Genomic DNA, 57,671 nt, shown 5'->3' with positions numbered 1-57,671 from the left:
GTCCGGGCAGTCCGAATATTATCTTTCCCTTTGATTTGCCAATGATTGTTGGTTTCCCAGGCTTTACAGATATGCCGTGTACCAGCACTCCTTCATCTCCAAGATCGTCTATCACACTTACAGTGTTGTCCTTTTTCCCCACTGAGCTTCCTCCTGAAATCAGGACTATGTCACACTGCTTTACTGCCGTATCAACGGCATTCTTCAAAAGATTGTAATCATCCTTAATGAGTCCGAACTTCACAGGCGTGCACCCCTGCTCTTCTATGAGTGAGTACAAAAGATACGTGTTTATATCCCTTATCTGGCCTGGTTTAATTTCTTCTTCCGGGGGCACAACCTCATCGCCGGTTGAAATAATACCTATCCTTGGTTTATTTATTACGTTTACCCGTGTTATGCCGAGGCTTGCAAGAACCCCTATTTCATAGGCACGAAGCTTCGTCCCTGTTTTTATGACTGCTTCGCCCTTTTTTATGTCTTCTCCTATTTCTATCACATTTTCTCCAGGAGAAGCTGATTTTGAAGCAAGTATGGTGCTATCGTCAAGTTTTTCCGTATATTCGATCATCACCACCGAGTCGGCGCCTTTTGGAAGCATACCTCCCGTAGGTACGTAGTAGCACTGTCCTGGCATTGCAATTTCACCCGGTGCCTCGCATCCCATGAGCACTTCACCCTTCAAATCCAGCATTGACTGCATTGAATCGCTGGCTCCATACACATCCCTTGAATAGACTGCATAGCCGTCAACGGTGGATCTTCTGAAATCAGGCACATTGTCTGGAGCAACCACATCCTGTGAAAGTATCCTGCCCGCTGCTTCTAGAAGGCTGACTGTCTCCTCTTCAAGCTCCAAGCTGAAATTATCATCTATTACCTTTCTTGTATCCTTAACTGTCAAAACGTTGAACAAATCCATTGCTTCCTCCTATCTGGCGCACTCTCCGCCTGTGCCGTTTAGAATTTCAATGCCGTGAGGAAGTGCAGGAAGCACGAACTCCAGGTTTTCAACAGCTCCCCTGGGGCTTCCCGGAAGATTGATGATGAGGGTATTGTCCCTTATGCCGGCTATAGCCCTTGACAGCATAGCCTTTGGAGTGATTGCAAGAGACATCTGCCTCATGGCCTCACATATTCCCGGCGCCTGTTTTTTTATTACGTTCAGTGTTGCTTCGGGAGTAACATCCCTCTTTGAAAATCCAGTTCCTCCGTTTGTGAGAACCAGGTCAAGCTTCAGCTCGTCGCACATGTAAATGAGCTCCTGGCTGATTATATCTATTTCATCGGGTACTACCTTGTAATATTCAACTTTGTATTGTTTTCCTTCAATTGCTTCCCTGATTGCAGGTCCGGTTCCGTCTACTCTTTCTCCCCTTGAACCTTTGTCGCTTATTGTTAGTATTCCAGTTCTTATCATATTTCCTCCAATGCTTAAATGTTTAATATTTGTCTTACAAGCTTATTTGCAGGGTTGTTCAGGACATTTTCTGCTTTTCCCATTTCTATTATCTTTCCCTTATCCATAAATATAACCTGATCTGCAATTCTTTTAGCCTGGTGCACATCGTGTGTGATCAATATGACCGTTCTGTTGTTTTCTGCCATTTGCCTTATGAGATTTTCAGCCCGCATGGAACTTTCTATGTCCATGGCAGCTGTGGGTTCATCTAGCATCGTCAGTTCTGTTTCCAGTACAGCTGTCCTTAAGAGCGCAATCTTTGCCCTTTCTCCTCCTGACAGCCACGATGACTTTTTGTTCAGTAAATCGTCGACTTCAAAATAACTTTTATATTTGTCAAATCTTTTCTGCAATTCTTCCTTAGGTGTCCTTTTGTATTTAAGGCCGCTTACAATGTTCTCGTAGGAAGTCTTGTTGAAAAGGTAAGGCTTTTGAACAAGTATGGATATTGAATTCCTCAAGTTTGCATCTAGCTTCCTGCCATCATAAAGGATGCTGCCCTCGCTGAGGCATTCAAGACCTGCCATGCAGCTCATAAGAGTGCTTTTCCCGCTGCCGTTTGATCCGAGTATGGCATAGATGCCTTTTGTAAACTCCAGACTTCCGATGTCAAGCACACGGCATGTATCGTAGTCCTTCACCGCATCTGATAATAATACCTTCATGTTACCTCCTCTGAACCCTGTACATCACCGTATTCACCAGAAATGATATGAACAGGAGCACAAAGCCTATAGCCACAGCTTCCTCGAAATTTCCCTTCCCCGTCTCAAGGGCGATGTATGTTGTCATGACTCTGGTTTTATTCTTGATGTTGCCTCCCACCATCATTACTGCTCCAACCTCGGAAATTGCCCGGCCGAAACCTGCCGTAATAACAGAAAGGAGCTGCATCCTGCACTCGCTTACAATAGTAACTAAAGTGCTCATTTTGTCTGCACCGAGTGATATGCATGTCAGCTCAATATTCTTTGCAATTTCTGAAATTGATGAAACTGTTAGTCCGAAAATAATGGGAAAGACCAGAAGAGTCTGCGAAATTATCATTGCCTCAGGGGAAAACAAAAGGCCGAAGCTTCCCAAAGGCCCCTTTCTGGAAAGCAGCATGTAAACTAAAAGGCCTATAAGTACCGGAGGCAGGCTCATGAGGGTGTTAGCCACCCTCATGATTGATTTTTTCAATTTGAATTCATTCAAAGCAACAACAATACCCGCAAAAAGTCCTAACACTGATGCTATTAAGGTCGAAGTGAGGGATACCTTTAAGGATAGCCCCACAACCGGCAGTATATCATTGTATGTAGTTAAAAATTCTTTGATAAATTCAAACATCAGCTCACCTTATTTCGCGTTCGGCACAAACAATGATTCTCCGAATTCTTCCTTGCCAAATCCGGCAATGAGTTCCTGTCCCTCGTCAGACAGAAGGAAATCCATGAATTCCTGAACCTCCTGTTCCTTTACAGGATACTTGTCCGGGTTCACCATCATCACCCCGTATTGATTGTACATCTTGTCGTTCTTTTCTGTCACTATGACCAGGTCAAGCTCATCCTTCATTGAAAGATATGTTGCCCTGTCTGTCAAAGTGTAACCCTGCTTTTCAGCAGCCATCTGCAGCACTGCACCCATGCCTGTTCCTGCCGAAACATACCATTCCCCTTCAGGAATGATGTTAAGTTCTTTCCAGTAGGATTTTTCCTTTGTGTGCGTTCCCGAATCATCCCCTCTGGAAATGAATGTTGCCTTATTTTGTTCAATAAGTTCAAAGGCTTTTATAGGATCGTTGGGAGCATTTGTCAACAGCCCTGCAGGATCTGATTCTGGTCCAACAATGATAAAATCATTGTACATAACATCAAATCTTTCCTTGGCGTATCCTTCGGCAACAAAAGCTTCTTCCTGGGCTTTTGCATGAACGAGAACTCCATCTGCATCTCCGTTTTTTGCAAGCTCCAGCGCAGCTCCAGTACCCTTGGCAACAACTTCAACAGTTATGCCTGTCTTTTCCCTGAAGATAGGAAGAAGGTAATCAAGAAGTCCTGAATCCTGTGTACTTGTTGTTGTTGCAAGAACAAAGCTTCGTTCCTCTGCAGGCTGTGCAGGTGTTTGTTCTGCCGGTTTTTCCTGAGCAGGCTGTTCAGCTTTAGGCTGCTCTGTTTTAGCGCATGCTGCCATTGAAAATATCATTGTCAATGAAAGCAAGAGGGCTAAAATGTTTTTCATCTTAGTTTTTTTCAAAATAAAAAAACCCCTTTCATATAATAGTATACGAAAAGAGAAATGCTGTAGATTTCTCCTTTCCAATGGGAGGCTTGTCTGTTTCCAAACAAACCCTTTCGGTTTGCGGCTCATAGCCTGGGCTTTAGACCCGCAAACTCGGAGATGTTACTTATACTATTTTATTAGGAAACCTAACAATTGTCAATGAATAATAAAAAAAACGGCCCGGAATGCTCCGGCCGTTTCGGATAACAATAAGTTTATTCGAATGAATTTACAGGATTTTGTCCAGTGCCTGCTTTAGATCTGCAATTATGTCATCGGCATCCTCAAGACCTACCGACAATCTAACCAGTCCTTCAGAAATACCCGATGCTGCCCTTTCCTCAGGCGTATACGGTGAATGAGTCATGGAAGCCGGATGTTGTATCAGTGTTTCGGTGTCGCCCAGGCTTACAGCCAGTGAGCAAAGTTCCACGGAATTCATGAGTATTCTTCCCGCATCAAGTCCGCCTTTAACTTCAAACGCAATCATAGCTCCCGGAAGGCTCATTTGCTTTTTGGCCAGCTCATGCTGGGGGAAGCTCTTAAGTCCCGGATATGCTATGGTCTTTACAGCCGGATGGCTTTCAAGAAATTCAGCAACCTTCTGAGCGTTTTGACAGTGCTTTTCCATTCTCACTTCCAGCGTCTTCATTCCCCTGTTGATCAGGTACGAATCAAAAGGACTTATTACCGAACCTGTCATGTCCTTTATGCCCACAAGCCTTATCTGGTCGATTAATTGCTTCCTGCCTGCGGCAAAGCCGGCAATAACATCCCCATGTCCGTTCAGATACTTGGTTGCAGAGTGAACCACAACGTCGGCTCCCATATCAAGCGGCCTTTGGATGTAAGGGGTGCAGTATGTGTTGTCAACAACGACGGTGCAGTCCTTATTGGTATGTGCGATTTTTGAAATTTCCTCGATGTCTGAAATAAGCATGTTAGGATTTGCAGGGCTTTCAAGATACACCACCCTTGTATTGTCCTTCATCGCCATTCTTACATTTTCCGGGTCAGATGTGTCCACAAATGTAACGTCAACTCCAAAGCGTGATAACCCATGATTCATGAATGCAAATGTGCAGCCGTAAAGTGTCTTGGCAGCCACTATGTGGTCTCCTGCCTTAACTATTGCCCAGATAACTGATGTTATGGCTCCCATGCCTGAACCCATGGCTACTGCAGCCTGGGCGTTTTCAAGGCTTGCAAGCTTATCTTCAACCTGGGAGCTTGTTGGATTTCCAAGCCTCGTGTAAATGTACCCGTCCTCTTCAAGCGCAAATCTCCTTCCGCCCTGCTCGGCGGAATCAAATATGAAGGTTGATGTCTGGTAAATAGGAGTTGCCAACGCTCCGTACTCATTTTTCCTGTAGCCCGCATGAACAGCTCTGGTTGAAAATTTCATCCTGCTGAGTTTTTCTGTATCCATTTGAACCTCCTTAAATAATCATTAATTTTCCTTGCGGATGTTGTATTTCTTCATTCTGTTAATAAGCATGGTGTGGGTTACCTCAAGGCTTCTTGCGGCTTCCCGTATGCTTTTGTTCATTTTAAGACTCTCGGTTATTTTTTTCTTCTCAAGGTTTTCAAGACACTCCTTAAGGGACGTGCTCCCAAGGGATTCCTCCGGAACAATGTCGTAGTTAAGCATAATGTCCCTGGCTGTAATTTCTTTTTCTGTAGAAAGAGCTACCGCCCTTTCAAGAACATTCTGAAATTCCCTGACGTTTCCCGGCCAGTTGTAGTTGAGAAGTTTTCTCATGGCATTTTGTTTTATTCCGTCTATTTCCTTGTGATATCTTTTTGAATGAATGCGGGCGAAATGTTCAAACAGTATTGGAAGATCCTCTTTTCTTTCCCTCAGCGGCGGAATGTTTATGTTGAAGATGTTTATCCTGAACAAAAGATCCAGCCTGAACTCCTTGTTTCTGACCATTTCGTCGATGTTTTGGTTTGTGGCTGAAATAAGTCTAACATCGAAATTAACTTCGCTGGCGCCCCCAACTCTTCTGACCTTTTTTTCCTGCAAAACCCTCAGAAGCTTAGCCTGAAGGTGCGGCGCCATTTCGCCTATCTCATCAAGAAAAACCGTTCCGCCTCCGGCAATTTCAAAAATCCCGGCCTTGCCTTCCTTTCTGCCTCCGGTGAATGTTCCTCCCTCATAACCGAAAAGCTCGCTTTCGAGAAGCTGGTCCGGTATGGCCGCACAGTTTATGGCAATGAAAGGCTTGTTCTTTCTCCTGCTGTGATTGTGAATGGCTCTGGCGAAAAGTTCCTTGCCTGTTCCGCTTTCTCCGGTGATGAGGACCGGCGAATCAGACTTGGAATAAAGCTTGCCCTGCTTGATGGCATCAAGCATTTTATTGCTTTCAGCCACAATGTCCTCGAATGTTATGGGATTGTCGTAACGGTTGAAGACACTTGTGCCGTCCATTTCATAAAACGACAGAAGGTAGCTGCTTAAAACGTTTTCTTCACTTGTGATGGGCTGCAGATTAACCTGGTACAGCTGGCTGCCTATTTCCATGGTGTCTTTTGTCATGATACTGTTGTTTCTGCTCATGTTAAGAAACGATACAAGCTTGTCGTAATTCATGTATTTTCTGATGTTGATTCCGGTGATATCCCTGCCGGATGTCATGAAAATCTTGTCAGCCGCATAGTCGTTCACATACTTTATGTCTCCGCTTCTGCTTAACAGTGTTACACCGTGAGGAATGACATCAAGAACCTTCCTCATTTCGGTATCTTTTTCCTCAAAGGGGAACAGCTCTATCTCCTCGAGACTTGACCAGCCGTCTAGTTCCTTCAGCTCCATTTTTATGTTTTCCCAAACACCTTCTTCCATGGGCATGAGCTTTATGTATGCGACGTAGGCATACACTTCCATCCATATGAGTCCCACGTCATGATTGTGAAGTACGCTCAGGGCCTCATAGGTAAGGTGAGGTCTGTCTTCAGATGCCGTAAGTTTTATTTTCTTAGCTTCCATAGTTTCCTCCATTATAATATGCATATATTGTGCCAACTGAAATTTGTTATAATCGTTGAAAAATGAACCAGTAAAAAAAAAACCGCTGAAAAAATGGAACAATATCATTCCATAATTCAACGGGTTTGTAATATTAATGCTCGCAATGGTTCAATATCGTACCTTATGGTATAATTTTAAACCATTATTTGATGCTTGCCAACAAATTATTTTTCATCTTTTATATTTTTATTCAGAAACTTCGTCAAACACTGCTGTAAATATGGCCCCTCCACCTTCCGGGCTGCTTACATCTATAGATGCTGAATGAAGGTCCAGTATGTTTTTGACTATGGTAAGACCGATGCCGCTGCCTTCTGTCTCGTGCCTGCTTTTATCTCCCCGGTAAAGCCTCTCAAATATGTACGGCAGATCTTCCCGTGCAATGCCCATGCCATTGTCTTTAACTTCCACCCATATTTTTCCGTCAGAATTTTTCAAGTGAACAGAAACTTCTCCGCCCTTTGGAGTGAACTTCATGGCATTGTGAATGAGATTGAAAAAAACCTGCTTCAGCTTGTCTTCATCTCCGAGAACTTTGAAACTTCTGCCCTCCATTGAAAAGTTCAGTGAAATGCTCCTCTTTTCGGCTTCCATGGCAAATTCATTATGAAGCTTTTCAATGATCTCATCAAGGCTTATGGGCTGGAAATTAAGACTCATGCTTTCAGTTTCAAACTTCTTCAACACATCAAGACTGTTAAGAAGCTTTCCGAACCTTATGATTTCATCGTTGAGCCTGATGAGCCTCTCCTCGGTTACCGGAAAAACCCCATCAATCATGGCCTCAAGGTTGTTCTGCAGCACATTGAGGGGAGTCCTGATTTCGTGGGATATGTCAGAAACAAGACGTTTTCTTAGCATATCCTGCTTGTTTAGTTTTTCAGCCAGTATGTTGACGCTTTGCCTCAAATCCTCAATTTCCTTTACATTGCTTGTCTCCTTGGTCTTGGTACCAAATTCTCCCTTTGAAAGCCTCACCGACATGTTTGCCACTTCCTTGATAGGTGCGGATATCTGCTTCGAAAAATACAGGCTTGCTGCCACTATTATCAAAAGAGTCACCACACCGCTGAGAGCAATGCTTTCATTTATGGATGACTTGAACTGTATGTCTTCCTCTGTCATGAGAAGGGGAGAATACTGCCCCACCTCCACGTATCCGATAACCTCCTGCCCATGATGGAGTTCAAACCTCTTGACGGAATATACTCCCTGCTCCTCTACTTTCATGTTTCCCAGGTTCAGCTTGTTTCTTATGTCGCTGGGATTCATTCCCCATATGGGTCTGTTGTCCTTGTCGTAAAGAGTAAGATTGTAGTTGCTCATGTATGCTTCGTGCATAAGCTCGATTCCTGAATCTTCGCTCCACTTTCCCTGGCTCGAGTACACTTCCTCCAGATATGTGGTTATGGATTCATATCGTTTGTTCTGAACATCCTCCATGTAGTGCTCGAATATATCATTTACCGTCAAATTTACGAACAGCATTACAAGAAGTATGGCGGCCAGGGAACATACAGTCAGAAGGACTGCAATCTTATTTCTAATTGAATGCATGAAGCTCACCGCCAAATTTATATCCTGCCTTGGTGACAGTAACAATATACTTTGGATTTCTTGTATCTTCTTCTATTTTCTTTCTTATGTTTTTTATATGCACATCAACAGTCCTGTCATAACCATCAAAGTCATATCCGAAAATCTTGTCTATAAGCTGTTCCCTGGACATGACCTTGCCCTTGTTTGCAGCCAGTGTGTACAGTATGTCGAATTCGTTTGGAGTCATGGGTACCTCTGTGCCTTTGACATTCACCGAGCGTTTTTCGTAATTGATTGACAAATTGCCGTCGTCATAGATGTATTCCGATTTGCCCTCTTCCTTTTCAAGCCTCCTGAACAGTGAATTCACCCTGGCAGTAAGCTCTCTTGGACTGAACGGCTTGATCAGGTATTCATCGGCTCCGATGTTCAATCCTTCAATTTTATCATCAAGGGTGCTTTTTGCAGTGAGCATGAATATGTGTACATCCGATTCCTTTCGGATTATTCTGCACACTTCCTCTCCGCTGATGTCCGGAAGCATCAAATCCAATATTATGAGTTTGATGTTGTTTTTTCTGGCTGTCTCTATGCCTTCGACACCTTTGCCGGCAAGGAAAACACTGTACCCTTCCCTTTCAAGGTATGCTTTCATTACATCCGAAACTCTTTCATCATCTTCGATGATTAAAATATTTTTCATTTTGGTCTCCTTATCAGTCAGTTATAAGGCCGCTTCTTATTTCCTCCAGGTCTGCGCTGTCCAGGTCAGGAACCGACTTGAAAATTCCAAGCAGTGTTCCTTCCTTGACTATTCCATAAATACCGTCTTCTTCTGCCTTAAACTGCACCTGGTTTAATCCTCTGCTTCCGTTAAAAAAAGCCTTCTCTTCGCCTGTCATGCCATCGATTATAGAAAACTTTCCCTGGAAAAAATCAAATTCTTCAAAGTCAAACTGGACTATTATTGTTTCGCCGCTTTGAACAACTCCAATAATAGGCTGCAGTTCATATCCGATTCCCTTTAACAGAATCTTGTTCCCATTTGCTTTATTGATCAACATTTCTGTAGGTGCTTCCTTTATGTTGCCGTAGATGCTGGAGCCTGCAGTGCTTTGTGTGCCTTCGTCCTCCAGAGGTCTTGCGCAGCAGCTCGGTCCAGCGCTTGGAGCAGGAAGTGTCGGATCGTACTTGTTTGTGTCCACAATTCCCAGGTCGTCCACAACCCTGATCACCCCTCCTATCATTCCCATCCAGCAGCTGAAGTTCATATCCTTGTCAGCAGGCTCGAATTCAATTATGTTTTCCCCTTTGTTAATCTTCTTCTCCAAATTTAAAGAAAGAACTATAACCGCATTGTTGCAAGTGTTAAGTTCTGCACCATCAATAATCCATTTTACGGGAATTCCCTTCTGAACATAAAATGCATTTGGTGTGAATCCCTTGTTGCTTGCCGTCATTCTTATTACCTGGTAGCCGTCAACCATCTCTGCCTTTGCTACATTGGGATTTACGGCATCTTCTGACAAATTTTCTTCCTTCGCAAACGCCAGGGCAGTTGCGGGATTTACTCCAAGTATTGCAAGGCCCCTGTTTCCCATTATGAGACCCAGGACAATCACAAGAACTCCGCTCATTTTAAGAATCCTCTTGGTGTACCCTTTCGAAAGCAGTCCCGAAAGACCTCCGAAAGTAAGCATTAAAGGAACCGTACCCAGTGAGAAGAAAAACATGGAAAGAGCTCCTTTTGTCATACTTGATGTTCCCAGGGCGAAAAGCTGCATTGTCTGCAGTGGGCCGCAAGGCATGAGTCCGTTAAGTATTCCCACTATAAATGGAGATGATGACCTACTTTTAATCTTACAAAAAGATTTGGGCATTTTCAACTGAAATTTTCTGAATAATCCAAAACCTGCCATGTTGAAGCCCATCATGACCATGAAGACACCGGCAATTATCTGTACTGCAGCCTTGGATTTAATTGAAAGAGCAAACACTGAACCTGCAGCTCCTATTATTCCTCCCAGCACTGTGTATGATATGACCCTGCCCAGGTTGTACAACAGTGATGGTTTCAACGCATCCAGCTTACTGCCGCTTTCAGCCTTCAAGCTCTGCGACAGCATAATTCCGCCGCACATGCCCACACAGTGAATGGATGTAAGTATTCCGGCTATGAATAGTACACCATAGGAAGCGTTCTGCAATTTTGATTCCATGTCGAAGCCGCCTGTGTTAAACCCTAACAGTGCAATCACAGCAGCTATTATAAGAACACCAAGAAATTTGTAATCCGATTTTTCCGTCGCATATCCAGCTTTTTGAATAGCTTCCTTCAAACTTTCAATCTTAAAAACTTCGTCGTCATATTCTATGTCAAGGAATTGTCCGCTGAAGCTAGCCTTAGCGGTTATGACACCTTCTGTCTTGAGTGCTGAATTTTCCACCCTTGATTCGCAGGAAGAACATGTCATGTCGTACACTTTGATTCTTTCTTTTTTAATGCTCATTATACACCTCACCAATATTATTTTTGAAAATAATAAATTATTAAAATTATGGCAATAATAACAACAGTTGATATTAAGTAATCTTTGAATTTATATGTTTTTAGTGGACCTGGTCCTCCGCAGCAACCCATGATAATATTCTCCTTATGTTTTTTTATATATTAGTCCATATAAATGAAGAAAATATGAAGATTCATTCTATCTTCATATTTTCTTCACATGGGCAGTTTATAATAAACCAAGTTCTGAAGGTGGTGAGCATATGAAAAAAAATTGGTTTCAAAGATTTCTAGAAGCACTGGCCAAATCAAACGAGGAAGCTTTCAAAGGAAAGCCTCTGGACTGTTGCTCATTGAACAAAAATACTTCAGATAAAAAATAAAGCTAATATCTTATTGCAGGAAATCTCCTAATATAATTGTAAAATAAGACTGTCAGTATGCTGGACTGCCAGTCTTATTTTATTGTACTTTCAATTTTATGACATGAAAACTTTGATATTGCCTGACTTGATTTATGTTATTGTAATTTTCTGAAATGATATTTATAATGGTATTATCATTATCCGGAGGTTACTATGGACTTTTTGGCAGCTGTGGCTTTTTTCACACTTTCGCTGGTTTTCAGCATATCAAAAAATATTTCAACCATCTGGCCGTTGCTCTTGGGTATGGTTTCTTTTTCACTGGTGGCCTTTCACAGAGGCCATGATCTCAAAAGCATAGTAAACATGCTTCTTGGAGGTATGAAAAAGGCTTTGGCTCTCATGCCGATATTTGCTCTCATAGGAATAATAACGGCGCTGTGGAGGGCAGGAGGAACAATTTCATTTTTCGTCTACTACGGTACCAGGCTGATGAACCCGCAATACTTCATACTTTTTGCATTTTTCCTGACGTGCCTTGTTTCTTTCGCTTTAGGTACAAGCTTTGGCACTGCCGGAACAATCGGAGTTGTACTGATTGTTCTTGCAAAGGGAGGAGGTGTCAATCCAATGGCAGCTGCAGGTGCAATAGTATCAGGCGCGTTTTTCGGCGACAGGTGCTCACCGGTATCTTCAAGCGCAAACCTTGTTGCAACCGTTACAGGGACAAATTTGTACACCAACGTTAAAAACATGTTCAAGACAGGCTTTTTACCGTTTCTGCTTACGGCTGCATATTACGCATACCTTTCAGGACGGTATCCGCTGAGCCGTGCAAATTCAGAGCTTCTTGATCAAATAGCGTCTTATTTCAACTTGAACCTTCTGACCGTCCTTCCGGCGGCTGTGATTCTTTTTCTTGCCCTCATGAGAAAAAACGTTAAGCTATCCATGTTTTTCAGCATCATAGCGGCGTTCTTCGCATGCATATACCTGCAGAAAATATCACCGGTAGATATTTTAAAGACAATGGTATTCGGTTTTCATATAGAAGACGGGAGTTCTCTTGCAAATATAATTTCCGGCGGTGGTTTATTATCCATGGTAAATGTTTCATTGGTAGTTCTGATTGCATCATCCTACTCGGGCATATTCGAAGGAACAGGAATGCTCAATGACATACAGGGATTCCTTGTCAGGATGAGCGATAAGATTGGAGTGTATCTGACAACCATGTTCGCCAGCATCGCAACCTGCGCGTTCTGCTGCAATCAAACTCTTCCGGTGCTCCTGACTCAGCAGCTAATGGACAAAATATATAAAGGCAAAGGGTTTTCAAATGAAGAACTTGCAATAGACATTGAAAACACCGCCATATTGATTGCAGAGCTTTTTCCCTGGAGCATAGCCATAGCCGTACCTCTGGCTACTCTGTCCGTCGATTCAGGTGCCATTCCCTATGCGGTATACCTTTACATTGTTCCCTTGATCAATGTGTTCAGATTAAAGAATGCATAGTCTTATGGTTGTGGTCTTGATTTCGCTCCAATTCTCAAAGCTTTCTCACATCGAAATTGTCGTCCAGCAGCAGCCAGTTTTGGGTGAACGGATATCCAAGTCCCCAGTAGCTTAATCCGCGAAGATCATATTCCTTCACAGCATCAAATTTCGCCTGAGCGCTTCTGGCATCCTCAAACCAAACCTCATGGGCGTTGCCCTCATCATCTGTGTATCTGAAATATGGAGACTGGGCAACATAATCATACTTTATTTCAGACATGTGTTCATTTGCCCTTCTCATGGCTTCATCAACGCTTATGGTTTCAGCTTCATCGCCTGATGCAAACGGAAGCTTCCAGTCCCTGGCATATATTTGAAATCCCATGAGTATCTTGTTTCTTGGAATCACAGATACGGCATAGTCAAGAACCTTTTCTATCTCGTTTATGGGAGAGATTGCTCTTGGAGGTCCGCCTCTCCATCCCCACTCGTAGGTCATGAGAACCACAAAATCCGCCAGACGTCCATGGGCAGAATAATCATGGGCCTCATATAGAAGGCCTCTTTGTTCGGCGCTGACTTTGGGAGCCAATGCTGTTGAAACGAAAAATCCTTCATCGTGCAGCCTGTTCACGGTGCTTTCAAGGAAGCTGTTGTATGCCTCTTTGTCTTCCGGAAGCACATATTCAAAATCAATGTTGAGCCCACTGTATCCCTTGTCCTTCATGGTGCTGAGTATGTTGTCCTGCACGACTCTAACTGTGGCAGGGTTGTTGAGTATGATATTGGCTATGTTTTCACCTCTTACGTTTCGCGTAAAGTTAACAACGGACATCATTGGAACCACTCCGTTGGAAATGGCCTCCCCTATGGCAGGCTCGTCATCAATGGGAACGAGGCTTCCGTCTTCATTGATAAGGTATGCGAAGGGACTAAGGTACGTAAGAAATTCGCCTGCCCCTTCCACAATAGGCAGAGCATCACGACCGAGTATGTATGTGTATGCATTCACTTCTATCTCGGGCTTTTCCTTTTCGGGCAGCTTCAGAACCAGTCCCGGATAGATGATGTCAGGGTTTAAGATGCGGTTTTCCCATAAAAGTTCCTGCACGGGCACACCGTGGCTTTGAGCTATATTCCAGATTGTATCTCCTTGTTTTACCGTATATTCATTGGTTTTATCAGGTATTAACAGGGACTGTCCGACGAGAAGCACAGCAGGATTTTCCAGACCGTTGGCTTCCATTATGTCATGTATGTCAACCTTGTAGTAGTCGGCTATTCTCCACAATACCTCTCCTTGTTGAACCGTATGTATGCGCATGGCACCCTCCTCATATTATTTCAAGCTAAATAGAATTTATTGCATTATATTAATAATATATTCAGCAGCTTTTTTCTGATGATAAAAGCTTTTCAAATATAAGACTTTGCTGCTTTATTTATAATGTATAATTCAAAAAACAAAAAAAGGGCAAGGCCCTTTTTATAATTCTGAAATACAGCTACAGCTTAGCGATGTCAGTTCTGTACTGCATGTTGCTGAAATGGATCTTAGGTATGTTTTTGTACACTCTTTCTCTTGCTTCTTCCAGGGTGTTTCCAAGCGCTGAAACTGCCAGAACCCTTCCGCCGTCCGTAACGACTTTTCCGTCTTTTAATGTTGTGCCTCCGTGGAAAACCACTATGTCTTCGTCAACCTGGTCAAGCCCTGTTATTTCAAATCCTTTTTTGTACTCCTCAGGATATCCGCCGGAAGCGATGATCACTGTGACGCTTTTTTCTTCCTTCCATTTAAGGTCATCTGAAGAGAGATTGCCGTCTATGCATTTTTCCATTATATCAACCAGGTCCGATTCAAGCCTCGGTAGCACTGATTCCGTTTCAGGGTCACCAAAGCGTGTGTTGTATTCAAGAACCTTAGCCTGGTCGCCCTTAATCATGAGTCCGATGAACAAGACTCCGCAAAAGTCGATTCCTTCCTCTTTAAAGCCGTTCAGTGTCCTGGCAATTATATTTTCCTCTATATACGCATTAAGCTTCTGTGTATATATGGGGTTGGGGGAAAAGTTGCCCATTCCTCCTGTGTTAAGTCCCATATCGCCGTCGTAAGCCTTCTTGTAGTCCCTTGCACTCTCCATGGGAACAATGCTTTTGCCGTCAACAAAGCATAGGAGTGAAGTCTCCGTTCCGTCCAGAAACTCCTCTATAACTACAGTGTCTCCGGCTTCTCCGAACTGCTTCTGGTCTATTATGCTCTTTATGGCTTCCTTTGCATCTTCCTTTGTCTCGCAGATAAGAACTCCCTTGCCCGCTGCCAGACCATCGGCCTTAACCACAACGGGAACTTCAAAATCCTTCAGACTTTCCAGTGCTTTGGCCGAATCTGTAAAAACCTCATACCTGGCAGTTGGAATGTTGTATTTCTGCATGAAGTCCTTTGAATAGGACTTGCTGCCTTCAAGCCTTGCTCCTTTTTTAACCGGACCAAAGGCTCTTATACCCTTTTCTTTGAGCATATCAACCAGACCGCCTACGAGAGGCCCTTCAGGTCCCACAACGACCAGGTCTATTTTGTTTTCTGCTGAAAACTCGGTGATTTCCACCAAATTATCAGCTTTTATATGAACGATTTCAGCTATCTGCCCTATTCCCGCATTTCCGGGAGCACAGTAAAGCTTTGAAACCTTCCTGCTTTGCTTTAGTTTCCAGCATATGGTGTGTTCTCTCGCCCCGCTGCCTACAACAAGAATCTTCATAAAAACCTCCCTTTGTTAATGCTTAAAGTGTCTCATGCCTGTGAAAAGCATTGAAATGTTGTGATTGTCGCACGCTTCTACGGAGTCCTTGTCCCTTACAGATCCACCCGGCTGAATTATAGCCGTGATTCCTGCCTTCGCAGCTTCTTCCACACAGTCGGAGAATGGGAAGTACGCATCTGAGGCCATAACTGCTCCCTTCAGTTTTTCTTCTCCAAGAAATTCTACAGCATGCTCAATGGACTGCTTGCATGCCCAGATTCTGTTTACCTGACCGGGTCCTATTCCTATGGACTGACCGTCCTTCACGATGGTGATGGCGTTAGACTTTGTGTGCTTTACAATCTTCCATGCCATCATCATATCCTTAATTTCCTGTTCTGTGGGGCTCTTCTTTGTTACAGTTGTGAGCTCGCCTTCAAGAAGCTTCGAATCTATTGTCTGAACCAGAATTCCTCCTGCAACCTTTTTAAGGTCATAAGCATTTTCATCCTGTTTATGCAATATGTTTTCAATGAGCAGAAGTCTTATGTTTTTCTTTGATTTAAGAATTTCAAGGGCCTTTTCCGAATATGCTGGAGCAACCACAATCTCTACAAAAATCCTGTTGATTTCTTCAGCGGTCTTTTCATCCACTTCCCTGTTCATTACCACAATTCCTCCGAATATGGATGTTGGATCGGCATTGTATGCTTTTGTGTAGGCTTCGAACAGGCTGTCTGCTGTTCCAACTCCGCATGGGTTCGCATGCTTGCAGGCTACAACTGCAGGCTCTTCAAACTCTTTCAGCAGTTCAAGGGCTCCGTTGGTATCATTGATGTTGTTGAAGGACAGTTCCTTGCCGTGAAGCTGCACAGCTGATGACAGAAGTCCGTCGCACCTTCTTACTTCCTTATAGAATGCAGCCTTCTGGTGCGGGTTTTCACCGTATCGCATTTCCTGAACCTTTTCAAATGTCATTGTGAACGTTTCAGGAAGGCTTTCATCATGCCTTTCCTTTCTCATGTAAGAAGCTATCAACGTGTCGTAGTGTGATGTGTGCTCAAATACTTTTGAGCACAGATAAAACTTTGTGTCCGTTGAAACCTGTCCGTATGACTTAAGTTCCTCAAGGACCGCTGCGTAGTCTCTTGGATCAACTATGACTGCAACGTCCTGGTAGTTCTTTGCCGCAGAGCGGAGCATTGTGGGTCCTCCTATGTCTATGTTCTCTATGGCAACCTCTCTTGTGACACCGTCCTTGAGTATTGTCTGCTTGAAAGGATACAGATTGACAACAACCATGTCTATGGTGTCAATGTGAAGTTCCTGAAGCTGTTTCATATGTTCAGGATTTGAACGCATTGCAAGAAGACCTGCGTGGATATTGGGGTGCAGAGTCTTTACCCTGCCGTCAAGACATTCCGGAAAACCCGTTACCTCTGAAATCCCGGTAACCTTAACTCCTGCTTCTTCCAGAGCCTTGTGGGTTCCTCCCGTGGAGATTATTTCAATTCCAAGTTCCTGTAGTTCTTTTGCAAACTCAACTATTCCGGTTTTATCAGACACGCTGATTAAAGCTTTCATTTAATAAATCAACTCCTCGATATTTATTTCAGTTACCGCATTAATTTTCACTCTTAATTCTTAACTCTTCGTTATTTATTATTCTGACTCTTCTTCCCTGAACCTCAAGACGTCCTTCGCAAAAAAGCTTTACAGCCTGAGGGAGAATCCTGTGTTCCACCTTAAGTATCTTTTGCTGAAGCGATTCTGCCGTATCTTCAAAGTTTACTTCCACAGTCTCCTGAAGTATGATGGGTCCCGTATCTGCTTCTTCGTCCACGAAATGAACCGTAGCACCGCTTACCCTGACCCCGTACTGTACAGCAGCCTCGTGAACCTTGAGTCCGTAATAGCCTTTGCCGCAAAAGGATGGTATCAGTGACGGATGTATGTTGATTATCCTGTTTCTGTACTTTTCGATGAACCTGCGGGATAAAATCTTAAGATATCCTGCCAGAACCACAAGCTCGACCCCGCGGCTTTCAAGCACCTTTATGACAGCTTCGTTGTAGCTTTCATTGTTTTCGTAGTCCTTGTGATTTAAAAAAAACGCATCTATGTTGTGCTGTCTTGCCCTCTCCAAGCCGTATGCCGAGCTTTTGTCTGATATTACAGCTTCAATGCTCCCGTTTATGCACCCGGCTTCCATGCTGTCAATGAGGGACTGTAGGTTCGTTCCTGATCCGGAAATCAATACACCTATCTTTAGTTGTGGCATATTTTAAGTCCGCCTTCCCTTCTGACAGTTTTTCCGATTATTGCAGGCTTTTCACCCTGACTTTCAAGATATCTGATAACTTCATCAGCTGTGTCACAATCAACTGCCAGCACCATTCCGATACCCATGTTGAACGTTGAGTACATTTCTTCAATGTCAATGTTTCCTTCCCTTTGTATGAGCTTGAAAACAGGAAGTACCTGGATGTTTTTTGTATCAATGTCTGCAGTGATTCCTTCAGGAAACATTCTCGGAATGTTTTCATAGAAACCGCCGCCTGTAATGTTTGACATTCCCTTTATTTCAAATTTAGAAATCAAATCCATAATGAGCTTTGGATATATACGGGTTGGAGCGAGAAGAGCCTCTCCCAGCGTACATCCCAGCTCCTTAACATAGTCATCCACATTGTAGTTCTTATGGTCAAAGAACACTTTTCTTACCAGTGAATAGCCGTTAGAATGGAACCCGCTTGAAGGTATGCCAATCAGCACATCGCCTTCAACTATTTTTGAACCGTCAATTATTTTTTTCCTGTCAACTATTCCTACGCAAAAACCTGCTATGTCGTATTCTCCGTCACCGTAAAGTCCCGGCATTTCCGCTGTTTCTCCTCCGATAAGAGCAGCCCCCGCCTTTATGCAGCCGTTGGCAACACCTTTGACTATGTCGGCAGCCTTCTTGGGATCAAGCTTGCCTGTGGCGATGTAATCCAGGAAAAACAGAGGCTTGGCGCCCTGGCAAATTACATCGTTAACGCACATGGCAACAGCATCCTCACCTATGGTGTCATGAATGTCCGTCTTGAAAGCAATCATGAGTTTTGTTCCCACACCGTCTGTTCCCGAAACGAGAACAGGTTCCTCATATTCATTCTTGTCTATTCCGAACATTCCGCCGAAGCCTCCTATATCGGACATTACTCCCTTGGTGTATGTTTTCTTAACGTAGTCCTTTATGAGTCTAACTGTTTCATATCCGGCATGGATGTCAACGCCGGAGTCTTTGTATGTTAATTTATCAGACATAATAATCTCCTTAATCGAATTTTGGAACTTCCATTGGATAATCACCGTTCAGACATGCGAGACAGAATCCTCTGTCTGATTCCGTGGATCTTATAAGACCTTGCAGGCTTATGAAATGAAGACTGTCTGCCTTGATGTAGTCTTTTATGGCATCTACGGATTTGTTGGCTCCTATAAGGTAGCTTCTAAACGGTGTGTCTATTCCGAAGAAGCATGAATGGGTAACCGGCGGTGAAGCTATTCTCACATGGACTTCCTTTGCTCCTGCATCCCTTACCATCTGAGCAAGCTGCCTTGTGGTTGTTCCTCTTACTATGCTGTCGTCTATCATTACAACAACCTTGTCTTTTACAAGATCCTTGTTAACACTCAGTTTTGTCTTTACGCCTTCTTCACGTAGTGACTGGCTGGGTTCGATAAATGTTCTTTTGGCGTATCTGTTTTTTATGAGACCCAGGCCGTAAGGAATTCCAAGTTCATTGGCATAACCAATGGCTGCTGGAGTACCCGAGTCCGGAACACAGAAAACCAGATCCGCTTTGACGGGAGATTCCTGCGCCAGTATTCTTCCTGCATTATATCTTGACTGATAAACATTGATTCCGTCAATTGTGCTGTCCGGCCTTGCAAAATAAACGTATTCGAATATGCAGGATTTTTGCTGAGCGTACTTGCTGCTTTTAATGCTTTCCACTCCGTTTTCGTCGATTATTACTATTTCTCCGGGTTCAATGTCTCTGATGAATTCTCCGCCCATGGCATTTATGGCGCAGCTTTCCGAAGCCAGAAGGTATCCGTCAGGCCTTTTCCCCAGGCAAAGAGGCCTTAGCCCGAAATGGTCGCGAACCCCTATGAGCTGTTTTCCGGTTGTGATTACAAAAGCAAATGCTCCCTTGATGATTTCCATGACATTTTTAATGGATTTGAGCACGTCTCCGTTGGCGTTTCTTGCTATCATGTTAGCAACGACTTCCGTGTCTATTGATGTCTGGAAAATAACTCCGCTGTCCTCAAGTATGTTTCTGAGGCTGTCAGCATTGACCAGATTACCGTTGTGGGCCAATGCCAGCGTGCCGTTTTTATATCTTACAACAAGAGGCTGGGCATTTTCGATTTCGCTTCCGCCGGATGTTGAATATCTCACATGTCCGATGGCAATTCCTCCGGACAGGTTTTTAATCACTTCTCCTGTTAAAACGTCAGAAACAAGTCCCATATTCTTGTGATATTGAATTTTGCCTCCTGTGTTGATGGCTATTCCTGCGCTCTCCTGCCCTCTGTGCTGCAGGGCAAACAATCCGTAATATACCAGCTGTGATGTTATGTCAGGGTTATCTGAAAACACCCCTACAACTCCGCATTCCTCATGAAGCTTGTCGTCTAAAATTAAATCCTGCATAGCGTCTCCTCGCATATTACTTTTTCTTGCTTATTCTTTCCAGAACTTCCTGGTATACTTCTTCTACTCCGCCCATGTCTCTTCTGAATCTGTCCTTGTCCAGTTTCTTGTTTGTTTCAGCATCCCATAGTCTGCATGTGTCAGGTGAAATTTCATCTGCAAGTATTACCTGTCCGTCGTAGATTCCGAACTCAAGTTTGAAATCTATGAGCTTTATGTTTATTTCCAGGAAGAACTTCTTAAGCACTTCATTAACCATGAGCGCATATTTCTTAACTGTTTCAAGCTGTTCGTCCGTGGCATATTCCATTGCCTGAATGTGGTAGTCGTTAATCATTGGATCTCCAAGCTCGTCGTTCTTATAGGAAAACTCAAGAACTGTTTTCTTCATTGGAACTCCTTCCTCAATACCGAGTCTCTTGGACAGCGATCCCGCAGCCACGTTTCTTACGATTACTTCAAGGGGAAGTATCTTAACAGCCTTAACCAGTGATTCCCTGTCATTTAAAAGTTCTATCTGATGTGTAGGTACGCCTTCCTGTTCCAAAAGCGCAAACAACGCAGCTGACATCTTGTTGTTAACAACGCCTTTGCCTACAATGGTTCCTTTTTTCTCGCCGTTGAATGCCGTTGCATCATCCTTGTATTCAACGATGTATTTTTTCTCGTCGTCTGTTTTAAAAACTTTCTTTGCTTTTCCTTCGTAAATCATTTCCAACTTCTTCATGGTATCCTCCGATTATTTAGAATTTAATTTTTCGTTTAATTTTTTATCCTTAAGGATGACTTTTTCAGCCATCTGTTTCTTGTACTCCTTGAACTTGCTCCTTAACTCCTCATGTTTGACAGAAAGTATCTGGACTGCCAGAAGAGCCGCATTGTCGGCGCCGTTAATGGCTACTGTAGCCACCGGTACTCCAGGAGGCATCTGAACTATGGCAAGCAATGCATCCAGGCCGTCAAGCTCTGTTGAGCTTATAGGAAGCCCTATAACGGGAAGAGGAGTGCACCCTGCCAAAACTCCCGGCAGATGAGCAGCTTTTCCTGCTGCTCCTATGAGCAGCTCGTATCCGTTTTGCTCAGCGTCTTTTGCAAAGTTTATTGCCACATCAGGTGTTCTGTGAGCCGAAATAACCCTCACATCAACCTCAACTCCAAAATCCTTCAGTATGTTGTATCCTTTTTCCACTACCTGGAAGTCCGAATCGCTTCCCATGATTATTGCTGCCTTCATTTTTCCTCCTGTTTATCTGTAGTATTTAACCCCTGATTCAAATATGAGCTGGTCTTTGTTGCCCGGTATGTTTAAATAAGTGTCTTTATCCATTCTTTCCGAATGTCCCATTTTGCCCAGAACCCTTCCGTCCGGACTGGTTATTCCTTCTATTGCTTCAACCGACCCGTTGGGGTTGTACGTTCCGTCATAGGACGGCATATGCTGTTCATCAACGTACTGAGTTGCAATTTGGCCGTTTTCTTTAAGTCTTTGTATCCACTCTGCATTTGCTGCAAATCTTCCTTCTCCGTGGGACAGCGGCATAAGGTGCTCATCTCCCACGTTGCATCCCAAAAGCCATGGTGAAAGGTTTGAAACAACCTTTGTTCTTGCAAATGTTGAAATGTGGCGTGCTATTTTGTTGTAGGTCAGCGTCGGATAGTCTTCCTGCATTTGCACAATCTCACCGAAGGGAACGAGACCAAGCTTGATTAGCGCCTGGAAACCGTTGCATATGCCGATTATAAGTCCGTCACGATTTTTTAAGAGGTCTGTAACGGCATCCTTCAAAATTTCGTTTCTGAATACTGCAGCTATGAACTTTCCCGAACCTTCCGGTTCATCACCTGCGCTGAAGCCTCCGGGAAATGCTATTATCTGAGATTTTCTTATTAATTTTTCCATTTCCCTTATGGATTCCTGCACATCCTGGGCTGAAAGGTTTCTGAACACAAATATTTCAGCCTCTGCACCGGCTCTTTCAAAAGCTCGTTTTGTGTCGAATTCGCAGTTTGTCCCGGGAAATGCCGGAATGAATACCTTGGGCTTAGCTATGGACAGGGATGATTTAATTTTGCTTTCTCCCGTGTACGAATAACTCTCCACAAGACCTGAAACGTCCTTTTTAACAGGATATACACAGTTTAAGGGCTCCATCCAGCTCTTCTTCATCTCGTCTATCTTAACCGTCTCGCCGTTTACTGAAACTTCCTTTTCCTCTGTAGTATTTCCCAACAATGTTCCGAAAATAATTGTTCCGGAATGTTCTTTTATTTCCAGCACCATATCCCCGTAGCCGGCTCTGAAGAGTTCCTCGCTGCTCAGTCCTTCTGCTGCCCTAAAGCCTATTTCGTTTCCAAAGGTCATCTTTGAAATGGCCGCTGCTGCTCCGCCGTGTCCCACAGTGTGGGCGCTGAGCACATTTCCCTTTAATATCTCTTCATGTATTTTTTCGTATTTTTCCTTTATATCATTGAAATCAGGAATATTGTCCTCATTTTTGTTTATGTTCACAAGAATCACCTGGCTGCCGGCTTTCTTGAATTCAGGCGTTACGGTGTTTTTTACGTCTGAAACGCACACCGCGAAGCTTACCAGCGTTGGGGGAACATTCATGTCCTTGAACGTTCCGGACATGCTGTCCTTTCCGCCTATGGCAGGTATCTCAAGCTCGTGCTGAGCCTTGTATGCTCCAAGCAGGGCGCTTAATGGCTTGCCCCAGCGGGATGGTTCCTTCCCCAGCTTCTCGAAGTATTCCTGGAAAGTAAGTCTTATTTTCTTATAGTCTCCTCCCATTGCAACTATTTTTGCAACAGAGTGGATTACTGCATACATTGCACCGTGGTATGGGCTTTCCTTTGAAAGGAAGGGATCAAATCCGTGTGCCATGAGAGAGCAAGTACTTGTCACTCCTTCAAGCACAGGTATTTTAGCAGCCATTCCTTCCGCAGGAGTGAGCTGCGTCCTGCCCCCAAAGGGCATTACAACTGTTGCCGCACCTACGGTGGAATCAAATCTCTCAACGAGCCCCTTCTGGCTTGCCACGTTTAAATCCTTCAGGTTTTCAAGCCAGTCTTCCTTTGTTCCTGCTGCCCCGGCTGACGTAAATACACTTTCAGGCTCCTTCACAAATGCATCTACTTTCTGCTTCACTCCATTTGTGTCCAAAAAGTCCCTGCTTATATTGAGAACGTCCTTTCCTCTCCAGGTCATTCTCAGCCTCCTGTTGTCCGTAACCTCAGCCACTACCGTTGATTCAAGGTTCTCTCTTTTGGAAAGCTCCATGAATCTGCCCGCATCTTCCTTTCTTACAACCACTGCCATTCTTTCCTGTGATTCTGATATGGCCAGTTCAGTTCCGTCAAGACCTTCGTATTTTTTAGGCACCGCATCGAGGTTTATATCAAGCCCTTCTGCCAGCTCGCCTATGGCAACTGAAACGCCGCCGGCACCGAAGTCATTGCATCTTTTGATAAGTCTGCTTACTTCAGAATTTCTGAAAAGTCTCTGGATTTTTCTTTCCGTAGGCGCGTTTCCTTTTTGCACCTCGGAGCCGCACACCAGTATGGATTCTTCCGTATGCTCCTTTGAAGAGCCTGTCGCACCGCCGCAGCCGTCCCTTCCCGTCCGTCCTCCAAGAAGTATCACCACGTCTCCTTTTTCAGGAACTTCCCTTACAACATTGGACCTGGGAGCCGCTGCAATGACTGCTCCGATTTCCATTCTCTTTGCTACGTAGTCAGGATGGTATATTTCAACCACATGTCCCGTTGAAAGACCTATCTGGTTGCCGTATGAACTGTATCCCGCCGCGGCTTCTGTAGATATTTTCCTTTGAGGTAGCTTTCCCGGCAGGGTATCCTTAAGGCTTTGCCTTGGGTCACCGCTTCCTGTGACACGCATTGCCTGATACACGTATGCTCTGCCTGAAAGAGGGTCTCTTATGGCTCCTCCAAGACAGGTTGCGGCTCCCCCGAACGGTTCTATTTCAGTGGGATGGTTGTGAGTTTCATTCTTGAACATCAGCAGCCATTCCTCTTCTTTGCCGTCTACATCAGCTTTGATCACTATGCTGCACGCATTTATTTCGTCTGACTCTTCCAGGTCGTCAAGAAGCCCTTTTTTCTTAAGCTCCTTTGCGCCGATGGTTGCCAGGTCCATGAGACACAGGTCTTTTTGCCTGCCCGCGTGAACATATTCTCTGCTTTTCAGATATTCATTGTACGTTTTTTTGATTTCGTCTGTTATTTTTCCGCCTTCAAATTCCACGTTGGTTATAACTGTGGAGAATGTTGTATGTCTGCAGTGATCAGACCAGTATGTGTCAATCACCTTTATTTCCGTAACCGTTGGATTTCGTTTCTCTGTGTTCCTGAAATAATCCTGACAAAAAAGCAAATCCTCAGTGCTCATAGCAAGACCCGTTTTATTTTTATAGTCTTCTATTTCTTCCTTGGATTTGTATATGAAATTTTCAACCTGCTCAACATCGGAAGGCTCAGGATATTCTTCATCCAAAGTTGATGGTTTTTCAAGATCTGCTTCTCTTGAATCAACCGGGTTAATGTAGTAATCTTTTATTTTTTCAACGTCTTGTTCTGACAGCTGTCCTACAAGAATCAATACTCTGGCGTACCTTACAGGAGGCTTTTCCTTTCCTGTAACAATCTGGATGCACTGGGCCGCAGAATCCGCTCTCTGGTCATATTGTCCCGGAAGAAATTCCACTGCAAACAATTTGCTTCCTGAAGCATCAATTTGTTCCAGGTAAATCTGATCCTGGTTAGGCTCTGAAAAAACTTCTGATACAGCCTTTTGGAAATCTTCTGCGCTAACATGGGACACATCGTATCTGTTCAGGATTCTTAAATTGCTCAAACCCTCAAGCTGCAAATTTTCCTTGAAGTTATTCAGCAAATTTAGGGCTTCTGTGTTAAAACCCTGTTTTTTTTCTACAAATACCCTTTTAACATCAAAGTTCATATGTTACCATCCTTATCGTTATACAAAACTCAACATTCATTTTCAAATATATATTAACAAATATAAAAAGCTTTGTCAACGACTTTTCAAGATGATTTTTATGTTTTGTTCATTTGATTTTCGTATTTAAACGAATGTTCAGTGTTTGTTCGCCTGCTTATTTCGTTTTAATATGAATGAAGTAAAATATACCAATATAATGGAATTATGTTCGGACTGTATCGTCGCAATGCAGTTTCCGGCAAGGACGAGACATGCATTCCTCGTTTTTTATATAATGAAAGAAAACTATCCTAATATATAAAAAAGGAACCGGTATTTGCCGGTTCCCACTAGTTATTCTGTATATTCCCTTGCTGATTCTTCTCCCCTTAACACTCTCAAGGCACCGTAGGCCAGCGCCTCCATTTCATTCTCACCTGCTAGTATTTCAACAGGGCCGATAAAAGCCACACGTTTTTCAATCCAGGATGTGAGCAATTTCGAATGGGCGATGCCCCCTGTAAGTATGATAAGGTCAACGCGTCCTTCCACAACCGTAGCCAACTCTCCTATTCCCTTAGCCACCTGGTATGCCATGGCTTCGTAAATGGTCTTGGCTTCCTGGTTTCCGTCAGCAATCATTTTTTCAACTTCTCTTGCATCGACAGTGTTAAGGTATGCCTTAAGGCCTCCGTTTCCTCGCAGCTTCCTCTGCATAGTCTTTTTGTCAAATTTCCCGGAATAACACAGGTTTATAAGTTCCCTGCACGGAACCCTTCCTGCTCTCTCCGGAGAAAACGGTCCTTCATCGTCTGAAACCAGGTCAATTATATGTCCGTTGCTGTGAATGTTGATTGAAATCCCGCCTCCCAAATGAGCGACAATAATATTTACATCCTCGTATTTTCTGCCGAGCTTTTTTGCTGCCTTGATGGCCATGGCCCTGGTATTCAAAACATGGCTGGAACTGGTGCGCGGTAAATCAGGCATACCTGATATCCTGGCAATGTCCGTCAGCTCGTCAGTCATCACGGAGTCATAAATGTACGAAGGAATTCCCGCCGCTTTAGCAATGCCATATGCAATGGGAGCCGCAAGATTGGAGGCGTGCTCCATAACAGGTCTGTTTTCAACCCTGTCTATCATCAGATCGTTGATGATATATGCTCCCGATTTGACCGGAGGAAGCATACCACCTCTGGCAACAACCGCCGAAAGGTCCGTTATGTCATATCCGTGTTCTTTAAGATACTTCATAACATAATCCCTTCTCATTTGGAGCTGGTCTTCTACATTTTCAAACTTTTCTATAACTTCTACAGGATGATTTATAGTGTACGTAAAAATTTCCTTTTCATCTTCATACAACGCTATTTTTGTGGAAGTTGAACCCGGGTTTATAGCTAATATTTTGTAGCTCATATTGTTCAGCCTTTCTTTTGTATTTTAGCTTACTGCTTCCATTCCTGCATTAAACGCCTTCACGTTCAGCTCTGCAAAATTTTCTTTTACGGAACCTTTTATGGCCTTATCCCAATCGATGTCCGTAAGATCCATCATTTTTGCCAGAGCTCCGAGAAGCACAACGTTCATAACCTTCACATTCCCTAAATCAGCTGAAATATTGGCAGCGTTAAGAACTTTAGTATGAACTTTTTCCTTTAAAATGTCAAGAACTCCCTGTGGATAGTCCGCCTTGCCTGACAGCACCGGTGCCGAAGGTATCTCATAGTCGTTTACAACACATACGCCGTCAGGCTTTAAAAATTCAAGCCATCTTATTGCTTCCATTTTCTCAAAGGAAACAAGAATGTCGGCCTGACCTTTTCCGATTATGGGAGATGAAATATTTTCTCCGTACCTCACCTGGGTTGAAACGCTTCCTCCCCTTTGAGCCATTCCGTGAATTTCTGACATCTTTACATCGTAGCCCGCATCCATCAAGCCTGTCGAAAGTATTTTGCTCACAAGAATTGTTCCCTGACCGCCTACTCCAACTAACAATATATTTTTAGTTTCCTTCATATCACTCACCCACCTTACTGATAGCTTTAACTGGGCACACCTGCATGCAAAGCTTGCATCCCACGCATTGAACCTTGTTTATGTTTGACTTTTTAATTGCCTTGTTGAAATAAATTGCAGGGCAGCCTGTACCAACGCACTTTTTACAGCCTATGCACTTGTCGTGGTCAACCTGGCACACTCCGTTTATGGGACCGAACTCTTCAATATCGGCATCCGAGTATTTCTTCAGGGCGCATGGATATCTTGATATAATAACAGATGGTTCATCAAGAACAAAGGCCCAGTCAAATGCAGCCTTCATCTGTGCGTTGTCAAGAGGATTTACAGTTCTCACATGGTCTATACCAAGAGCTTTTACGATTTGTTCGATATCTGTTATTTTTGCAGTATCTCCCTGCAGCGTGAAGCCAGTTCCCGGGTTTTCCTGGTGTCCAGTCATGGCAGTTATTCTGTTATCAAGAATACATGTAACTGTGTTGCTCTTGTTATAAACAACATCCAGCAAGCTTGTCATTCCGGAATGGAAGAATGTTGAGTCACCTATGGTTGCAACCAGCCTCTTATCAACGTTAGCCTTATCAAAAACCTTTTTGGCACCATGGGCCATGCTTACGCTTGCTCCCATACAGATTATTGCATCTGTTGCATTTAATGGTTCAGCTCCTCCCAGAGTATAGCAGCCTATGTCACTGGTAATCATGACGTTCTTTCTCTTTGACAGTTCATAATAAAATGCTCTGTGAGGACATCCTGCGCAAAGTGTAGGAGGTCTTCCCACTGCAACAGTCCTGTCATATTCTATTGTTTCTCTTTTTGTTTCAAAAAGTGATTCCTCAACTATGTCAGGATTCAGTTCCCAGGTGTTTGGTATTTTGTCTTTGCCTATGCACTTGATTCCTGCTGCTCTTATCTGTTCTTCCATGAAAGGTTCGAGCTCTTCAACAACATAGAGAATTTCAACCTCTTCGGCAAATTTTCTTATTTTTTCCATTGGAAGAGGGAATGTGAAACCCAGCTTCAGGTAGGATGCCGAATCCTTGAAAACTTCCCTTGCATACTGATATGCGACGCCTGCTGAAATTACTCCTATTTTTTTGCTGTTCCATTCAACTTGGTTCAAATCTGTCTCATTTGAAAACTTCTCAAGTTCAACCAGCTTTTTTTCAACCTTCAAATGAAGCATTCTTGCTGTAGCCGGAGCTATTAGATACTTTTCCGTTTCTTTTTTGTATTCTTTGATGGGAACCTCTGTTCTTTCTCCTGTTTCCACAACCGACTTGCTGTGGCAGAGCCTGGTTGTCATTCTTATCATTACCAGCGTATCGTATTTTTCGCTTATTTCCAGTGCTGTCTTTACCATGTCCTTGCATTCCTGGCTGTTGCTTGGCTCAACCATTGCAACCTTTGCCATTCTTGCGTAATATCTGTTGTCCTGCTCGTTTTGAGAAGAGTGAAGGCCGGGGTCATCAGCACTTATCAGTACCATCCCTCCGTTAACTCCGGTGTATCCGATTGAAAAAAACGGGTCTGCGGCAACGTTAAGACCTACATGCTTCATGGCGGTCAGTGTTCTTGCTCCTGCTATGCATGCGCCGATGGCAGATTCGACAGCCACCTTCTCGTTAGGAGCCCATTCTGCTATTATTTCCTTATAGGGTGCTATATTCTCAAGTATTTCGGTGCTGGGTGTTCCGGGATACGCCGCTGCGTAGTGAACGCCCGCTTCATAGGCTCCAAGCGCAATGGCTTCGTTTCCAGTCAATAACTTTTTCATTCATTGTCCTTCCTTTCTGATTTTATAACTATTGCAACTCATATTACGCTGCATATAATCATACTCCGAAATTCACATTGCATTTTTCATGCCACATAACATTAGAGACATCATCATTCAGAATCATGAATTTTCAGCCGTTTATCGAAGAAACGTTTTCTGGCGCAAAGATCGAAAGGGTTGAGCGGCATACCTTTCTATACCTTTCAACCCTTTTAAGTATCACTTGCTGTTGAGCATGGATAGATTTAGAATTTCGTTCTCCAGCGATAAAATGTTGCTTTGTATGTCCTTATACCTTTCCACGTTCATCTTATCCTTTTCAAGATAACCTTTTGTGTTTTCTAAGGTGGTTTCAAACATTGACTTAAGTTTTTCTATTTCTTTTTTCAAATCCTCAATCTGTACTTCCTTGGCCGAGTCTCTTGCGCAGCTTACGGCATCCTCAACAGTCTCCTCGGAAATCTCGCACTCTTTCTGAACGTCATACACCTTGTTGTATTCCGGAATTATGCAGTTTATTTTGAGCCTGTTCTTAATTTCTTCCGCAAAGGAAATTTTGGCTTCATGCTCACCGTGGACGATGAATACTTTTTTCGGTTTCTCCCTGAAACTTTCAAGCCAGCTTATTAGCCCTTCCTTGTCAGCGTGTCCCGAAAAGCCTTCCACACTGTATATTTCGGCCATTACCCTGACTTCATCTCCCAGTACCTTTACAAATTCCTGACCATCAAGGATTTTTCGCCCCAGCGTTCCTTCTGCCTGGTATCCCACAAACACTATGCTTGCTTCCTTCTTCCAAAGGTTGTGTTTAAGGTGGTGTTTTATTCTCCCTGCTTCACACATGCCGCTGGCTGAAATAATGACCTTAGGTTCTTTTGATTTATTGAGCATTTTTGATTCCTCGACGTTTTGTGTGAAGTGAAGGTTTTCAAATTCAAGGGGATTGTCTCCTTCCATCATACACATTTTGGCTTCGTCATCAAATACATCAGTATTTTGCTTGAAAACCTCCGTAGCCTTAACAGCCAGTGGACTGTCTATGTAAACAGGTATGTTCATGAAACTTCTGCGCTGATCCCTATGCGCTTCCTTGTTGCAGTCGTAGTACTGGTTCAACTCATAAATTATCTCCTGGGTTCTTCCCACGGCAAAAGAAGGAATTATCACAGAACCTCCTCTTCTGGTGGTTTTCATGATAATCTTTATCAGTTCTTCTACCCGAACCTCCTGCTTTTCATGAAGCCTGTTTCCGTATGTGGACTCCAGAATCAGGTAGTCTGCATCTTCAATTATGAACGGGTCCCTTACTATGGCCTTTTCTTTCATCCCCAGGTCTCCGGAATAAACTATCTTTGTAGTAGTCTCACCTTCCTTCACCCATATTTCTGTAATTGATGAACCCAGAATGTGGCCAGCGTCCCTGTACCTGACCCTGACGTTTTCATCTACGGTGAAGATTTGGTCATATAGTACAGGGTAAAAATACCTGAAGGAAAATTCCGCATCATGGCTGGTGTACAGAGGTTCCGTCAGCTTTCTTCCGGAACGCCTTGCTTTTTCGTTTTTCCATTCTGCTTCCGTTTCCTGTATGTGAGCTGAGTCCATGAGCATTATCCTGCAAAGGTCATGCGTGGGTTTTGAGCAATATATCTTTCCCCTGAATCCCTTTTTTACCAGAAGCGGAATTCTTCCACTGTGGTCTATGTGGCTGTGGCTCAACAAAAGGTAATCGATCTTTGAAGGTTCTATTTCGAAATTCTCGTAGTTCAAATGCTCTTCCCTGCCCTGGAACATGCCGCAATCAAGCAATATGTTTTTTCCGTTTGCCTGTATAAGATGGGATGAACCTGTGACTCCCTGTACTGCTCCTAAAAATCTTATCTTCATACTGCACCTCTCTTCATTTATATTCTATATATACCACATAGCCGGATTCTTAAACCTGGATTTATTTTCATCAAATCATTACAATTGCAGTAGATGATTTCCTATTATATTAAAAAAGAAGTTTTCTGTTAAGAAAACTTCTGTATTAGATATAATAAAATTAACTTTCCATTTGTCTTGAAAGGAAGATGCTTGCAGTCTTGATGAGTTTTTCCTCAATTTCAGTCATTTTAGCTGTTTTTTCCTTTGACAGGAGCATTACAGCACCTATGGGGTCACCATGCACCAAAATCGGAGATATTACCTGGCTGGTATAATTGTCAGGATTAAATTCATTTGCAGTGATTCTTATAGGTTTTGCATTGCCGTTTGTTTGATAAACCTCTCTGCTTTCGATGATTTTTTCAAGCTCCGGGCTTAATCTCTTCTCAGCGTAATCTTTTTTTGAGCTTCCGGATACGGCAATCACTCCGTCACGGTCAGTTATGATTGCAATGTGTCTTGTGGTTTCAAACAAAGATTCTACATACTCTCCTGCAAATTCAGTTAACTCTCCAATGGGCGAATACTTCTTCAGTATAATTTCGCCTTCTCTATCAGTAAATATCTCTAAAGGATCCCCTTCTCTTATTCTTAACGTTCTTCTGATTTCCTTAGGGATTACAACTCTTCCCAGATCATCAATTCTTCTGACAATTCCAGTTGCTTTCATTCCTTTTGTTCCTCCAATTGAATAATTTTATTTATATGACATTTCTTTTAATATTTTCTATTATTTGCACTTTAATAGATTTTATCCTCAATTGTTAACGGATAATATTGGAAATATCTTTTTATATTATATAGGAAGATTTTATGAATAGCAACATTTTTTTACTATTATTTACATTCAGTGCTATTTAATTACAATATTTGCATTTTCCTTTAATTCTGCCAGCAAATCTTCATATTTGTAAGATTTGTAGTACTCTGTTAGCTCATCTTTCTTTGCTTCCACTGTGATTGTGTCATCTACCTTCTTGTCTGTCACTTCAATTACGTGGTAGCCGAATTCAGACTGAACAGGTTCGCTTACCTGGCCTATTTCCAATGAGAATGCTGCTTCAGAGAAAGGCTGCACCATGTCTGTGTAAGAGAAGTAGTCCAGGTCTCCTCCGTTAGCACCGCTGCTTGTATCAGTTGACAGTTCCTTTGCCAGGTCTTCAAACTTCTCACCCTTGTTGAGTCTGTCAATCACTGCTTTTGCTTCATCTTCAGTTGCAACAAGAATGTGTCTTGCCCTTACCTGCTCATTCATCTTCAGGTCGTTGAACAGAGTATTAAGTTCATCGTCTGTGGGCTGAAGATTTTCAATTTTTACTGCAAGATAATGATTTATGAGAAATTCCTTTTTCAGAGCTTCAGTCAGGTATTCCTCTGACATTGCCTTTTCTTCAAGGAACGTTTTGTATTCTTCGTCTGTATCGAAATAAGCCTTGAATTCGTCAAGCTGAGTCTTCAGATCTTCGTCTGAAATTGTGATTCCTTCCTTACCGGCTGCTTCAACCATCAATTTTTCAAGTATCATGTTATCAAGAAGAGAACTTTCATAGTAGCTCCCCATTGTTTGTCCTTCGGATATTTCAGTGTCCCAGGCACCTTCTCCGTACTGTGATTCAACCATCATCTTGTAGGAGTTGAGAGTTTCGTCATATTCCTTTTGTGTTATTGCCTGATCGTTCACTGTGGCTACAACGCCCTCTTCGATTGCATCTGTTTTCTCTTCACCGCTTCCCTGTGAACATGCTGTCAAGGCCAGAGCAATGCAAAGAGTAAGAGTCAAGCCCAGCGATTTTTTAAGATTATTCATTTTTTTCCTCCTTGGCAGGTGATTTTCCTGCTTTATAATTGTTTAATATTTCAAAGAATTTTTCTAGTTCCTCAAGAATTTTCATCTGTTCAGAGGAATCTAATTTATATTTGATTACAGGTTCCTTGGAAACGTCAAATTTTATTTTTGAGTTGTAATTGTTAATCAAGAAACCTATCAATTCCTGACTCAAGTCATTGCCCGAGTTCATCTCCATGTTCACTGTGCTTCCAACCTGTGTGATTGACTTCACGTGAAGCTTTCTGCACAACGATTTAATATACGATATCTTAAGCAGATTGTCAACCTGTTTCGGCGGATTTCCGAAACGGTCTATTATTTCTTCCGTAATGTCGTAAATATCATCCTTGCTTGAAGCAGCTGCAATCTTTTTGTATATTTCAATCTTTTGTTCTTCATTCTCAATGTATGTTGCCGGAATGTAACCATCAACGCTTAAGTCGACGCTTGTTTCAATGTCTTCCTCTGCTTCCATGCTGCCTTGCAGCTCCTTGACAGCCCTGTCAAGGAACTTCACATACAGGTCATAACCTATGGCCAGCATGTGTCCGTGCTGTTCTGCGCCGAGAATGTTGCCGCAGCCCCTTATTTCAAGGTCTCTCATGGCTATTTTAAAGCCGGAGCCAAACTCGGTGAATTCTCTGATGGCTTTGAGCCTCTTGTCTGCCACCTCGGAAAGCATCTTGTCACGTTCGTAGGTAAGGTATGCAAATGAAATCTTGTTGGATCTTCCTATTCTTCCCCTCAGCTGGTAAAGCTGAGACAGTCCCAGGTGATCTGCGTTGTCGATTATAAGTGTGTTTACATTGGGTATGTCCATACCTGTTTCAATTATGGTGGTGCACACCAATATGTCATATTCCTTCTTTACGAAATCAAACATTATGTTCTCAAGGTGCCTTTCGTTCATCTGTCCGTGGGCTACTGCAATGCGGGCTTCAGGTAGAAGCTTTTGAAGCCTTGAGGCGGTTGCATCAATATCTATAACCTTGTTGTGAACGTAGTAAACCTGTCCGCCTCTTGAAAGTTCCTTTTCGATGGCATCCTTGATTATTCCTTCGTTGTATTCAATTACATAGGTCTGTATGGGCAGCCTGTCGCCCGGCGGTTCCGAGATAATACTCATATCCCTGACGCCTATCATAGACATGTGAAGCGTCCTGGGTATGGGCGTTGCTGAAAGCGTTAGAACATCTATGTTTGTTTTCAGCTGCTTTATCTGTTCCTTGTGCTTTACTCCGAAGCGCTGCTCCTCGTCTATTATCAAAAGTCCAATGTCCTTGAACTTGAGCTCCTTTGAAAGCAGCTTGTGGGTTCCCACAACCACATCAACCAGGCCCTTGTTGACGTCATGTACTATTTTCGCCTGCTGGTACGGCGTCCTGAAGCGGCTTAGCATTTCAATCTTTACCGGATATCCCCTGAAGCGTTCCACTATGTTTGTGTAATGCTGCTGGGCAAGAATAGTTGTCGGAACCAGTATAGCAACCTGTTTCGAATCCATTACAGCCTTGAATGCAGCTCTCATGGCAACCTCTGTCTTTCCGAATCCCACATCACCGCAAAGAAGTCTGTCCATGCTGGCAGGGCGTTCCATATCCTTTTTAATTTCCTTAATGCATCTTAGCTGGTCTTCAGTCTCCTCAAACGGAAACTTGTATTCAAATTCCTTCTGCCATTCGGTATCGGTATTAAAGGCATACCCCTTCACCACTTTTCTCTGGGCGTAAAGCTTCACAAGCTCGGCTGCCATGTTTTCAATGGCTGCCTTGGAACGTTCCTTTGTTTTAACCCAATCTGCGCTTCCCATCTTGTTGAGTTTGGGCTTTTCCGAATCGGAACCGATGTACTTTTGAATGAGCGACATCTGGTCCACGGGAACGTACAACTTGTCTTCGCCCTTGTACTTTATGCACAGGTAGTCTTTCTTGATGTTTTGTACTTCTATCTTTTCTATGCCCACATACTGGCCGATTCCGTGGTGTTCATGAACCACATAGTCGCCTACCTTAAGGTCAGTGAACACATCTATCTTGGAACCTTTTCTTTTCTTTGGCTTATGTGTTTTTTTTCTGAAGGAACCGAAAATTTCATTTTCAGTGAGCACGAGAATCTTGTTGTCGTAATACTCAAAGCCTTTCTTCAATTCTCCCGGTACAATAACCACTTGTCCGCTTTCGGCTGCAACATCCGAATCTTTTGACAGAACAGTGCTGCACTCGTAATCGTTTAAAAGGTTGTGAAGCTTGGTGCAGCCTTCGCTCGTACTCAGGATGACAGCTATTTTATATCCCTTGTATTTCAGGCGGTTTAAGTCTTTTGACAAATCCTCCATCTTACCGTAATAAGAGGGAGCTTCCTTGAACATCATCTGCAGGGTATCTTCGGCCTCTATGGTCTTGTTCTTGCCGTTTATCGATATGAATGGCCTTTTGCTGATTTTGGCTGCAATTTCTTTTTCGCTCAGGTACACATTGCTTTGCTTGGCGAATATTTCGCCCTTCTCGAAAAGCTCTGAAAACTTCAGTTGGAAGCTCTCGTTCAGCACGCATACTTCCTCGAAAATCCTTTCAGGCTCATCAACAATCAGTACAAAGTCTTCATCGAAGTAATCCAGGACGCATACAAAGTCTTCCCTTATGAAAGGAACCATAAGGTCTGCATTTTCAATGCCTATTCCTCCCATCAGCTTATCCTGGTAGCTGTTGTACAGACTTTTGAGTTTCTTTTCTATCTCCTTTGAATTAGGAAGAGTGTGGACCTTGCTGAGCCTGTTTTGAAAATCCTGATCGATTTCAGCCATGGCCTTTTTGATTTCATCCTTGAAAAACATCAGGTCGCTGCATGGTATTATTCTGGCCGATTTCAGATTCCTGATCGATCTTTGTGTCTTGATGTCAACGAGTCTTATGGAATCTACTTCGTCATCAAAAAACTCTATTCTGAACGGACTTGTTTCAGAAGGAGAAAATACGTCTATTATTCCTCCCCTTACAGAAAACTGTCCGATTCCTTCAACGGCATCCACTCTTTCATACTTAAGCTTTACCAGGCGGCTGCGCAATTCGTTCAAATCATAGCTTTTGCCGTACTTCAATTCTATTATACTTTCCTTAAACCTATCTTTAGGCATAATTCTGGTTATCATAGAATTGATTCCGGCAGTGACCACAGCCTTCTTGGAATGCAGAATCCTGTCGAGAACATGAGCTCTTTTGTATTCCACATCCTTGCTGAGTGCATCGACGTTGTAAAGAATAAATTCCTTGCTCTGAAGTCTGTCCCCGTCTTCTGTATAAGACCTGATGATTTCCTCATATTGCCTTGACTTGGCTTCGCTGCTAGTAAGAAGTAAAACTTTGCTTGCCGTTGTTTCAAGAAGATTGCACGCCAAATAGGCAGCGCCGTCATCGTTTATGCTTTGAACGAGCTGACTCCTGCCTTTATTGAAGTTTTCTGTAATGCGGTTGTACTTTTCTGTTTTTTGGAACTGTTCGAATAAAACTTTGTTCATACTTTATCCTTTACAATTGATTGGCAACGGCAATAGTTAAACATATTTTTTATCCATTGCAAAACTATCGTCTATTGTTTGCTGTTTTTATTGTATTTCTGCATGGCGCTGTCAACATTCTTCGAAATAATTTCAATACATGCTTCAGCTGCTTTCTCAATTACTTCATCAATCTTGTCCCTTTCCTGCAGGCTGAATTTTTGCAGTACATAGTCAGCCAGGTCCATGTCTGGATTTCTTCCAATCCCTATTCTTACACGAGGAAATCCGCCGTTACCCACGTGTTCAGTAATAGACCTCATTCCGTTGTGTGTTCCCGGGCTTCCGTCTGGTCTTATTCTTAATGCGCCTGCCGGTATGTCTATATCATCATAAATTACAATCAGATTTTCTGCCGGTATTTTATAAAATCTCAATATTTCTTGAATTGCTATCCCGCTTCTGTTCATGTAGGTAACAGGCTTAACAAGCATGACTTTTTCTCCGTTTACGGTTGTCTCCCCATATACGGAGTTGAATTTTAGCTTGTTTAAGTTTGTGCCCAGCTTTTCTGCCAAAAAGTCAACAGTATCGTAGCCCACATTGTGCCTGGTGCCTGCATATTCCTTGCCGGGATTGCCAAGTCCTGCAATAATGTACATACTTACCTCTTAATATCTGTTTTTCCCTAAATCTTTTTTGTTTACCTGCCTTGCCCTTGCAATGGCCAGGTCGCCTTCATGAACATCCTCTGTTATGGTTGAGCCGCAGGCCACGTAACCTCCCTGCTTAACCGTAACGGGAGCCACAAGATTTGAGTTGCTTCCGATGAAGGCTCCGTCTTCCACAATTGTCTTGTGTTTCTTCCTACCGTCGTAATTCACAAAAACCACACCGCAGCCGATGTTGACGTCTTTTCCTATTTCGGCGTCACCGATGTATGCCAGGTGCGAAGATTTGGAATTGTCCCCTATGGTTGATTTCTTGACCTCCACAAAGTCACCTATTTTCACATTCCTGCCTAGAATCGTACCAGGCCTTAAGTATGCGAACGGGCCCACTGTGGTGCCGTCTCCAACTTCCGAATCCATTACCTTTGAGTTTTCGATTGTAACATTGTTCATAACTTTCGAATTTATTATCCTTGTGTTGGGTCCGATGGTGCAGTTTGACCCTATTACGGTTCCTGATTCAAGGAAGGTTCCGGGATATATTACGGTATCTCTTCCTATTTGCACCGAGTCCTCAATGTATGTGTCTACAGGGTTGATGATTGTCACTCCTGAAAGCATGTGTCTTTTATTTATTCTATCCTGCATTATTCTGCTTACCTGAGCAAGCTGAACCCTGTCGTTTACGGCAAGAATGTCTGTTGAATCCTCAAGAACCCAGCCGGCAACCTTATGACCCTCGCTGTTCAGAACCTTTATGGTGTCCGTTAGGTAGTATTCGTTCTGGGAATTGTTTGTGTCTATTTTTCCCAGCGCATATTTCAGAAAGCTGCCCTTGAAGCAGTAAATACCGGTGTTTATTTCATGGATTTTCTTTATTTCCTCTGATGCATCCTTTTCTTCCACTATCCTATCAATGGATGAATCAACCTTTCTCACAATTCTTCCCAGTCCCTTCGGATTGTCTACAAAGGATGTCATTATTGAAACAGCGCTGCCGTCTTCATTGTGTTTGCTGATAAATTGCGTCAGTGTTTCTTTTCTTATCAAGGGACCGTCAGCACACAGAATTATAACCGTATCCTCATCATTTATGTATTCTTTTGCAGCCATTACGGCAAAACCTGTGCCGTAGGGAGCTCCGTCTCCTATGGGTTGTTCAACGGTGATTACGCCAGTATCCTTAATATTGTCTCCAACTTTTTCTTTTCCATGTCCGAGAACCACAATATTTTTTTCTATTGCCGAATTTTTTGCAGCTTCTATGATATATTTAATCATTTCCTTGCCGCAAACCTTGTGCAGGGTTTTCGGCATGTCGGATTTCATTCGCGTACCTTCGCCGGCTGCCAAAATAATTGACATATTCATAATATTTCTCCTTATTTGTAATACTTGAGTATTATATATCATATATTTAATTAAGTCAAAAAACTTTTATATTAAAATATATTATTACTGGTCTGTACAAAACAACTGAGGCTTACACGAACTCCTGTCATAGCACAGTCTCAATCACAAATTAATTTACTCGCTATCGCTCGCATAAATTTGGATGCACAGTTTCGTTCATATATTTGTTTTTTCGCTGACGCTCATACAAATATGGAACTCATTGCGTTTGAATTACCTGCAATTTCTTTTTCCCTAACGGTCTAAGAAATTGGGTAAATCATAATCGTTTGTTTGACCTACCAACTGCCTCTGAAGTTATCTAATGTTCACAGCGGTCATAGCACAGTCTCAATCACAAATTTATTTACTCGCTATCGCTCGCATAAATTTGGATTTCGTTGTGTTTGACCTACCAACAATCTGTTCTTCGCTCCGCTCGAACATATTGGGTTAGGTCATAAAAAAACGGGCCCCCTAAGACCCGAAAACTGTTGAACACATCATCAGTTTTACGTTACAGAAGAGCTGCTTCTTCAGCGTTTTCTCCCTCTTCCAAACGTTTTTCTTCATAAGCTTTGAATACTGCTTCCGCTACAAGATTTCTTGTTTCAGAATTGATAGGATGAGCTATATCTTTAAACTCTCCATCGGGCATTTTTCTGCTCGGCATTGCAATAAACAATCCTTCCTGCCCTTCAATTATCTTGATGTCATGTACCACAAAGCAATCATCGAATGTTACGGAAACGATTGCCTTCATCTTACCCTCAGAGTTTATTTTTCTTACTCTAACGTCTGATATTTTCATGTCGTCACCACCTTCCCCCAAAGTTTATGTCCAATTAAGTTCATTATACTATACTTATCCAAGAAATGCAAAAAAACATTTTCATATTTGTGTAAAAAAAGTATGAAATTAATTTAACAATTTTGAATTAGGCACTATCTCGATTATACCTTCTTTTTCGTTGATCTTGTTCAGTACCATCAAAGACAGATAATTATCCACCAGCTTCTTCTCAGGATCCCTTGTTTCAATTACAACTGCCGTGCCCACGACTTCCGCATTGAACTCCCTCATCATGTCGGCCATGCCTTTGCATGTTCCTCCACCCTTCATAAAATCATCAACTATGAGAACCTTGGAATTTTCTTTAAGCGACCTTCTTGAAAGTGACATGGTCTGTATGTTGTTGGAAGAGCCTGAAACATAGTTGATGCTTACGGTAGCCCCTTCAGTTACCTTGTTGTTGCGCCTTATGACAGCTACGGGCACATTCAGTTTTTGTCCTGTCATCACAGCTACCGGAATACCCTTGGTTTCAACCGTAATAATGTAATCTATTTTAATCTCTGAAAATTCCGAAGCAATTATTTTGGCAATGTTTGTGACAATATTTGGATTGTTGAACAAATCAGTCATATAGATGAATCCACCAGGCAATATCCTGTTTTTCTGAGAAAAGAGCATGCAGAGTTCGGATAAAATGTAACTTTTTTCCTTTAAGCCCATAACAGGTATGAAAACCGCACCGCCTGCTGCCCCTGATATTGTTTCAATCCTGCCGTAATCAAGCTGCGCAACAAGTTCCCTTACTATGGCCACATCTTCGCTGATTGTGGATTTTGCAGCATTGAAAATCTCCGAAAAATAATTATATGAAAACACGTAGTTTGGTTTTTCTGCAAAAATTTTCATTAAGGCACCGATTCTCTGATTTCTTTTATACTTTTTCATATTTTCTCCATACGAATGTTTTATATGATTATATAATAAATGTTCGTAAAATTCAAGTGGTTTTGCAATTAATTTTATCTGCTTCTCTGTATTTTCAGAATCCATTCAAAGCCCAGCTCGGCAGCCAGAATTGCAGCAAATATTACGGCATAGGCAACAATTGTCAGCGATGAGTATTTTTCGTTCAGGAATATGACTCCGATAATGCTTCCTATTACAGATTCAAGACTTAAAATAATTGCGGCGTGGGTTGTGGAAGTATATTTCTGCCCTGTGGTCTGCATCAAAAAGCATAGCATTGTCGTAACAAGGCTGAGATATCCCATGCTCAGGGTTCCCTGTACACTGAATGCAACAGTCTTTCGTTCCACGACTGTCATTACCATGAATATCACAGCACTTGTGGCAATCTGCAGAGTCGATATGACTGCAGGGTCCTTGTCTTCGGCAAATATTCCGGTGGCCACCAGCTGCCACGCAAACAAAATAGAACCAATGAACGTCAGAAAGTCCCATTTGTTGAATTTTCCAAAATTGTCAAAATCCACAGTGAGCAGTATTATACCTGCAAACATAAGTACAGCAGATATTATGTTGTTTCTTCCCGGCTTCTTTCTGGTTACAATCCAGAAAAAGAACGGGACAATAACAACGCTTGAACTTGTAAGAAACGCTGAATTTCCTGTAGTTGTTCCTTCCAGCCCCACGGTCTGGAATATGTATCCGAAGGCAAGCAGAACTCCCATTATGAGTCCGGCTTTTAAATCACTCTTTGTTATCTTTCTGATCTTGTTTCGGAATACGGCAATAGAAACAATTGCGGCAATTCCAAACCTTAAAAACAAAAGCTGGCTTATTGTATAGTATTGAAGGCCGGCTTTTGTAACCGAAAACCCGGTTCCCCAGAAAAATGCAACAAAAAAAAGCATCAAATCAGCCTGTCTGGCTGTAAGTTTCTTCATACGTCCATCCTTTCAGGTCAGCTCAACTGACCTCCTGCAAACTCAATGGATTTTTCTGTCAGCACTTCAATAGGATTAATGAAAGAACCTTCGAACTTATACAGGTATTGAGCCGAGGAAAGTTCGGTGCACCCCAAAAGAAAAGCTGTTGCTTCAAGTTGCTTAAGCTCCTCTACCGCCTCAAACAACAAATCTGTTCCTTCATTGTAGTTTCCTTTTTTTATGACATCATATATGAACTTCATCACGGATTCCTGTGATTTCTGAGGTACAACAGTCTTTATTCCGAGGCTTGCATAATAATTTTCATATATCTTAGATTTTATGGTTCCGTCAGTGGCAAGTATACCCACAACAGCATCCCTGCCGAAATCATCCACTGTGCGTTTAACAGTTTCCTGAACCATGTTTACAAAAGGGATGTGTACACTGGACTGTATTTTGTCTATAAAGTAATGAGCAGTGTTGCACGGCATGATTAAAAAATCAGCTCCGCCTTTTTCCAGAAGCTTTGCAGATTTAATGAGCTCCACCGTAGGATCCTCTCCGTCACCAATAATAGCCTTTGTTCTGTCCGGTATATTTGTATTGCTGTCGATTAAAACACGAATGTGGTCCTGGTCCTTTAAAGCTTTTGTGCGCAGCACTATCCTTTCGTACAAATGCACTGTGGCCAGAGGCCCCATTCCTCCTATGATTCCTATTGTCTTCATTTTTCACCTCTATGTTATACATTCCTTCAAGAAGTACATTATACCACAGACGCTTGAAAGCAACAATATGTTTTCAATATATTGAAAATAAAGCTTTGAAATTATTCTTTTTATACAAGTTTATTCAACACATCCTGTTTGTAAAATTAAAGGATCTCCGAGGTTTATACCGGAGATCCTTCATAAAGCTTTGGATAACATCAATATTCTTTGTCATAATCAAATACATTGCTTTTGTCAGCATATGTCAAGGTAATTCACGCCGTTTTCAGGTATCATAAGCTGCAGTTCATCATTTTTTTCTGCTATGAACATGGTGTAATGCATTCTGGGAGCAAGATCAACGTTTGAAATTTTCAGCAGATTATTCTTGTTCCTGCTGTCTCTCAAGTAAAGTGTATACCGTCCTGAAGGCACTGCAATGTTTCCAGATGCGTTTGCATAGTTTATGCCTGAAAACAGCACCGTTCCGTCAGCTGTTACAACATCCATGTCCGGTGCGTTCATGGCAATGTTTGTAAGCCTCAGTGATGACATTCTTCCTTTGATTGCATTTTCCTTTTCCTCCGGAACCACGAGTATGCTTATGTCCTCCTTGTTTTCATCGTCCTTGGCAATCACTGCCGTATACGCAAGATTTCTGTCTATGTCAAGAGTGGTTTCAAACACCAGCTCTTTATCTCCCTCAGATTCGTAGATTTTAACGCGGTATGTACCCGGAGAAAACTGCACATACCTTGTGAGGCCTCCTATGCTTAAATTTTCAGCCATAAGTATTTCATTGACCTGAACATCGATCGGTTTATCCCCGTAACCGTTCAGCACCCTGAAGTATGACTTTTTGCAGCGGCACCCTCCAAGCTGCATCAAGTCTTTGTTTCTGTACATATCCATATATGCGAAGCTTGGAAATCCGTAATATTTGTTATAGTTTTCATTTCCTGAAAAGCTCATAAATTCACCCCTCCTCATATCATTATATGATTAGGGATGTCAAAGGTTCATACTAACAGAAGTGTTCCGGAAAGCGCACATATTTTTCAATCAGGTACACAAACTGTTCAAGATTTGCCTTGTCCTCTTCGTCAAACCTGCCAAGCTTCGGGCTGTCGATGTCAAGCACACCCACCAGGCGCCCGCTTGCTGCAATCGGAATCACTATTTCAGAATTTGACTGCGTATCGCAGGCAATGTGCCCCGGAAACTCATGAACGTTTTTAACAAGTTCCGTGGCCATGTTTTTAGCCGCGGTGCCGCACACTCCTTTTCCTAACTGTATATGTGTGCATGCAGGCTTTCCCTGGAAGGGACCAAGCACCAGCTCATTGTTTTTATACAGATAGAAGCCTGCCCAGTTGATGTCTTCCATCAGCATCCATAACAGCGCAGATGCATTTGACAAATTTGCAAGCCAGTCTTCTTCCTCAGAAATGAGACCTTCCAAGGACATGTTCAAATATTCGTAAAATTCTCTTTTAGTATCAAATTTTATTTCTTCAAAGTTGTGCAAAACATTACCTCCTGGTACAGTATTGATACGGAACCTTTCTTTTTCAGGTCCTGATACATAATTATATAATAAATAATTGAAATTACAAGCTATCATTTCCGGCACAAATGGGGTTAGGGCATACAAAAGGCGGCATTGATCATGCCGCCTTAATATTATTTACTTCACAACTATGTTGTATATTTTTCCCGGTACGTAAATTTCCTTGACTGTTGTCTTTCCATCAAGATACTTGCTTATGTTTTCATCACTGTAAGCAAGCTTCCTTGCAGCTTCAACATCAGCATCCTTTGATACCGTGATTTTTCCTCTGACTTTGCCGCTTACCTGAACAGGAAGCTCTATGACGTCGTCGACGGTCTTATCTTCATCCCATTGAGGCCAGCTTGTTTGGTTGAGCATTCCTCCGAAGTTTTGCTCTTCCCAGATTTCTTCTGAGATATGCGGAGCTACAGGGTTAAGCAAAGTCACAAGAGCTTTGAGTTCGTCTTTTGTTACGTAGCCGTCATTGAATACCTCGTTAACGAAGCTCATCATTGCAGCGATTGCAGTGTTAAACTTCATTGCCTCGTAGTCTTCGCTTACCTTTTTGATTGTCTTGTGCATCAATGTCACATGTTTTTCAGAGAATCCTTCACCTTCAGCTAACATTTCCTGAAGCTTCCACACGCGGTCCAAAAATCTCTTGCAGCCCTTAACGCTAGAATCGTTCCATATAGCGTACTTTTCATAGTCTCCTATGAACATGATGTAAGTTCTCAAAGTATCAGCGCCGTATTCGCCGATTATGTCGTTAGGGTTTACAACGTTGCCTCTTGATTTTGACATCTTTTCGCCGTCAGAGCCCAGTATCAGGCCTTGAGCCGTACGTTTTGCATATGGCTCAGGGAATGGAACAGCTCCAATATCATAAAGAAATCTGTGCCAGAATCTTGAGTATATAAGGTGTCTTGTTACGTGCTCCATACCACCATTGTACCAGTCAACTGGTCCCCAATAGTCAAAATTTTCTTTTGATGCTATTGCATCAGGGTTTCTCGGGTCCATGTATCTCAGGAAATACCATGATGAACCTGCCCACTGAGGCATTGTGTCTGTTTCCCTCTTGGCATCTTCTCCGCATACAGGGCATTTCACGTTTACCCATTCAGCAATGTTTGCCAGAGGTGATTCTCCTGTATCCGTAGGCTGGTAGTTTTCAACATCCGGAAGCCTCAACGGAAGCTGTTCTTCAGGAACAGGAACCATTCCGCAGTGCGGGCAGTGAATTATCGGAATAGGCTCTCCCCAGTATCTTTGTCTGTTGAACGCCCAGTCTTTCATCTTATAGTTTGTTTTCTTTTCACCAAGCTTGTTTTCCTGCAGGAAATCAATTATTTTTGCAATTGCTTCCTTCACCCTCAGGCCGTTGAGCATGCCTGAGTTTACCATTATGCCGTCTTCAACGTCAGTGAACGCAGCTTCTTCTATGTTGCCGCCTTCGATGACTTCAATTATTGGAATACTGAACTTCTTCGCAAATTCCCAGTCTCTTGTGTCGTGTCCCGGAACCGCCATTATTGCTCCTGTTCCGTATCCCATCATTACATAATCCGCAACCCATACCGGAACTTCCTCTCCCGATACGGGGTTTATTGCTTTCAGTCCCTTTATTTCGACGCCTGTTTTATCCTTGGCCAGCTGAACTCTTTCAAATTCTGTCTTCTTTCTTGACTGTTCCTGGTAATCCCTTATCTCATCAAGATTTTCTACTCGTGCTGAATATTTTTCTATGAATGGATGCTCCGGAGCAATTACCATGAACGTAACTCCGAACAATGTATCCGGTCTTGTAGTGAAAACTCTTAAGTTATCTGTAGTATCCTTCAGTTTGAAGTCAACCTCCGCTCCGTAGGAGCGTCCTATCCAGTTTTCCTGTTCAAGTCTTATTCTCGGAAGGAAATCAACTTCATTTAATCCTTCCAGCAGCTTGTCGGCATATTCTCTGATTTTTAAGAACCAAACATCCTTTTCCATCTGTACGACTTCGCTGCCGCATCGGTCGCATATGCCGTTTTGTGATTCTTCATTTGCCAGAACCACCTTGCACTTGTTGCAGAAGTTTACGTATGTCTTATCCTTGAATGCAAGACCGTGCTTGAAAAGCTGAACAAATATCCACTGAGTCCATTTGAAGTAATCAGGATCGGTAGTATCAACGGTTCTTGCCCAGTCAAAGGAGTAACCTGCAGCCTTCAGCTGCGAAGTGAACACTTTAATATTTTCATCTGTTACCTTTCTTGGATGTTTGCCTGTCTGAATTGCATAGTTTTCCGTAGGAAGACCAAAAGCGTCCCAGCCTATGGGAAACAGCACGTTGTATCCTTCCATTCTTCTTTTTCTTGATATTACCTCAAGGGATGTATATGCACGGATATGACCTACATGCAGACCTACCCCTGAAGGATAAGGGAATTCCACAAGGCCATAAAATTTCTTCTTGTCTGATTTGTCATGTGCCTTGAATGTTTCATTCTTTTCCCAAACTTCCTGCCACTTTTTCTCAATGGCTTCTGGATTGTATGATTTCATTTTTGTTCCTCCATATAATAATTTAATTTCTTGGGTTAGGTCATAAAAAAAGGACAGCCTATCCCCTGCTGGGACGAAGACTATCCGCGGTACCACCCAAATTAGGCATAAAGCCTCACTCTTATGTTAACGGCAATAACCGTTTGAAACTACTCTGTTCGTTTCAAAATACTCATGGACGAGTTTCAGTTCCCATAATGCTGACTCACACCGGCCGCCAGCTCTCTTGAAATATGTACAAACCTACTGCTTCCAGTCACAGTAATATATTCGCTTATTTTTGTATTATAACAGAAGACAATTTTATATGCAATAACAAATTGCAACATTTGCAAAAAAAGGCAGATCTGTTATTGAATGCAGATTCCGCCGTTATTTCTAATCAAAGCTCCTCATTGCTTTCCAGGAAACCTTTGCCGCATCTTCTTCTGTGGCAGCGACCTTCAATGCACAGTTCGCCTTCACCGTCACAAAGCTTGTAATCTCCGCCTTCAATTCGCAGCATCTTTCCGTTTACCAGGGACTGTGCAAGTTTTTTCCTTGCCTCACTGTAAATTCCCTGAACGGTTGTGCGCGCTACATTCATCTGACCGGCACATTCCTCCTGTGAAAGCCCCTCCAGATCAATAAGCCTTATGGTCTCATACTCGTCCACTGTCATGGTTACGTAGCACGTTCCTTCAACCGGAGCATCTAAAGGACCAAAACGGCTGCTGTCCGGAAGGCAGCAAACTTTTCTCCATTTTCTGGGTCTCGGCATCATTCCACCCCTCTTCAGCTATATAATTTCAACTATTATACTATAAAACATTAGCACAACTTTATCAAATGTTTTTTAAAATTCATTTTTTTCCAGCATGTCAGCAACACCTGCAAACTGTGTGTCGTCATAAAGTTCAATCAGTCCCTTGTCGCAGGACATGGCAATGTTGGGATCTATGGGAAGCTTGGCAATTACGCTGATGTTGTGGCTCTTGGCGACTTCATCTATGTTGCTTTCGCCGAATATCTTGTACTCCTTGCTGCAGTCGGGGCATTTGAAATATGACATGTTCTCCACAATACCAACAATCGGAACATTCATCATTTCTGCCATCTTCACTGCTTTTTCCACTATCATGGAAACCAACTCCTGCGGTGAAGTCACTATTATGATTCCGTCCACAGGTATTGACTGAAATACAGTAAGCGGCACATCACCGGTTCCCGGAGGCATATCCACAAACAGATAGTCAATGTCGTGCCAGATTACTTCTGTCCAGAACTGCTTGACGGTGTTTGCAATCACCGGCCCTCTCCATACAACAGGATCAGTATCCTTGTCCAGCAAAAGGTTTATTGACATCACGTCGATTCCTGTCTTGCTTCTGCACGGAAGAATTCCGTAACCATTTCCTTTTGCCTTTTCTGTTATTCCAAAAGATTTTGGTATTGACGGTCCTGTTATATCGGCATCAAGTATTCCCACTCTGTAGTCACGTCTTCTCATTGTTACAGCAAGCATAGAGGTTACAAGAGACTTTCCTACTCCACCCTTTCCGCTTACAACTCCTATTACTTTTTTTATGCTGCTCATCTGGTGAGGTTTTTCTAAGAAATCTGTCTTTGCCTCTTTCCTGCTTTCGCATTCCTGACTGCAGGAACTGCAGTTTGAATTACAATTTTCGCTCATTTTTTAGCTCCTAGCATTAGTTGATTTTCGGCTTTGCCGCAATAACACTGTTGCTGCCTATGCTTTGTTTATAAATTAGACGTCGGCAGTAAATAACATATGTCATTTAATTCAGTTTAGCCCTACAACAGTTACATGTCAATAGATTTTTATCTTTAGGTTATCCGGTAAAAAATGCTCACTTTTTTATTTACCCAGATTTAGGCTTCATAAACATTTTTTATGAAAATTATTTAATGCCAGTTAAAAAATGTATAATTTGCTTGAAAAAAGAAAACACTGATGATATAATAAATACTGCTTATGAAACAAAGACTACCGTCTTTGTCTTGATGTATTTATTGTATCGTTGTGAAGCAAGCCGGTTTGCGGCTTGCATGATGATATAATATCTTGAACTTCATGAGGGAGTAGTTTGCGCGAAAGTGTTGCAAGTCAACATAATGATCCTGGATCTGGCTTGCATTAAAGAACGAGACTCATGCATCACTTTGATGCATGGGTCTTTAATTATTTTAATTACATTTACAAAGGAGAAAATATGGGTTCAATTACGTTGTTTTTCACTTCAATAGGTCTTTCAATGGATGCATGTGCTGTTTCCATTTCAAACGGCATGTGTTTCGGAAACATTCATAAGAAACAGATACTGTCCACTGCATTTGCATTTGGATTTTTTCAGGCTCTTATGCCTTTGATAGGTTATCTTGTGGGCTCAGCTTTCAGCAGCCAGATTTCTTTTCTTGATCACTGGATTGCACTGATACTGTTAGGTTACATAGGCGGTAAAATGATAAAGGACGCCATAGAGGAGATGAAATGTCCGGAGGCCTGTCTTACAAGCTCTAAAAATCTCACATCCAGGATATTGTTTGTGCAGGCCGTGGCAACCAGCATTGATGCATTGGCCGTTGGAATAGGATTTGCCGTAATGAAGGTAAATATCATGAGCGCGGCCTTGTTCATAGGCTCCATTACTTTCATAACCTCAATAATAGGCTCAAACCTGGGAAAAAGATTCGGCCAGATGTTCAAACAGAAAGCTGAGTTGCTGGGCGGCGCCATACTGGTGATAATAGGTTTGAAAATATTTCTTGAGCACACCATATTATAATTAGCAAAGGGCAGTATTCTGCCTTTTTAATAAATAAGTTGCTCCGCAACTCCGCTAGAGGGACCTATAAGAAAGAGAAATTTTCTCGTATATAAAAAAACAAGCTGGTAAACCAGCTTGTGATTATATTTATTAACTTTCTTTTTTGTCATCCTTCAGATCAACTTCCAATTCCTTGGACACCTTGCTCTGGTAATTTTTAAAGTTGTTGATGGCTTCTCCCATGGATTTGCCTATCTCCGGCAATTTTGCAGGTCCAAAAATAACCAGCGCAATTGCAAGTATCAGGATAAGCTCTCCTGCTCCTAATCTTCCAAACATTTGTTATCCTCCTTCTGTTGGATCTAGATGGCTAATCTTTCCTCATACATGTACACCAGCGGATTGCTCGACACAACCCTTCCGATTACCGTAATCCCAAGCTTGTTTGCCAGCTCCAGGGCAGAGGTTGTCGGAATGCTCCTTGATGCTATCAATGGGCATGAAATATTTGCTGCCTTTAATACCATGTCTGTGGATATCCTGCCTGTTGTGATAATCATTGACTTTCTGAAATCTATACCTAATAATAATGCTTTGCCTATGACTTTGTCAACAGCATTATGTCTTCCCACGTCTTCGCACAGAGCAACAATTTTCTCACCGTCGGAAATGGCAGCACAGTGCATTCCTCCGAATTGCTTGTACATTTGAGCCTTAGTAAACATTTCAACTGCAGCTTCTTTCAATTCATCCATTGAAACATGAAAATCAGATTCAATTTTCGGCAGATTGGAAATTGTTTCATTGAATTTTACTCCGCTTCCGCATCCGCTTGATAAAACTGTGTTCAACTCAATTCCATTGAAATCTACCTCCCGGGAGGTAGTTGCAAAGATCATTTTCATGTCTTTGCATGCTCCCAGAGAAGTTAATTCTTCAACATTGCTTATTACGCCTCTGCTGTAGAGATGGCCGATAGCCAGCTCTTTAAGTTCATTTAGAGTACACATGAAAGTTACTAAATTTTTTCCGTTCAGCAAAAACTCTACGGGTTCTTCTTCACATACATTCACTTTTTGTAAAACAATAGTTTCTTTCATTACTTACTCCCCTTATTGACTTTCTACACGAGTAACCTCTTGCAGTTCTGTTAAAGCATCTGCATAAGTCTGTGATAGAAATTTGTCTGAAAACATGCATATTACCCCGTTTGAAGCTCTGGACTGCATTATGTCCTTATATTCATCCATGTTACTAAGCTGTTTGTATATTTCAGCCAATTCATCTTTCTTCAAATTATATGGTTCATTCAGAAATACATATGAATTTGTTGTCTTTGGATATCTTTTTGAATCAGTTCTTATTCTGTCAGCAACCATGTTCAGTATATCCTTTTCTTCAATGCGGTATATTAATTTTGCATAATTTTCATTCATTTCTTTTGCTGAATAAAAATATCTGTTTTCTTTGCCTTTTAGCTCTTTTATGTCACTGAATTCTTCATTTCCGAGTAATTTTTCAAAGAATTTTTCTTTATCTTCCTTTTTTAAGCTGATAGGCTCTTTAAAGAAATCATCATATTTAATGAATTTTCCGTTATATGAATTTTCTCTTATATACTTTGCCGTAAACTCCAGGTCTTCTTGAAGAATGTCATCATTATTATTTTCTTTAGACAATGCAATTCCTCCTTTATAGAATTAAGCCGGCAACAACCCTAATCTGTCAAGCTCGTCAGCTACATCCTTCAGGTTCAATTTCTCCAATGTTGATCTCGTTGGTGCTCCGGTTTTTTCATCCCAGCCCATTTCCTTGTAGAACATTGTTAATGCCAACTGCATGTCATCACGGTCCATCTTTATGGTTCCTTCAGTAAATGGCTTCTTGTCAGGATCATAGTCAAATACCCAGTTAACCATCAAATCGTGCTGGCCTCTCATGTCAGTGGTGCCCATTTCCTTTACGGTCAATGCTCTGTGCAGCGTGAACACTCTTTCACCCATCAAATCCAGTTCTTCTTCAGTGGTGTCTATTCCTGTTACTACTGAGAAGTACTTAGATTCCAAAGATGTATCTCCCATGTAATCTCTTTCTTTTAATGGAGATACTGCCAATGGGTACATCCAGTTGCACAATGTCAATGAGTCATGGAGGCAGTTTCTAATAATGCCCCATTTAGCAAATTTAGCTTTATACTGGTTCATTGGAGTATAATTTGCGGGAGCGTCAACTGCATCGCCCGAACCCCATATTTTTTCTGCTACTTTCTTCAATATATCAACAGGAAGTCCTGAACTTATGAAGTTTTGGTGCGAGTGGCTCTGAGCATCTCTGTTGAACATGCAGTTTATTATTGCTCCTACCTGGTAGGATTCATCGCTGGCATGGTGCTTAGGAAATCCTAAAGGTGACCACATGCTGTATTTCTTAGTATCCCAGTAATCAGCTCCAAAGTTCCATCTCTTTGCAATGTTGTATGTTCCGTCACCCAGATGGCTGAACTCGCCTTCCTTAAATGTAATTCTTCTGTAGAATTCTATCAGGAATGCAGGGTCTCCGGCTTCCAACAGGTTCCATGGAATACTGTTGTATTCTTCTTCAGGCAGAACATTTTTCAGTATTCCTGATTCATAAGCATATTGGAAGTCTCTTCCTATACTGCCGTAGTTGCACCATACGCCGTAATCATCAGCCAATTGTGAGCCCAGAGCTCTGGTGATCATGTTTCCGTCGCCTTCTTCGTTCTGGTCCTTTGTTCCCTTGAACATTACGCCTGCAGGTGAGAACCATCCCATGCATGTATTTGCTGCATAAGGAGATACGCCGTACTTTTCAAGCTGAGGTATGTTCATTTGAGAATGGCATCTTATTGGACATGACTGGCATCCGCCCATTCTTACTGTATATTTTGCTGCAACAGGGCCTAAATCCTTTATAGCTTTCATGGTTCTGTATCCAACTTTGTTTACATCCCCAGGGGCTGCAATTCCTGTATCTATATTGCCTTCGGAAGCTCCCCATGTAAGTCCTTCTCTGGCAGTCCAACGGCTGTTTTCATAAACAAATTCTGACCAGGGTTGTGGAGTGCTTGGAACAACGTGCTGGTTGTTAGCGCCTACGATTTCTTTCATTACATAGGCATCCAGATCCATCAGCTCTTTTTTGTCCTTGCCGATATTTACTGAACCTGTTCCCTTAACACCGATGGCTTTAAGTTTCTTTGATCCGAATACAGCGCCGTGACCACCTGCAGAGTGTGATGAACCGTTCATTATTACTGCAAGGTTAACAAGATTTTCTCCGGCTTGTCCGATAGCTGCAACGCAGGACTCCTTGCCCATTTTTGATCCGATTACAGCAGTAGTGTTGTAAATACCTGTTCCCCATACAGATGAAGCATCTTCAAGGCTTACCTTGTCGTCTTCAATTCTAAGCCAAACAGGTCTGCTTGAAGCTCCTTCTATGATTATTGCATCCCATCCTGCATATTTCAAAAACGCTGCAAAGTTTCCGCCCATGTGGCTGTCTGTAACCAGATTCATGTCAGTTCCGGGATACAGAGATGTTATGTTTGTTCTTGAGCTCATGGGAACGCCGCTTCCGCATAAAGGACCTGTTCCTACTACTATCTTGTTTGCTTCATCATATGGTTTTGTACCTGCCGGAACTTCATCGAACAACACCTTGTATCCGATTCCCATTCCGCCTATAAAGTCCTGATACTTGCTTGTATCTTCTGAACTGATTTTTCCATTTGTCAAATTTACTCTTAAAATCTTACCTGCCCATCCGCCTGTAGACATATGTTATTCCTCCATCCTATTCTTCTAGATTTGATAATTAAGCTTTGTAGCCTAGTTTGCGCATTGCATATTTAACTTCTTCCCAAGGAACAATCCTTAATGCACCTGTAGGGCAGTTTGCAGCACAAGTTCCGCAGTTAACGCATTTCGTTGATTTGCTTGTTTCAGGATCAACTGTAGGCATTGTCCAAGGACATGCTTTAGTGCATGTACCGCATCCAACACATTTTTCATCGCTGACAACTCTGGCTCCAATTTCGTTAGTTGTAATGGCTCCAACAGGACATGCCTTTCCGCAGTACGGCTCAGCGCACTGTCTGCATGTTTCAGGAGACATCAGTTTGTTACCGAACGCACCGTCTTCATACGCGTATGCAAGTTTTGGTCCGTCAGTACCGAAGTTGTAGTTTCTGCTTACCTTAATTCTTGATATGAAAGGCATTGCCTTTCCGTCATTTGCCAGAGTGCAGTTTGTTTCACATCTCAGACATCCTGTACATTTGGCTTTGTCGGCAATCAATACTCCCTGTGCTAAAGGAAATGCTGCAACTTCTTCTACTTTAGTGTTTGTACAACCCAGAAGATTCAAAAGAGATAGAGAAATAAATGTTCCTCCTATACCCTTGCCGGATAGTTTTAAAAACTCGCGTCTGGTGGTCTCCTTGTCAAGGAAACCTTTTTTTTCCTCATTAATTGACAATGATATCGCTCCCCTCAATATGTATTGTGTTTTTGACATATGTTAGTTTGTTATTTAATTAACACATATCTTAAACATTATAACTGATTGATACTAATTATGCAATCTAAAATTCTAAATACTAAAAAACTTTATCTATTATTAAACAAATCAATAAAAATGGTTAATTTAACTAAAACAAAAAGCGTCCAAGCTTACACCTTGTCAAGCTGCAGACGCTTTCAACCTTCAGATGAACTATACCTCTTTCCCTTTAATATAATAACCTTGTCTTGGTTTCTCGCAGCACGGCAATTCTTCCTCGCAGTCACATCCGGGGCAGTCTTCCTCGCTGCTTTCACCGCATACTACTGCTGTTGGTCCGCTGGTAGCTGCTGCCTTGAATTCTACGGGAACTTTTACGCAAAGTTTCTGCGCTATGGTAAATCTGCACGTTCCATTCTTGTTCCAGTTGCGGCACGGCGAAGTTACAATATATGGTTCATCAATGCACTCAACCTCAGCAGCGCCCAAATCCACGTAAGGCTCTATGGTTATGGGCACGCATACATCTATTTCCTGGAAAGCTGTCACATCGCAGCCTTCATCTTCACATATTTTTAAGCAATCTCCTTCTTCACTATGAAATCTATCTCTAAACATACACCTGCTCCTTTACAAATACTTTATATTATTTTATGTAGCTGTACTATCTAAGTTACATTTTCCATACAAAAACGACAAAGGTACCGTCTGTTGTCGGTACCTTTCTACCTGCTTTATATTATAATCAGATGTAGAGGACTAATCAATTTCGCCGTCGCCGTCGCAGTCGCAGCCTTCAGTACTCAAATCACCACAGGTTGCAGTAGCGGTTCCAGCGTTTCCGGTTGCTCTGAAGAATACCGGAACTTCAACACAGATATTCTGAGTTACATAGAAAGTACACGATGGTTCTCCTGCAGGGCATGGTTCCGCTGATACTGTCGCTTCACCGCAGCATGTCACATCAACTGTACCTGTATCAGCAAACGGTGTAACCGTAACGGGCACGCATACTTCCATGGTCTGGAATACTGTGGTTTCACATTGTTCCCCTTCAGCACACACAGGTCCGCATATAAATTCACTGCTCAGTGTCTGTCCTCCGCCTGTCACGCATACCAGGTTCGGTCCAACCTGCTGCGGCGTAAGAAGTTCAAAGCAAACCGTCATTGTGTCTCCTGCTTCTTCAAGTCCAAAATCAAATTTGATACCAGAGCAGGCCCCTCCAGGATCTGTAGCCGGCGGATTAAAAATCTCAACATTGTCACCTATAACTACGTTTTGCTCTTCGCCATTTATAGTAACTGTTACCTCTCCAAGATCTTCTTCTGTCAGTGTAGGGCAAATTCCCAGAACCCAATGGCTAAGTGCCGTAGGCTCTTCAACCTGTGTCACAGTGTAGCAGAATGTCTGAAGCTGATCCGGCCCCGGCGGTGTGATGGAAATAAGTTCAATAGTTACCGGTATGCTGGTATCTGTATAATCAGCAGTATTAACGCATGACTGCTGTAAAATAATTGCCATATTATCGCACTCCTTTAATTGTAAACCCCTCGAGGTTTCTGATAATATAGTATGATGAAAGCAGAGCTTGGTTACAAAATATTCGACAATATGACAAAAAACATCATCTTATTGATTTTCACCGGTAAAAATGATGTTTTTCAAATTTTTTTGACATATGTTTAACGTCAGAATTTGGATTCACAAATTAACTTAAGGTTTTTCAAGGTTTGCTCCATGGCATTTTCCTGAATTTTTTCCACAACAAATGTATCTGCTATTTTACCGAGCAAACTTCCGGGAACTTCGTATTCTATGTCTATAATAACCTCCGTTTTGTCTTCGTATGGAGCATACGTCCAAGTCTGAAAGGAATCGATGGCTCCGGTAATGTGTCCCTTCCATACATAACAATCGCCCTTTTCAGTATTTTCTACCACTTCACATTTCAAGGAAAGATTCATACCGATAATTGTGTACTTCATTTCTATTTTAGTTCCTGCATCACCGCTTCCGTACATGTTCTCGGGCTCAGATAGTCCTACATACCACTGAAACCATCTGGCAGGATCAGTTGCAAATTTGTACACTTTATCAGCCGGTCTGTCAATTACTATGCTTTTCTTGATAAATGACATTCATTCGTCTCCTTTCAGTAAAATTATATTTTTTTGACTCGGAAATTTTTATTATGACTTTGTATATAATTACCCTCTTTTCAACTGTTTAATCACAATTCGACAATTTATGCAGACTTCCGTCAGTAGTTTTACATTTATTGCATAAATTTTTTAACATAAAGTACGATAATTAATATGTGTTGCAAAACACCAGAGTTATAATATATAATTCATAATGCTTATGACTTAGAGGCGAACTCTCAATGGAGGACTTAAATGTTTGAATCAGTAGACACAACAGAAAGACTTGCTAATATTACAATTATCGGAGTGGGCGGAGGAGGCAACAATGCGGTAAACAGAATGATTGAAGCCGGCGTAAAAGGCGTAACTTTCGTCAGCGTAAACACAGACAAGCAGGCATTAGCCAATTCAAAGGCAGATATAAAGTTTCAGATAGGAAAAAACCTGACAAGCGGTCTTGGGGCCGGAGCAAAACCTGAAATCGGGGAAAAATCAGCACTGGAAAACGAAAAAGAAATAGCAAAATTGGTTGCAGGAGCGGACATGCTTTTTATAACCGCTGGAATGGGCGGCGGAACAGGCACTGGCGCGGCTCCATGCATTGCAAAAATTGCAAAGGACCAGGGAATATTGACAGTTGCCGTAGTGACTAAGCCCTTCATGTTCGAAGGCAGAAAGAGAATGAAAAATGCTGAGCAGGGATTGAAAAGGTTAAAAGATAGCATTGACACACTGGTTGTCATTCCAAACGACAAATTATTGGAAACCACAGACAAAAAGACAACAATGCTTGAGGCTTTCTCCCTGGCTGATGATGTTCTGAGACAAGGAATTCAGGGCATTTCCGATTTGATTGCTATTCCCGCAATAGTGAATCTGGACTTTGCAGACGTGAAGACAATCATGTCCAATCAGGGCCTGGCTCACATGGGCATCGGCCATGCCAGCGGAGAACATAAGGCTCTAACCGCAGTAAAGCAGGCAATACAAAGTCCGCTGCTTGAAACAACCATCAACGGAGCGCGAGGAGTCATCCTGAACATTACGGGAGGCTTAAGCATGGGAATTCATGAAATCAACGAGGCTGCAAAGCTCATTGAAAATGCCTCTGACCCAGAAGCAAACATAATCTTCGGGGCTAACATAGATGAATCCATGGGCGATGAAATCAAGATTACAGTTGTTGCCACAGGATTTGACTCTGCTGAGGATATATTTCCTGCAGCTGTCCTTTCTTCCGGCAACAAAAATAAAGCTTCAAATGAAACAAGCAGCAGTGCGTCACCGCTTGATTTCAAGATACCTGACTTTTTAAAGACCTTTTAAATAAAACCGCCTGCTGATTCACAAATCAGCAGGCGGTTTTCAATTTTATTAATTGTTAAGGCTCATTAACTGCTGCACTGTTTCCTCTTTTTCGAAAAGTACGCAGCCTCCTTTGTGCTCCTCTGTAAGTATGCTGCTGTGTTGAAGTTTTTTAAACAGAGGAGAAGCCAATGCTTCTTTTAAGGATACCTTTCTCAGATCCGTATCTGAATAAGGAGAAAACGGACATGGTTCAGCTCCTCCATGGGAATTTATATGAAAAAATCCCCTCCCGGCGGCAAGACAGCCACCCGCTTCCTTTTCGTCGCCCGGAAACCAGATGAAAAGCATGTCATCGTATTTCAATCTGAGCTCCAAAAGTTTTCTGCTCAACAACTCCCTTTCGTTTTCCTGCGGTGCCAGCTGGCTTGTTTCGCTGTCCACAGGCACATATTCAACGTAAAATACGGCTTTGCATCCTCTGCTGCTAAGCTTATCAAGAAATTCTTCACCTGTCACATCATAAATATTTTCACTGGTAACCGTTACAGATGCTCCATATATGATTTTGCTTTCCTTAAGCTTATCCATGACTACCATTAGTTTTTCATAAACACCTATACCGCGCCTTGAGTCTGTAATCTGTTCATTGCCTTCTATGCTTAACACAGGGATCAGGTTGCAGCTTTTTGAAATGAGATTCATGTATTCATCATCCAGCATGGTTCCGTTGGTAAAAATAGGAAACAATATCTCCTGAACACCTGCTGCGGATTTTATTACGTCCGGCCTCATCAAGGGCTCTCCTCCTGCAAGTATTATAAACCCGATGCCAAGCTCCTTTGCTTCATTGAAAATTCTCAGCCAGTCCCGGTCTGACAGTTGGTCTACCGCAATATTATCGGTGCATGACTTGTTTGATCTGGAATAGCACCCGCTGCAATGAAGGTTGCACTTGCTTGTTATGCTTGCAATTAAAAAAGGCGGGACATGCTCTCCCCGTTCATGAGCTTCATCGCGAAGTTTGTTTGCATTCTTGCTTGACACTGCATACCTGGCCATAAAAATGCTCTGCCTTGGATTCTTTAAGGTTGCCTTTAAAGCATCCTTTACTATTCCTTCCACTCCCTGCTTCAAATAATTTTCCAAAATATATTCATCATTCATGATTGCCCCCTGAAGCAGAATTTCTGTTTTATCTGTTTTCTGCTTTATTATATTTA

General features: G+C 42.3%; 50 protein-coding genes, 1 riboswitch and 1 other annotated feature (1 of these 52 only partly in view). Of the genes, 4 read left to right on the top strand and 46 right to left on the bottom strand.

What is annotated here, in order from left to right; translation table 11 throughout:
* The 10 genes from glp to AAGU76_RS00495 all read right to left on the bottom strand — a co-directional run.
* Positions 1–922, bottom strand: the 5' portion of a protein-coding gene (gene glp, locus AAGU76_RS00540; RefSeq protein WP_342483487.1) for a gephyrin-like molybdotransferase Glp. Its footprint begins 305 nt before the window's first position; only the first 922 of its 1,227 coding nucleotides appear in the window; the start codon lies at positions 920–922; its stop codon lies beyond the left edge, outside the window.
* A gap of 9 nt (positions 923–931) precedes the next feature.
* Positions 932–1,420: a MogA/MoaB family molybdenum cofactor biosynthesis protein gene (locus tag AAGU76_RS00535; RefSeq protein WP_342483486.1), complete on the bottom strand. Its 489-nt coding sequence runs from the start codon at positions 1,418–1,420 to the stop codon at positions 932–934.
* Positions 1,421–1,434: 14 nt separating this feature from the next.
* Positions 1,435–2,127, bottom strand: coding sequence for an ATP-binding cassette domain-containing protein (locus tag AAGU76_RS00530; RefSeq protein WP_342483485.1), 693 nt, complete (start codon positions 2,125–2,127; stop codon positions 1,435–1,437).
* 1 nt (position 2,128) lies between these two features.
* Complete coding sequence (locus AAGU76_RS00525) at positions 2,129–2,794, bottom strand: ABC transporter permease (protein WP_342483484.1); 666 nt, start codon at positions 2,792–2,794, stop codon at positions 2,129–2,131.
* A 9-nt stretch (positions 2,795–2,803) separates the two neighbouring features.
* On the bottom strand, positions 2,804–3,688 hold the full coding sequence (locus AAGU76_RS00520) for a substrate-binding domain-containing protein (RefSeq protein ID WP_342484659.1): 885 nt from the start codon (positions 3,686–3,688) through the stop codon (positions 2,804–2,806).
* A gap of 54 nt (positions 3,689–3,742) precedes the next feature.
* Positions 3,743–3,859, bottom strand: a riboswitch (molybdenum cofactor riboswitch).
* Between the two features lie 100 nt (positions 3,860–3,959).
* A complete protein-coding gene (gene megL, locus AAGU76_RS00515) occupies positions 3,960–5,159 on the bottom strand; it encodes a methionine gamma-lyase (RefSeq protein WP_342483483.1) in 1,200 nt (399 codons plus the stop codon).
* 21 nt (positions 5,160–5,180) lie between these two features.
* Positions 5,181–6,722 carry a sigma 54-interacting transcriptional regulator gene (locus tag AAGU76_RS00510; RefSeq protein ID WP_342483482.1) on the bottom strand — a complete coding sequence of 514 codons (1,542 nt, stop codon included), beginning with the start codon at positions 6,720–6,722 and terminating at the stop codon, positions 5,181–5,183.
* Positions 6,723–6,950: 228 nt separating this feature from the next.
* Complete coding sequence (locus AAGU76_RS00505; protein WP_342483481.1) at positions 6,951–8,321, bottom strand: ATP-binding protein; 1,371 nt, start codon at positions 8,319–8,321, stop codon at positions 6,951–6,953.
* A complete protein-coding gene (locus AAGU76_RS00500; protein ID WP_342483480.1) occupies positions 8,308–9,006 on the bottom strand; it encodes a response regulator transcription factor in 699 nt (232 codons plus the stop codon). The genes AAGU76_RS00505 and AAGU76_RS00500 overlap by 14 nt, the downstream gene beginning before the upstream one ends.
* Positions 9,007–9,019: 13 nt before the next feature.
* On the bottom strand, positions 9,020–10,813 hold the full coding sequence (locus AAGU76_RS00495; RefSeq protein WP_342483479.1) for a sulfite exporter TauE/SafE family protein: 1,794 nt from the start codon (positions 10,811–10,813) through the stop codon (positions 9,020–9,022).
* A gap of 262 nt (positions 10,814–11,075) precedes the next feature.
* Here AAGU76_RS00495 and AAGU76_RS00490 point away from each other — a divergent pair, with 262 nt between their 5' ends.
* Positions 11,076–11,195, top strand: coding sequence for an LDCC motif putative metal-binding protein (locus tag AAGU76_RS00490; protein WP_342483478.1), 120 nt, complete (start codon positions 11,076–11,078; stop codon positions 11,193–11,195).
* Between the two features lie 195 nt (positions 11,196–11,390).
* Positions 11,391–12,695 (top strand): Na+/H+ antiporter NhaC family protein, encoded by a 1,305-nt coding sequence (locus AAGU76_RS00485; protein ID WP_342483477.1) that lies wholly within the window; start codon positions 11,391–11,393, stop codon positions 12,693–12,695.
* Between the two features lie 34 nt (positions 12,696–12,729).
* Here AAGU76_RS00485 and AAGU76_RS00480 read toward each other — a convergent pair whose 3' ends face one another.
* The 27 genes from AAGU76_RS00480 to AAGU76_RS00350 form a co-directional block, all read right to left on the bottom strand.
* Positions 12,730–14,001 carry a LysM peptidoglycan-binding domain-containing protein gene (locus tag AAGU76_RS00480; protein WP_342483476.1) on the bottom strand — a complete coding sequence of 424 codons (1,272 nt, stop codon included), beginning with the start codon at positions 13,999–14,001 and terminating at the stop codon, positions 12,730–12,732.
* 181 nt (positions 14,002–14,182) lie between these two features.
* The gene (purD, locus tag AAGU76_RS00475; RefSeq protein ID WP_342483475.1) at positions 14,183–15,436 is read right to left on the bottom strand and encodes a phosphoribosylamine--glycine ligase; all 1,254 of its coding nucleotides are present in this window, start codon (positions 15,434–15,436) and stop codon (positions 14,183–14,185) included.
* A gap of 15 nt (positions 15,437–15,451) precedes the next feature.
* Positions 15,452–17,002: a bifunctional phosphoribosylaminoimidazolecarboxamide formyltransferase/IMP cyclohydrolase gene (gene purH / locus AAGU76_RS00470; RefSeq protein WP_342483474.1), complete on the bottom strand. Its 1,551-nt coding sequence runs from the start codon at positions 17,000–17,002 to the stop codon at positions 15,452–15,454.
* A 40-nt stretch (positions 17,003–17,042) separates the two neighbouring features.
* On the bottom strand, positions 17,043–17,699 hold the full coding sequence (gene purN, locus AAGU76_RS00465; RefSeq protein WP_342483473.1) for a phosphoribosylglycinamide formyltransferase: 657 nt from the start codon (positions 17,697–17,699) through the stop codon (positions 17,043–17,045).
* On the bottom strand, positions 17,687–18,727 hold the full coding sequence (purM, locus tag AAGU76_RS00460) for a phosphoribosylformylglycinamidine cyclo-ligase (RefSeq protein ID WP_342483472.1): 1,041 nt from the start codon (positions 18,725–18,727) through the stop codon (positions 17,687–17,689). Before purM ends, purN begins: the two co-directional genes overlap by 13 nt.
* Positions 18,728–18,737: 10 nt before the next feature.
* Complete coding sequence (purF, locus tag AAGU76_RS00455; protein ID WP_342483471.1) at positions 18,738–20,126, bottom strand: amidophosphoribosyltransferase; 1,389 nt, start codon at positions 20,124–20,126, stop codon at positions 18,738–18,740.
* 16 nt (positions 20,127–20,142) lie between these two features.
* The gene (gene purC, locus AAGU76_RS00450; RefSeq protein WP_342483470.1) at positions 20,143–20,853 is read right to left on the bottom strand and encodes a phosphoribosylaminoimidazolesuccinocarboxamide synthase; all 711 of its coding nucleotides are present in this window, start codon (positions 20,851–20,853) and stop codon (positions 20,143–20,145) included.
* A gap of 12 nt (positions 20,854–20,865) precedes the next feature.
* A complete protein-coding gene (gene purE / locus AAGU76_RS00445) occupies positions 20,866–21,360 on the bottom strand; it encodes a 5-(carboxyamino)imidazole ribonucleotide mutase (protein ID WP_342483469.1) in 495 nt (164 codons plus the stop codon).
* A gap of 12 nt (positions 21,361–21,372) precedes the next feature.
* Positions 21,373–25,104: a phosphoribosylformylglycinamidine synthase gene (locus AAGU76_RS00440; RefSeq protein ID WP_342483468.1), complete on the bottom strand. Its 3,732-nt coding sequence runs from the start codon at positions 25,102–25,104 to the stop codon at positions 21,373–21,375.
* A 336-nt stretch (positions 25,105–25,440) separates the two neighbouring features.
* Positions 25,441–26,508 carry a butyrate kinase gene (gene buk / locus AAGU76_RS00435; protein WP_342483467.1) on the bottom strand — a complete coding sequence of 356 codons (1,068 nt, stop codon included), beginning with the start codon at positions 26,506–26,508 and terminating at the stop codon, positions 25,441–25,443.
* A 24-nt stretch (positions 26,509–26,532) separates the two neighbouring features.
* On the bottom strand, positions 26,533–27,111 hold the full coding sequence (locus tag AAGU76_RS00430) for an indolepyruvate oxidoreductase subunit beta (protein WP_342483466.1): 579 nt from the start codon (positions 27,109–27,111) through the stop codon (positions 26,533–26,535).
* Between the two features lies 1 nt (position 27,112).
* Complete coding sequence (gene iorA / locus AAGU76_RS00425; protein WP_342483465.1) at positions 27,113–28,888, bottom strand: indolepyruvate ferredoxin oxidoreductase subunit alpha; 1,776 nt, start codon at positions 28,886–28,888, stop codon at positions 27,113–27,115.
* Positions 28,889–29,110: 222 nt separating this feature from the next.
* Positions 29,111–30,778, bottom strand: coding sequence for an MBL fold metallo-hydrolase (locus AAGU76_RS00420; protein WP_342483464.1), 1,668 nt, complete (start codon positions 30,776–30,778; stop codon positions 29,111–29,113).
* Positions 30,779–30,938: 160 nt separating this feature from the next.
* Positions 30,939–31,490 carry a stage V sporulation protein T gene (gene spoVT, locus AAGU76_RS00415; protein WP_342483463.1) on the bottom strand — a complete coding sequence of 184 codons (552 nt, stop codon included), beginning with the start codon at positions 31,488–31,490 and terminating at the stop codon, positions 30,939–30,941.
* 183 nt (positions 31,491–31,673) lie between these two features.
* Complete coding sequence (locus AAGU76_RS00410; protein ID WP_342483462.1) at positions 31,674–32,627, bottom strand: peptidylprolyl isomerase; 954 nt, start codon at positions 32,625–32,627, stop codon at positions 31,674–31,676.
* The gene (gene mfd / locus AAGU76_RS00405) at positions 32,620–36,162 is read right to left on the bottom strand and encodes a transcription-repair coupling factor (protein ID WP_342483461.1); all 3,543 of its coding nucleotides are present in this window, start codon (positions 36,160–36,162) and stop codon (positions 32,620–32,622) included. The genes AAGU76_RS00410 and mfd overlap by 8 nt, the downstream gene beginning before the upstream one ends.
* Positions 36,163–36,233: 71 nt before the next feature.
* Entirely contained in the window at positions 36,234–36,803 is a 570-nt protein-coding gene (pth, locus tag AAGU76_RS00400) for an aminoacyl-tRNA hydrolase (protein ID WP_342483460.1), read from the bottom strand.
* Positions 36,804–36,812: 9 nt separating this feature from the next.
* Positions 36,813–38,183, bottom strand: coding sequence for a bifunctional UDP-N-acetylglucosamine diphosphorylase/glucosamine-1-phosphate N-acetyltransferase GlmU (glmU, locus tag AAGU76_RS00395; RefSeq protein WP_342483459.1), 1,371 nt, complete (start codon positions 38,181–38,183; stop codon positions 36,813–36,815).
* 538 nt (positions 38,184–38,721) lie between these two features.
* Positions 38,722–39,015 (bottom strand): septation regulator SpoVG, encoded by a 294-nt coding sequence (gene spoVG / locus AAGU76_RS00390; RefSeq protein WP_342483458.1) that lies wholly within the window; start codon positions 39,013–39,015, stop codon positions 38,722–38,724.
* Positions 39,016–39,123: 108 nt separating this feature from the next.
* Positions 39,124–39,945 (bottom strand): pur operon repressor, encoded by an 822-nt coding sequence (gene purR, locus AAGU76_RS00385; RefSeq protein ID WP_342483457.1) that lies wholly within the window; start codon positions 39,943–39,945, stop codon positions 39,124–39,126.
* 74 nt (positions 39,946–40,019) lie between these two features.
* A complete protein-coding gene (locus AAGU76_RS00380; protein WP_342483456.1) occupies positions 40,020–40,907 on the bottom strand; it encodes a DMT family transporter in 888 nt (295 codons plus the stop codon).
* A gap of 17 nt (positions 40,908–40,924) precedes the next feature.
* The gene (locus AAGU76_RS00375) at positions 40,925–41,620 is read right to left on the bottom strand and encodes an amino acid racemase (protein WP_342483455.1); all 696 of its coding nucleotides are present in this window, start codon (positions 41,618–41,620) and stop codon (positions 40,925–40,927) included.
* Positions 41,621–41,857: 237 nt separating this feature from the next.
* Positions 41,858–42,574, bottom strand: coding sequence for a DUF4397 domain-containing protein (locus AAGU76_RS00370; protein ID WP_342483454.1), 717 nt, complete (start codon positions 42,572–42,574; stop codon positions 41,858–41,860).
* Between the two features lie 52 nt (positions 42,575–42,626).
* The gene (locus AAGU76_RS00365; protein WP_342484658.1) at positions 42,627–43,070 is read right to left on the bottom strand and encodes a GAF domain-containing protein; all 444 of its coding nucleotides are present in this window, start codon (positions 43,068–43,070) and stop codon (positions 42,627–42,629) included.
* A gap of 219 nt (positions 43,071–43,289) precedes the next feature.
* Positions 43,290–45,701 carry a leucine--tRNA ligase gene (gene leuS, locus AAGU76_RS00360; RefSeq protein ID WP_342483453.1) on the bottom strand — a complete coding sequence of 804 codons (2,412 nt, stop codon included), beginning with the start codon at positions 45,699–45,701 and terminating at the stop codon, positions 43,290–43,292.
* Between the two features lie 66 nt (positions 45,702–45,767).
* Positions 45,768–45,970, bottom strand: a binding site (T-box leader).
* Between the two features lie 113 nt (positions 45,971–46,083).
* Positions 46,084–46,461 (bottom strand): DUF134 domain-containing protein, encoded by a 378-nt coding sequence (locus AAGU76_RS00355; RefSeq protein WP_342484657.1) that lies wholly within the window; start codon positions 46,459–46,461, stop codon positions 46,084–46,086.
* Positions 46,462–46,536: 75 nt separating this feature from the next.
* Positions 46,537–47,373: an Mrp/NBP35 family ATP-binding protein gene (locus AAGU76_RS00350; RefSeq protein WP_342483452.1), complete on the bottom strand. Its 837-nt coding sequence runs from the start codon at positions 47,371–47,373 to the stop codon at positions 46,537–46,539.
* 541 nt (positions 47,374–47,914) lie between these two features.
* Between AAGU76_RS00350 and AAGU76_RS00345 the strand changes: the two genes are divergently transcribed.
* On the top strand, positions 47,915–48,487 hold the full coding sequence (locus AAGU76_RS00345) for a manganese efflux pump MntP family protein (protein ID WP_342483451.1): 573 nt from the start codon (positions 47,915–47,917) through the stop codon (positions 48,485–48,487).
* A 132-nt stretch (positions 48,488–48,619) separates the two neighbouring features.
* Here the strand turns inward: AAGU76_RS00345 and tatA are convergent, their stop codons facing one another.
* The 8 genes from tatA to AAGU76_RS00305 form a co-directional block, all read right to left on the bottom strand.
* Positions 48,620–48,808, bottom strand: coding sequence for a twin-arginine translocase TatA/TatE family subunit (tatA, locus tag AAGU76_RS00340; protein ID WP_342483450.1), 189 nt, complete (start codon positions 48,806–48,808; stop codon positions 48,620–48,622).
* A 23-nt stretch (positions 48,809–48,831) separates the two neighbouring features.
* The gene (fdhD, locus tag AAGU76_RS00335) at positions 48,832–49,569 is read right to left on the bottom strand and encodes a formate dehydrogenase accessory sulfurtransferase FdhD (protein ID WP_342483449.1); all 738 of its coding nucleotides are present in this window, start codon (positions 49,567–49,569) and stop codon (positions 48,832–48,834) included.
* 12 nt (positions 49,570–49,581) lie between these two features.
* Entirely contained in the window at positions 49,582–50,148 is a 567-nt protein-coding gene (locus tag AAGU76_RS00330; RefSeq protein WP_342483448.1) for a hypothetical protein, read from the bottom strand.
* A 21-nt stretch (positions 50,149–50,169) separates the two neighbouring features.
* On the bottom strand, positions 50,170–52,272 hold the full coding sequence (locus tag AAGU76_RS00325) for an aldehyde ferredoxin oxidoreductase (RefSeq protein ID WP_342483447.1): 2,103 nt from the start codon (positions 52,270–52,272) through the stop codon (positions 50,170–50,172).
* Between the two features lie 37 nt (positions 52,273–52,309).
* Positions 52,310–52,972 (bottom strand): ferredoxin-like protein, encoded by a 663-nt coding sequence (locus AAGU76_RS00320; RefSeq protein ID WP_342483446.1) that lies wholly within the window; start codon positions 52,970–52,972, stop codon positions 52,310–52,312.
* A 237-nt stretch (positions 52,973–53,209) separates the two neighbouring features.
* Complete coding sequence (locus AAGU76_RS00315) at positions 53,210–53,614, bottom strand: hypothetical protein (protein WP_342483445.1); 405 nt, start codon at positions 53,612–53,614, stop codon at positions 53,210–53,212.
* 141 nt (positions 53,615–53,755) lie between these two features.
* Positions 53,756–54,520, bottom strand: coding sequence for a hypothetical protein (locus AAGU76_RS00310; protein WP_342483444.1), 765 nt, complete (start codon positions 54,518–54,520; stop codon positions 53,756–53,758).
* A gap of 167 nt (positions 54,521–54,687) precedes the next feature.
* Positions 54,688–55,137 (bottom strand): SRPBCC family protein, encoded by a 450-nt coding sequence (locus tag AAGU76_RS00305; protein WP_342483443.1) that lies wholly within the window; start codon positions 55,135–55,137, stop codon positions 54,688–54,690.
* A 258-nt stretch (positions 55,138–55,395) separates the two neighbouring features.
* Here AAGU76_RS00305 and ftsZ point away from each other — a divergent pair, with 258 nt between their 5' ends.
* Positions 55,396–56,469 (top strand): cell division protein FtsZ, encoded by a 1,074-nt coding sequence (gene ftsZ / locus AAGU76_RS00300; protein ID WP_342483442.1) that lies wholly within the window; start codon positions 55,396–55,398, stop codon positions 56,467–56,469.
* 48 nt (positions 56,470–56,517) lie between these two features.
* On the opposite strand, the gene AAGU76_RS00295 is transcribed toward ftsZ, so the two are convergent.
* A complete protein-coding gene (locus AAGU76_RS00295) occupies positions 56,518–57,615 on the bottom strand; it encodes a radical SAM protein (RefSeq protein ID WP_342483441.1) in 1,098 nt (365 codons plus the stop codon).
* Positions 57,616–57,671: the final 56 nt, after the last annotated feature.

Source organism: Sedimentibacter sp. (genome assembly GCF_038562225.1).
Taxonomy (GTDB): Bacteria; Bacillota; Clostridia; order Tissierellales; family Sedimentibacteraceae; genus Sedimentibacter.
This window is presented reverse-complemented; position numbering and strand designations above follow the sequence as displayed.

Bases quoted from the DNA above. Each gene is read 5' to 3' on its own strand.
- AAGU76_RS00500 (WP_342483480.1), bottom strand. From the start codon at position 9,006: ATGAAAAATATTTTAATCATCGAAGATGATGAAAGAGTTTCGGATGTA.
- AAGU76_RS00440 (WP_342483468.1), bottom strand. From the start codon at position 25,104: ATGAACTTTGATGTTAAAAGGGTATTTGTAGAAAAAAAACAGGGTTTT.
- AAGU76_RS00510 (WP_342483482.1), bottom strand. From the start codon at position 6,722: ATGGAAGCTAAGAAAATAAAACTTACGGCATCTGAAGACAGACCTCAC.
- purD (WP_342483475.1), bottom strand. From the start codon at position 15,436: ATGAAGATTCTTGTTGTAGGCAGCGGGGCGAGAGAACACACCATATGC.
- AAGU76_RS00305 (WP_342483443.1), bottom strand. From the start codon at position 55,137: ATGTCATTTATCAAGAAAAGCATAGTAATTGACAGACCGGCTGATAAA.
- AAGU76_RS00480 (WP_342483476.1), bottom strand. From the start codon at position 14,001: ATGCGCATACATACGGTTCAACAAGGAGAGGTATTGTGGAGAATAGCC.
- spoVT (WP_342483463.1), bottom strand. From the start codon at position 31,490: ATGAAAGCAACTGGAATTGTCAGAAGAATTGATGATCTGGGAAGAGTT.
- AAGU76_RS00325 (WP_342483447.1), bottom strand. From the start codon at position 52,272: ATGTCTACAGGCGGATGGGCAGGTAAGATTTTAAGAGTAAATTTGACA.
- AAGU76_RS00520 (WP_342484659.1), bottom strand. From the start codon at position 3,688: ATGAAAAACATTTTAGCCCTCTTGCTTTCATTGACAATGATATTTTCA.
- AAGU76_RS00375 (WP_342483455.1), bottom strand. From the start codon at position 41,620: ATGAAGACAATAGGAATCATAGGAGGAATGGGGCCTCTGGCCACAGTG.
- megL (WP_342483483.1), bottom strand. From the start codon at position 5,159: ATGGATACAGAAAAACTCAGCAGGATGAAATTTTCAACCAGAGCTGTT.
- AAGU76_RS00525 (WP_342483484.1), bottom strand. From the start codon at position 2,794: ATGTTTGAATTTATCAAAGAATTTTTAACTACATACAATGATATACTG.
- AAGU76_RS00295 (WP_342483441.1), bottom strand. From the start codon at position 57,615: ATGAATGATGAATATATTTTGGAAAATTATTTGAAGCAGGGAGTGGAA.
- AAGU76_RS00350 (WP_342483452.1), bottom strand. From the start codon at position 47,373: ATGAGCGAAAATTGTAATTCAAACTGCAGTTCCTGCAGTCAGGAATGC.
- AAGU76_RS00380 (WP_342483456.1), bottom strand. From the start codon at position 40,907: ATGAAGAAACTTACAGCCAGACAGGCTGATTTGATGCTTTTTTTTGTT.
- glmU (WP_342483459.1), bottom strand. From the start codon at position 38,183: ATGAATATGTCAATTATTTTGGCAGCCGGCGAAGGTACGCGAATGAAA.
- spoVG (WP_342483458.1), bottom strand. From the start codon at position 39,015: ATGAAAATATCAGACGTTAGAGTAAGAAAAATAAACTCTGAGGGTAAG.
- AAGU76_RS00505 (WP_342483481.1), bottom strand. From the start codon at position 8,321: ATGCATTCAATTAGAAATAAGATTGCAGTCCTTCTGACTGTATGTTCC.
- mfd (WP_342483461.1), bottom strand. From the start codon at position 36,162: ATGAACAAAGTTTTATTCGAACAGTTCCAAAAAACAGAAAAGTACAAC.
- ftsZ (WP_342483442.1), top strand. From the start codon at position 55,396: ATGTTTGAATCAGTAGACACAACAGAAAGACTTGCTAATATTACAATT.
- purC (WP_342483470.1), bottom strand. From the start codon at position 20,853: ATGAAGAAGTTGGAAATGATTTACGAAGGAAAAGCAAAGAAAGTTTTT.
- purR (WP_342483457.1), bottom strand. From the start codon at position 39,945: ATGAAAAAGTATAAAAGAAATCAGAGAATCGGTGCCTTAATGAAAATT.
- fdhD (WP_342483449.1), bottom strand. From the start codon at position 49,569: ATGAAAGAAACTATTGTTTTACAAAAAGTGAATGTATGTGAAGAAGAA.
- iorA (WP_342483465.1), bottom strand. From the start codon at position 28,888: ATGAAAAAGTTATTGACTGGAAACGAAGCCATTGCGCTTGGAGCCTAT.
- purE (WP_342483469.1), bottom strand. From the start codon at position 21,360: ATGAAGGCAGCAATAATCATGGGAAGCGATTCGGACTTCCAGGTAGTG.
- purN (WP_342483473.1), bottom strand. From the start codon at position 17,699: ATGCCACAACTAAAGATAGGTGTATTGATTTCCGGATCAGGAACGAAC.
- AAGU76_RS00530 (WP_342483485.1), bottom strand. From the start codon at position 2,127: ATGAAGGTATTATTATCAGATGCGGTGAAGGACTACGATACATGCCGT.
- AAGU76_RS00370 (WP_342483454.1), bottom strand. From the start codon at position 42,574: ATGAGCTTTTCAGGAAATGAAAACTATAACAAATATTACGGATTTCCA.
- tatA (WP_342483450.1), bottom strand. From the start codon at position 48,808: ATGTTTGGAAGATTAGGAGCAGGAGAGCTTATCCTGATACTTGCAATT.
- leuS (WP_342483453.1), bottom strand. From the start codon at position 45,701: ATGAAATCATACAATCCAGAAGCCATTGAGAAAAAGTGGCAGGAAGTT.
- AAGU76_RS00535 (WP_342483486.1), bottom strand. From the start codon at position 1,420: ATGATAAGAACTGGAATACTAACAATAAGCGACAAAGGTTCAAGGGGA.
- AAGU76_RS00495 (WP_342483479.1), bottom strand. From the start codon at position 10,813: ATGAGCATTAAAAAAGAAAGAATCAAAGTGTACGACATGACATGTTCT.
- AAGU76_RS00345 (WP_342483451.1), top strand. From the start codon at position 47,915: ATGGGTTCAATTACGTTGTTTTTCACTTCAATAGGTCTTTCAATGGAT.
- purM (WP_342483472.1), bottom strand. From the start codon at position 18,727: ATGTCTGATAAATTAACATACAAAGACTCCGGCGTTGACATCCATGCC.
- AAGU76_RS00355 (WP_342484657.1), bottom strand. From the start codon at position 46,461: ATGCCGAGACCCAGAAAATGGAGAAAAGTTTGCTGCCTTCCGGACAGC.
- AAGU76_RS00310 (WP_342483444.1), bottom strand. From the start codon at position 54,520: ATGGCAATTATTTTACAGCAGTCATGCGTTAATACTGCTGATTATACA.
- AAGU76_RS00420 (WP_342483464.1), bottom strand. From the start codon at position 30,778: ATGAAGATAAGATTTTTAGGAGCAGTACAGGGAGTCACAGGTTCATCC.
- AAGU76_RS00430 (WP_342483466.1), bottom strand. From the start codon at position 27,111: ATGAAGGAAACTAAAAATATATTGTTAGTTGGAGTAGGCGGTCAGGGA.
- purH (WP_342483474.1), bottom strand. From the start codon at position 17,002: ATGAAAGCTTTAATCAGCGTGTCTGATAAAACCGGAATAGTTGAGTTT.
- AAGU76_RS00365 (WP_342484658.1), bottom strand. From the start codon at position 43,070: ATGTCCTTGGAAGGTCTCATTTCTGAGGAAGAAGACTGGCTTGCAAAT.
- AAGU76_RS00410 (WP_342483462.1), bottom strand. From the start codon at position 32,627: ATGAATAATCTTAAAAAATCGCTGGGCTTGACTCTTACTCTTTGCATT.
- purF (WP_342483471.1), bottom strand. From the start codon at position 20,126: ATGCAGGATTTAATTTTAGACGACAAGCTTCATGAGGAATGCGGAGTT.
- buk (WP_342483467.1), bottom strand. From the start codon at position 26,508: ATGAGCTACAAAATATTAGCTATAAACCCGGGTTCAACTTCCACAAAA.
- AAGU76_RS00490 (WP_342483478.1), top strand. From the start codon at position 11,076: ATGAAAAAAAATTGGTTTCAAAGATTTCTAGAAGCACTGGCCAAATCA.
- AAGU76_RS00315 (WP_342483445.1), bottom strand. From the start codon at position 53,614: ATGTTTAGAGATAGATTTCATAGTGAAGAAGGAGATTGCTTAAAAATA.
- AAGU76_RS00485 (WP_342483477.1), top strand. From the start codon at position 11,391: ATGGACTTTTTGGCAGCTGTGGCTTTTTTCACACTTTCGCTGGTTTTC.
- pth (WP_342483460.1), bottom strand. From the start codon at position 36,803: ATGTACATTATTGCAGGACTTGGCAATCCCGGCAAGGAATATGCAGGC.